General features: G+C 41.5%; 57 protein-coding genes and 1 pseudogene (2 of these 58 cut by a window edge). 45 read left to right on the plus strand and 13 right to left on the minus strand.

Translation table 11 applies throughout. The annotated features are described in order from the left end of the window. Positions 1 to 934, minus strand: the 5' portion of a protein-coding gene (locus UKS_RS01255; protein WP_156011439.1) for an ISL3 family transposase. The gene continues 323 nt to the left of window position 1, outside the view; 934 of the gene's 1257 nt are visible here — the first part of the coding sequence; the start codon lies at positions 932 to 934; its stop codon lies off the left edge, out of view. 98 nt (positions 935 to 1032) lie between these two features. Further along, positions 1033 to 2313: pseudogene (locus tag UKS_RS01260) on the minus strand (ISL3 family transposase). A gap of 216 nt (positions 2314 to 2529) precedes the next feature. Here UKS_RS01260 and UKS_RS01265 point away from each other — a divergent pair. From UKS_RS01265 to pepC, 6 genes are all read left to right on the plus strand, one after another. Next, positions 2530 to 6921 carry a PolC-type DNA polymerase III gene (locus UKS_RS01265; RefSeq protein WP_156011440.1) on the plus strand — a complete coding sequence of 1464 codons (4392 nt, stop codon included), beginning with the start codon at positions 2530 to 2532 and terminating at the stop codon, positions 6919 to 6921. Between the two features lie 23 nt (positions 6922 to 6944). Then, positions 6945 to 7097 (plus strand): hypothetical protein, encoded by a 153-nt coding sequence (locus UKS_RS01270; RefSeq protein ID WP_033679623.1) that lies wholly within the window; start codon positions 6945 to 6947, stop codon positions 7095 to 7097. A gap of 21 nt (positions 7098 to 7118) precedes the next feature. Beyond that, on the plus strand, positions 7119 to 8360 hold the full coding sequence (locus tag UKS_RS01275; protein ID WP_156011441.1) for an aminopeptidase: 1242 nt from the start codon (positions 7119 to 7121) through the stop codon (positions 8358 to 8360). A gap of 9 nt (positions 8361 to 8369) precedes the next feature. Further along, the gene (locus tag UKS_RS01280; protein ID WP_000901570.1) at positions 8370 to 8600 is read left to right on the plus strand and encodes a GlsB/YeaQ/YmgE family stress response membrane protein; all 231 of its coding nucleotides are present in this window, start codon (positions 8370 to 8372) and stop codon (positions 8598 to 8600) included. Between the two features lie 270 nt (positions 8601 to 8870). After that, positions 8871 to 9593: a pseudouridine synthase gene (locus UKS_RS01285; RefSeq protein WP_156011442.1), complete on the plus strand. Its 723-nt coding sequence runs from the start codon at positions 8871 to 8873 to the stop codon at positions 9591 to 9593. Between the two features lie 106 nt (positions 9594 to 9699). After that, positions 9700 to 11034: an aminopeptidase C gene (gene pepC / locus UKS_RS01290; protein ID WP_156011443.1), complete on the plus strand. Its 1335-nt coding sequence runs from the start codon at positions 9700 to 9702 to the stop codon at positions 11032 to 11034. A 341-nt stretch (positions 11035 to 11375) separates the two neighbouring features. On the opposite strand, the gene UKS_RS01295 is transcribed toward pepC, so the two are convergent. The 5 genes from UKS_RS01295 to UKS_RS01315 form a co-directional block, all read right to left on the minus strand. After that, positions 11376 to 12287 (minus strand): PTS system mannose/fructose/sorbose family transporter subunit IID, encoded by a 912-nt coding sequence (locus UKS_RS01295; protein WP_049496149.1) that lies wholly within the window; start codon positions 12285 to 12287, stop codon positions 11376 to 11378. Between the two features lie 23 nt (positions 12288 to 12310). Continuing rightward, entirely contained in the window at positions 12311 to 13114 is an 804-nt protein-coding gene (locus UKS_RS01300) for a PTS mannose/fructose/sorbose transporter subunit IIC (protein ID WP_156011444.1), read from the minus strand. 25 nt (positions 13115 to 13139) lie between these two features. Then, positions 13140 to 14129, minus strand: coding sequence for a PTS sugar transporter subunit IIB (locus UKS_RS01305; protein ID WP_049496144.1), 990 nt, complete (start codon positions 14127 to 14129; stop codon positions 13140 to 13142). Positions 14130 to 14363: 234 nt separating this feature from the next. Next, a complete protein-coding gene (gene adhP / locus UKS_RS01310; protein ID WP_156011445.1) occupies positions 14364 to 15383 on the minus strand; it encodes an alcohol dehydrogenase AdhP in 1020 nt (339 codons plus the stop codon). 224 nt (positions 15384 to 15607) lie between these two features. Beyond that, positions 15608 to 16420 carry a Cof-type HAD-IIB family hydrolase gene (locus UKS_RS01315; protein ID WP_156011446.1) on the minus strand — a complete coding sequence of 271 codons (813 nt, stop codon included), beginning with the start codon at positions 16418 to 16420 and terminating at the stop codon, positions 15608 to 15610. Positions 16421 to 16693: 273 nt separating this feature from the next. On the opposite strand from UKS_RS01315, the gene UKS_RS01320 reads away from it, so the two are divergent. From UKS_RS01320 to folK, 6 genes are all read left to right on the plus strand, one after another. Next, complete coding sequence (locus UKS_RS01320; RefSeq protein ID WP_156011447.1) at positions 16694 to 18112, plus strand: NCS2 family permease; 1419 nt, start codon at positions 16694 to 16696, stop codon at positions 18110 to 18112. Between the two features lie 51 nt (positions 18113 to 18163). Then, on the plus strand, positions 18164 to 18871 hold the full coding sequence (locus UKS_RS01325; protein WP_173020429.1) for a CPBP family intramembrane glutamic endopeptidase: 708 nt from the start codon (positions 18164 to 18166) through the stop codon (positions 18869 to 18871). Between the two features lie 93 nt (positions 18872 to 18964). Beyond that, the gene (folP, locus tag UKS_RS01330) at positions 18965 to 19939 is read left to right on the plus strand and encodes a dihydropteroate synthase (RefSeq protein ID WP_173020430.1); all 975 of its coding nucleotides are present in this window, start codon (positions 18965 to 18967) and stop codon (positions 19937 to 19939) included. A 1-nt stretch (position 19940) separates the two neighbouring features. After that, complete coding sequence (locus UKS_RS01335; RefSeq protein WP_156011449.1) at positions 19941 to 21263, plus strand: bifunctional folylpolyglutamate synthase/dihydrofolate synthase; 1323 nt, start codon at positions 19941 to 19943, stop codon at positions 21261 to 21263. Beyond that, positions 21244 to 21798 (plus strand): GTP cyclohydrolase I FolE, encoded by a 555-nt coding sequence (gene folE / locus UKS_RS01340; protein WP_000380917.1) that lies wholly within the window; start codon positions 21244 to 21246, stop codon positions 21796 to 21798. Before UKS_RS01335 ends, folE begins: the two co-directional genes overlap by 20 nt. Positions 21799 to 21955: 157 nt before the next feature. Continuing rightward, complete coding sequence (gene folK / locus UKS_RS01345; protein ID WP_156011450.1) at positions 21956 to 22768, plus strand: 2-amino-4-hydroxy-6-hydroxymethyldihydropteridine diphosphokinase; 813 nt, start codon at positions 21956 to 21958, stop codon at positions 22766 to 22768. Between the two features lie 159 nt (positions 22769 to 22927). Here the strand turns inward: folK and UKS_RS01350 are convergent, their stop codons facing one another. After that, on the minus strand, positions 22928 to 23245 hold the full coding sequence (locus UKS_RS01350) for a DUF960 domain-containing protein (protein ID WP_156011451.1): 318 nt from the start codon (positions 23243 to 23245) through the stop codon (positions 22928 to 22930). A gap of 235 nt (positions 23246 to 23480) precedes the next feature. Between UKS_RS01350 and ccpA the strand changes: the two genes are divergently transcribed. Then, positions 23481 to 24491 (plus strand): catabolite control protein A, encoded by a 1011-nt coding sequence (gene ccpA / locus UKS_RS01355; RefSeq protein WP_156011452.1) that lies wholly within the window; start codon positions 23481 to 23483, stop codon positions 24489 to 24491. Positions 24492 to 24544: 53 nt separating this feature from the next. On the opposite strand, the gene UKS_RS01360 is transcribed toward ccpA, so the two are convergent. Then, complete coding sequence (locus tag UKS_RS01360; protein WP_156011453.1) at positions 24545 to 25507, minus strand: asparaginase; 963 nt, start codon at positions 25505 to 25507, stop codon at positions 24545 to 24547. A 65-nt stretch (positions 25508 to 25572) separates the two neighbouring features. Between UKS_RS01360 and UKS_RS01365 the strand changes: the two genes are divergently transcribed. Continuing rightward, positions 25573 to 26964, plus strand: a complete 1392-nt coding sequence (locus tag UKS_RS01365) for a Cof-type HAD-IIB family hydrolase (protein ID WP_156011454.1) — start codon at positions 25573 to 25575, stop codon at positions 26962 to 26964. A 182-nt stretch (positions 26965 to 27146) separates the two neighbouring features. Here UKS_RS01365 and UKS_RS01370 read toward each other — a convergent pair whose 3' ends face one another. Beyond that, positions 27147 to 27599 (minus strand): universal stress protein, encoded by a 453-nt coding sequence (locus UKS_RS01370; protein WP_156011455.1) that lies wholly within the window; start codon positions 27597 to 27599, stop codon positions 27147 to 27149. Between the two features lie 161 nt (positions 27600 to 27760). Between UKS_RS01370 and UKS_RS01375 the strand changes: the two genes are divergently transcribed. The 4 genes from UKS_RS01375 to UKS_RS01390 all read left to right on the plus strand — a co-directional run bounded on the left by UKS_RS01375 (position 27761) and on the right by UKS_RS01390 (position 31810). Next, positions 27761 to 28063 (plus strand): hypothetical protein, encoded by a 303-nt coding sequence (locus UKS_RS01375; protein WP_173020431.1) that lies wholly within the window; start codon positions 27761 to 27763, stop codon positions 28061 to 28063. Between the two features lie 156 nt (positions 28064 to 28219). Beyond that, on the plus strand, positions 28220 to 29434 hold the full coding sequence (locus tag UKS_RS01380) for a pyridoxal phosphate-dependent aminotransferase (protein ID WP_064276410.1): 1215 nt from the start codon (positions 28220 to 28222) through the stop codon (positions 29432 to 29434). 154 nt (positions 29435 to 29588) lie between these two features. Further along, the gene (gene rpmH / locus UKS_RS01385; RefSeq protein ID WP_000831905.1) at positions 29589 to 29723 is read left to right on the plus strand and encodes a 50S ribosomal protein L34; all 135 of its coding nucleotides are present in this window, start codon (positions 29589 to 29591) and stop codon (positions 29721 to 29723) included. 137 nt (positions 29724 to 29860) lie between these two features. Next, on the plus strand, positions 29861 to 31810 hold the full coding sequence (locus UKS_RS01390) for a peptide ABC transporter substrate-binding protein (protein WP_156011456.1): 1950 nt from the start codon (positions 29861 to 29863) through the stop codon (positions 31808 to 31810). A 23-nt stretch (positions 31811 to 31833) separates the two neighbouring features. Here UKS_RS01390 and UKS_RS01395 read toward each other — a convergent pair. Continuing rightward, a protein-coding gene (locus UKS_RS01395; RefSeq protein WP_156011457.1) for an IS3 family transposase occupies positions 31834 to 33182 on the minus strand; the annotation gives its coding sequence in 2 pieces (ribosomal slippage) (positions 31834 to 32741 and positions 32741 to 33182; 1350 coding nt in all). 160 nt (positions 33183 to 33342) lie between these two features. Here UKS_RS01395 and UKS_RS01400 point away from each other — a divergent pair. From UKS_RS01400 to UKS_RS01475, 16 genes are all read left to right on the plus strand, one after another. Further along, positions 33343 to 34116: a TatD family hydrolase gene (locus UKS_RS01400; protein ID WP_156013022.1), complete on the plus strand. Its 774-nt coding sequence runs from the start codon at positions 33343 to 33345 to the stop codon at positions 34114 to 34116. Then, entirely contained in the window at positions 34116 to 34682 is a 567-nt protein-coding gene (gene rnmV / locus UKS_RS01405) for a ribonuclease M5 (RefSeq protein WP_156011458.1), read from the plus strand. Before UKS_RS01400 ends, rnmV begins: the two co-directional genes overlap by 1 nt. 65 nt (positions 34683 to 34747) lie before the next feature. Beyond that, on the plus strand, positions 34748 to 35620 hold the full coding sequence (gene rsmA / locus UKS_RS01410) for a 16S rRNA (adenine(1518)-N(6)/adenine(1519)-N(6))-dimethyltransferase RsmA (RefSeq protein ID WP_156011459.1): 873 nt from the start codon (positions 34748 to 34750) through the stop codon (positions 35618 to 35620). Between the two features lies 1 nt (position 35621). Continuing rightward, entirely contained in the window at positions 35622 to 36500 is an 879-nt protein-coding gene (gene rsgA, locus UKS_RS01415) for a ribosome small subunit-dependent GTPase A (protein WP_156013024.1), read from the plus strand. 10 nt (positions 36501 to 36510) lie between these two features. Continuing rightward, positions 36511 to 37167, plus strand: a complete 657-nt coding sequence (rpe, locus tag UKS_RS01420; RefSeq protein WP_156011460.1) for a ribulose-phosphate 3-epimerase — start codon at positions 36511 to 36513, stop codon at positions 37165 to 37167. Next, positions 37130 to 37792 (plus strand): thiamine diphosphokinase, encoded by a 663-nt coding sequence (locus UKS_RS01425; RefSeq protein ID WP_156011461.1) that lies wholly within the window; start codon positions 37130 to 37132, stop codon positions 37790 to 37792. The genes rpe and UKS_RS01425 overlap by 38 nt, the downstream gene beginning before the upstream one ends. 1 nt (position 37793) lies before the next feature. Next, a complete protein-coding gene (gene rmuC, locus UKS_RS01430) occupies positions 37794 to 39050 on the plus strand; it encodes a DNA recombination protein RmuC (RefSeq protein WP_173020432.1) in 1257 nt (418 codons plus the stop codon). Beyond that, positions 39040 to 39981 (plus strand): 3'-5' exoribonuclease YhaM family protein, encoded by a 942-nt coding sequence (locus tag UKS_RS01435; RefSeq protein ID WP_156011463.1) that lies wholly within the window; start codon positions 39040 to 39042, stop codon positions 39979 to 39981. The genes rmuC and UKS_RS01435 overlap by 11 nt, the downstream gene beginning before the upstream one ends. A 105-nt stretch (positions 39982 to 40086) precedes the next feature. After that, a complete protein-coding gene (gene purR / locus UKS_RS01440) occupies positions 40087 to 40914 on the plus strand; it encodes a pur operon repressor (RefSeq protein WP_156011464.1) in 828 nt (275 codons plus the stop codon). A gap of 66 nt (positions 40915 to 40980) precedes the next feature. Further along, entirely contained in the window at positions 40981 to 42231 is a 1251-nt protein-coding gene (locus UKS_RS01445; RefSeq protein WP_156011465.1) for a diaminopimelate decarboxylase, read from the plus strand. 125 nt (positions 42232 to 42356) lie between these two features. Beyond that, positions 42357 to 43151, plus strand: coding sequence for a pyruvate formate-lyase-activating protein (pflA, locus tag UKS_RS01450; protein WP_156011466.1), 795 nt, complete (start codon positions 42357 to 42359; stop codon positions 43149 to 43151). A 170-nt stretch (positions 43152 to 43321) separates the two neighbouring features. After that, positions 43322 to 44032 (plus strand): ABC transporter ATP-binding protein, encoded by a 711-nt coding sequence (locus tag UKS_RS01455; protein ID WP_049546677.1) that lies wholly within the window; start codon positions 43322 to 43324, stop codon positions 44030 to 44032. 1 nt (position 44033) lies between these two features. After that, positions 44034 to 44819, plus strand: coding sequence for an ABC transporter permease (locus tag UKS_RS01460; RefSeq protein WP_156011467.1), 786 nt, complete (start codon positions 44034 to 44036; stop codon positions 44817 to 44819). Between the two features lies 1 nt (position 44820). Further along, on the plus strand, positions 44821 to 45540 hold the full coding sequence (locus UKS_RS01465; RefSeq protein WP_156011468.1) for an ABC transporter permease: 720 nt from the start codon (positions 44821 to 44823) through the stop codon (positions 45538 to 45540). 62 nt (positions 45541 to 45602) lie between these two features. Further along, positions 45603 to 46289 carry a response regulator transcription factor gene (locus UKS_RS01470; protein WP_156011469.1) on the plus strand — a complete coding sequence of 229 codons (687 nt, stop codon included), beginning with the start codon at positions 45603 to 45605 and terminating at the stop codon, positions 46287 to 46289. Further along, positions 46259 to 47347 carry a sensor histidine kinase gene (locus tag UKS_RS01475; RefSeq protein ID WP_156011471.1) on the plus strand — a complete coding sequence of 363 codons (1089 nt, stop codon included), beginning with the start codon at positions 46259 to 46261 and terminating at the stop codon, positions 47345 to 47347. The genes UKS_RS01470 and UKS_RS01475 overlap by 31 nt, the downstream gene beginning before the upstream one ends. 143 nt (positions 47348 to 47490) lie before the next feature. On the opposite strand, the gene yidC is transcribed toward UKS_RS01475, so the two are convergent. Both yidC and UKS_RS01485 read right to left on the minus strand, forming a co-directional pair. Continuing rightward, positions 47491 to 48417 carry a membrane protein insertase YidC gene (yidC, locus tag UKS_RS01480; RefSeq protein WP_156011473.1) on the minus strand — a complete coding sequence of 309 codons (927 nt, stop codon included), beginning with the start codon at positions 48415 to 48417 and terminating at the stop codon, positions 47491 to 47493. A 77-nt stretch (positions 48418 to 48494) separates the two neighbouring features. Continuing rightward, a complete protein-coding gene (locus UKS_RS01485; RefSeq protein WP_049496243.1) occupies positions 48495 to 48773 on the minus strand; it encodes an acylphosphatase in 279 nt (92 codons plus the stop codon). A 33-nt stretch (positions 48774 to 48806) separates the two neighbouring features. On the opposite strand from UKS_RS01485, the gene UKS_RS01490 reads away from it, so the two are divergent. The 11 genes from UKS_RS01490 to UKS_RS01540 all read left to right on the plus strand — a co-directional run. Further along, the gene (locus tag UKS_RS01490; protein WP_156011475.1) at positions 48807 to 49547 is read left to right on the plus strand and encodes a TrmH family RNA methyltransferase; all 741 of its coding nucleotides are present in this window, start codon (positions 48807 to 48809) and stop codon (positions 49545 to 49547) included. 55 nt (positions 49548 to 49602) lie between these two features. Beyond that, positions 49603 to 50286 (plus strand): Bax inhibitor-1/YccA family protein, encoded by a 684-nt coding sequence (locus UKS_RS01495; protein WP_156011477.1) that lies wholly within the window; start codon positions 49603 to 49605, stop codon positions 50284 to 50286. Positions 50287 to 50395: 109 nt separating this feature from the next. After that, positions 50396 to 51388 carry an aspartate--ammonia ligase gene (gene asnA / locus UKS_RS01500; protein ID WP_049496233.1) on the plus strand — a complete coding sequence of 331 codons (993 nt, stop codon included), beginning with the start codon at positions 50396 to 50398 and terminating at the stop codon, positions 51386 to 51388. Positions 51389 to 51452: 64 nt separating this feature from the next. Continuing rightward, positions 51453 to 51992, plus strand: a complete 540-nt coding sequence (gene rsmD, locus UKS_RS01505) for a 16S rRNA (guanine(966)-N(2))-methyltransferase RsmD (protein WP_049496231.1) — start codon at positions 51453 to 51455, stop codon at positions 51990 to 51992. Next, positions 51982 to 52470 carry a pantetheine-phosphate adenylyltransferase gene (gene coaD / locus UKS_RS01510; protein WP_049496228.1) on the plus strand — a complete coding sequence of 163 codons (489 nt, stop codon included), beginning with the start codon at positions 51982 to 51984 and terminating at the stop codon, positions 52468 to 52470. The genes rsmD and coaD overlap by 11 nt, the downstream gene beginning before the upstream one ends. Beyond that, complete coding sequence (locus tag UKS_RS01515) at positions 52454 to 53491, plus strand: SepM family pheromone-processing serine protease (RefSeq protein ID WP_156011479.1); 1038 nt, start codon at positions 52454 to 52456, stop codon at positions 53489 to 53491. Before coaD ends, UKS_RS01515 begins: the two co-directional genes overlap by 17 nt. A gap of 57 nt (positions 53492 to 53548) precedes the next feature. Then, on the plus strand, positions 53549 to 53779 hold the full coding sequence (locus UKS_RS01520; protein ID WP_080977062.1) for a DUF1146 family protein: 231 nt from the start codon (positions 53549 to 53551) through the stop codon (positions 53777 to 53779). 23 nt (positions 53780 to 53802) lie between these two features. Further along, the gene (gene murA / locus UKS_RS01525) at positions 53803 to 55086 is read left to right on the plus strand and encodes a UDP-N-acetylglucosamine 1-carboxyvinyltransferase (RefSeq protein ID WP_156011481.1); all 1284 of its coding nucleotides are present in this window, start codon (positions 53803 to 53805) and stop codon (positions 55084 to 55086) included. Further along, on the plus strand, positions 55079 to 55267 hold the full coding sequence (locus UKS_RS01530) for a DNA-directed RNA polymerase subunit beta (RefSeq protein ID WP_173020490.1): 189 nt from the start codon (positions 55079 to 55081) through the stop codon (positions 55265 to 55267). Before murA ends, UKS_RS01530 begins: the two co-directional genes overlap by 8 nt. Before the next feature lie 38 nt (positions 55268 to 55305). Continuing rightward, positions 55306 to 56130: a DNA-entry nuclease EndA gene (gene endA / locus UKS_RS01535; RefSeq protein ID WP_156011485.1), complete on the plus strand. Its 825-nt coding sequence runs from the start codon at positions 55306 to 55308 to the stop codon at positions 56128 to 56130. Positions 56131 to 56372: 242 nt separating this feature from the next. After that, positions 56373 to 57671, plus strand: partial view of a hemolysin family protein gene (locus UKS_RS01540; protein ID WP_049496219.1) — the 5' portion only. The gene runs 33 nt beyond the window's last position; 1299 of the gene's 1332 nt are visible here — the first part of the coding sequence; the start codon lies at positions 56373 to 56375; its stop codon lies beyond the right edge, outside the window.

Genomic DNA, 57671 nt, shown 5'->3' on the forward strand with positions numbered 1-57671 from the left:
GGTGTTTCAAGTCTTCTGAATAGCTCAAAAGCTTGTCTAGAATCTCTTTATTCGTTAAGTGCATGCGAAAAGTAGGACGATAAAACCGTTTATCACTCAGTTTACGACTATCCTGTTGAATGAGCTTCCAGTAACGTTTGATGGCTTTGTATTCATGGGATTTTTGCTCAAATTGATTCATGATTTGAACACGGACACGACTCATAGCACGGCTGAGATGTTGGACAATGTGAAAGCGGTCGAGAACGATTTTAGCGTTTGGAAAAAGCTGTTTAGCCAAGTCATAGTAAGGACTAAACATATCCATCGTAATGATTTTCACTCGACATCGAACGACTCTATCATATTTAAGAAAGTGATTTCGAATGATAGCTTGTGTTCTGCCTTCAAGAACAGTGATGATATTGAGCTTATCAAAATCTTGCGCAATGAAACTCATTTTGCCCTTAGTGAAGGCATACTCATCCCAAGACATAATCTCAGGCAGATGTCTAAAGTTACACTCAAAGTGGAAGTCATTGAGTTTTCGAATGACAGTTGAAGTTGAAATGGAAAGCTGATGGGCAATATCGGTCATAGAAGTCTTTTCAATCAACTTTTGCGCAATTTTTTGGTTGATAATACGAGGAATTTGGTGATTTTTCTTGACGAGAGAGCTCTCAGCGACCATCATTTTCGAGCACTGATAGCACTTGAATCGACGCTTTCTAAGGAGAATTCTAGTAGGCATACCAGTCGTTTCAAGGTAAGGAATTTTCGATGGTTTTTGAAAATCATATTTCTTCATTTGACTTCCGCACTCAGGGCAAGATGGAGCATCGTAGTCCAGTTTAGCGATGATTTCTTTGTGAGTAACCCTATTGATGATATCCATAAATTGGATATTAGGGTCTTTGATATCGAGCAGTTTTGTGATAAAATGTAATTGTTCCATATGAATCTTTCTAATGAGTTGTTTGAACGCTTTTCATTATAGCTCATATGGGACTTTTTTTCTACAACAAAATAGGCTCCATAATATCTATAGGGGATTTACCCACTACAAATATTATAGAGCCCTTTTTTGATGTTCAGAGCAATAAAAATCCGTTTTTTAAAGTTGTCAAAGTTCCGAAATCCAAAGGTATTTCGTTTGATGAGATTAGATGAGATTATTGGTGGCTTCTAATTTGTCGTTGGAATAAGGTAATTGAAGAGCTTTGACAATCTTTTCTATATACTTGAGGAAGGTTTTAAAAACAGTCTGAAAGATTGGATGAGCTTACTTCAGATTTTCCTAATAAGTCCAAAAAATTTGTCAGGCTCCTTATTCTGAAAGTGAAAAGTCAAGAGCTGATAGAGATGATAGCGGTTTTTAAGTCTTCTGAATAGTTCAAAAGCTTGTCTAGAATCTCTTTGTTGGTCAAGTGCATACGAAAAGTAGAGCGAAAAAATCGTTTATCGCTAAGTTTTCGACTACATTGTTGGATGAGTTTCCAGTAACGCTTGATATCCTTGTATTCATGGGATTTTCGCTCAAACTGATTCATGATTTGGACGCGCACACGACTCATGACACGGCTAAGATGTTGGAGTAAAACAGTCCAGTGGACTGTTTTAGCCTGAGCCTAGAAATTTGAAAGCGAAGCTGTCTAGCCAAGTCAGAGTAAGGGCTAAACATATCCATCGTAATGATTTTCACCTGACAACGAACGGCTCTATCGTAGCGAAGAAAGTGATTTCGAATGACAGCTTGTATTCTGCTCTCAAGAACAGTGATAATATTAAGATTATCAAAATCTTGCGCAATGAAACTCATCTTCATCTCCCGATTGAAACAGTCACTCCCCTGACTGTTTCAACTTCCCAGGACATAATTTCAGGAAGACGAGAAAGATCATGCTTAAAACGGAAGTCATTGAGCTTGCGAATGACAGTTGAAGTTGAAATGCCAAGCTGATGAGCAATATCAGTCATAGAAGTCTTTTCAATCAACTTTTGCGCAATCTTTTGGTTGATGATACGAGGGATTTGCTGATTTTTCTTTACTAGAGGAGTCTCAGCCACCATCATTTTAGAGCACTGATAGCACTTGAATCGACGCTTTCTATGGAGAATTCTAGTAGGCATACCAGTTGTTTCAAGGTAAGGAATTTTCGAAGGTTTTTGGAAGTCATATTTCTTCATTTGACTTCCGTAATTAGGGCAAGATGGGGTCTCATAATCCAGTTTAGCGGTGATTTCTTTGTGGGTACCCCTATTGATGATATCTAGAATTTTGATGTTTGGGTCTTTAATATCGAGTAGTTTTGTGATAAAATGCAATTGTTCCATATGATTCTTTCTAATGAGTTGTTTTGTCGCTTTTCATTATAGATGATATGGGACTTTTTTTCTACACAAAATAGGCTCCATAATATCTATAGAGGATTTACCCACTACAAATATTATAGAGCCTTTTGTTAAAAGTAGCATTTTTTAAGGAAAAATACTATCTATATATTTTTCTAAATATGGTAAAATAGTAGGAGAATAATGTGAGGAAAATGAATGTCAAACAATTTTGAAATTTTGATGAATCAACTGGGGATGCCTGCTGAGATGAGACAGGCTCCTGCTTTAGCGCAGGCTGATATTGAGCGAGTGGTGGTTCATAAAATTAGTAAGGTATGGGAGTTTCATTTCGTATTTTCTAATATTTTACCAATTGAAATCTTTTTAGAATTAAAGAAAGGTTTGTGTGAGGAATTTTCTAAGACAGGCAATAAAGCTGTTTTCGAAATCAAGGCTCTGTCTCAAGAATTTTCAAATCAACTTTTGCAGGCCTATTATAAAGAGGCTTTTTCTGAAGGGCCATGTGCTAGTCAAGGTTTTAAGTCACTTTATCAGAATTTGCAAGTTCGTGCTGAGGGCAATCAACTCTTTATTGAAGGTTCTGAGGCGATTGATAAGGAACATTTTAAGAAGAATCATCTTCCTAATTTAGCTAAACAACTTGAAAAGTTTGGTTTTCCAACTTTTAACTGTCAGGTAGAGAAGAATGATATTCTGACCCAGGTGCAGGAAGAGGCTTTTCATGCTGAAAATGAGCAGATTGTTCAAGCTGCAAATGAGGAAGCGCTCCGTGCTATGAAACAACTGGAAGAGATGGCACCTCCTCCAGCGGAAGAGAAACCAACCTTTGATTTTCAGGCGAAAAAAGCTGCAGCTAAACCAAAGCTGGACAAGGCGGAGATTACTCCTATGATTGAAGTCACGACGGAGGAAAATCGTCTTGTCTTTGAAGGGGTTGTTTTTGATGTGGAGCAAAAAGTGACCAGAACAGGGCGTGTTTTGATCAACTTTAAAATGACAGATTACACTTCAAGTTTTTCGATGCAAAAGTGGGTTAAGAACGAGGAAGAGGCTCAGAAATTTGATCTAATTAAGAAAAATTCTTGGCTCCGAGTGCGTGGGAATGTGGAGATGAATAACTTCACACGCGATTTGACTATGAATGTGCAGGATGTGCAGGAAGTTGTTCACTATGAGCGGAAGGATTTGATGCCAGAAGGTGAGCGTCGGGTCGAGTTTCATGCTCATACTAATATGTCGACCATGGATGCTCTACCAGAGGTAGAAGAAATCGTTGCGACAGCTGCTAAGTGGGGACACAAGGCGGTTGCCATCACGGACCATGGGAATGTCCAGTCCTTCCCACATGGCTATAAGGCGGCTAAGAAAGCGGGAATCCAGCTGATCTATGGTATGGAAGCCAATATCGTGGAGGACCGTGTCCCTATCGTCTATAACGAAGTGGGGATGGACTTGTCCGAAGCAACCTATGTGGTCTTTGACGTGGAAACAACGGGGCTATCAGCCATCTATAATGACTTGATTCAGGTTGCGGCCTCTAAGATGTACAAGGGGAATGTCATTGCCGAATTTGATGAATTTATCAATCCTGGGCATCCCTTGTCAGCTTTTACTACTGAGTTGACTGGAATTACAGATGACCATGTCAAAAATGCCAAGCCACTGAAACAAGTTTTGCAAGCATTCCAAGAATTTTGTAAAGCTACGGTACTAGTTGCCCACAATGCGACCTTTGACGTTGGCTTTATGAATGCCAATTATGAGCGTCATGGTCTGCCAAAGATTAGTCAGCCGGTTATTGATACGCTGGAGTTTGCTAGAAACCTCTATCCTGAGTATAAACGTCATGGTTTGGGACCTTTGACCAAGAGGTTTGGTGTGGCCTTGGAACATCACCATATGGCCAATTACGATGCGGAAGCGACTGGTCGTCTGCTCTTTATTTTTATCAAAGAAGTAGCAGAAAAACATGGTGTGACCGATTTAGCTAGACTCAACATTGATTTGATCAGTCCAGACTCTTATAAAAAAGCTCGGATCAAGCATGCGACCATTTATGTCAAGAATCAGGTAGGGCTGAAGAATATCTTTAAACTGGTTTCTTTGTCCAATACCAAGTACTTTGAAGGGGTGCCACGAATTCCGAGAACGGTTCTAGATGCCCATAGGGAGGGCTTGATTTTAGGATCAGCCTGTGCAGAAGGTGAGGTTTTTGAAGCCGTCGTTTCTCAAGGTGTGGATGCGGCAGTTGAAGTGGCCAAGTATTATGACTTTATCGAGGTTATGCCTCCAGCTATCTATGCTCCCTTGATTGCCAAGGAGCAGATCAAGGATATGGAGGAACTCCATACTATTATCAAGAGTTTGATAGAGGTCGGCGACCGTCTTGGTAAGCCTGTTCTAGCTACGGGAAATGTTCACTATATTGAACCAGAAGAAGAGATTTACCGTGAAATTATTGTCCGTAGTTTGGGACAGGGAGCGATAATTAACCGGACAATCGGTCATGGGGAACATGCTCAACCCGCTCCTCTTCCAAAAGCTCATTTTAGAACGACTAATGAGATGTTGGATGAATTTGCCTTCTTGGGAGAGGAATTAGCTCGGAAATTGGTGATTGAAAATCCTAATGCTTTGGCAGAAATTTTTGAACCTGTTGAGGTGGTTAAGGGTGACTTGTACACGCCTTTCATTGATAAGGCGGAAGAAACGGTCGCTGAGTTGACCTATAAGAAAGCTTTTGAGATTTATGGAAATCCCCTGCCAGATATTGTTGATTTGCGGATTGAAAAGGAATTAACATCCATACTGGGGAATGGATTTGCTGTGATTTATCTAGCATCGCAGATGCTGGTGCAACGTTCCAATGAACGGGGTTACTTAGTGGGTTCTCGTGGATCTGTCGGATCTAGTTTCGTTGCGACCATGATTGGGATTACGGAGGTCAATCCTCTCTCTCCTCACTATGTCTGTGGTCAGTGTCAGTACAGTGAGTTTATCACCGATGGTTCGTACGGTTCAGGATTTGATATGCCCAATAAGGACTGTCCAAACTGTGGTCACAAACTCAGCAAAAATGGGCAAGATATTCCGTTCGAGACCTTCCTTGGTTTTGATGGAGACAAGGTTCCCGATATTGACTTGAACTTCTCGGGAGAAGATCAACCAAGCGCTCACTTGGATGTGCGTGATATCTTTGGTGAGGAATATGCCTTCCGTGCAGGAACGGTTGGTACGGTGGCTGCCAAGACTGCTTATGGATTTGTCAAGGGTTACGAGCGAGATTATGGCAAGTTTTATCGTGATGCAGAGGTAGAACGCCTCGCTCAAGGTGCTGCTGGTGTCAAACGAACTACTGGACAACACCCAGGGGGAATCGTTGTTATTCCTAACTACATGGATGTCTACGACTTTACGCCTGTCCAGTATCCAGCAGATGACGTGACGGCTGAATGGCAGACCACCCACTTTAACTTCCATGATATCGATGAGAACGTCCTCAAACTCGATGTGCTGGGACATGATGATCCGACCATGATTCGAAAACTCCAGGACTTGTCTGGGATTGATCCTAATGAAATCCCTATGGATGACGAAGGCGTGATGGCCCTCTTTTCTGGGACTGATGTGCTAGGTGTGACTCCTGAACAAATCGGAACTCCGACAGGCATGCTGGGGATTCCAGAGTTTGGAACCAACTTTGTACGAGGCATGGTAGATGAAACGCATCCGACGACTTTTGCAGAATTGCTTCAGTTGTCTGGACTGTCCCACGGTACTGACGTTTGGCTAGGCAATGCCCAGGATTTGATTAAACAAGGGATTGCGGATCTATCAACCGTTATCGGTTGTCGAGACGACATCATGGTTTACCTCATGCATGCTGGCCTCGAGCCTAAGATGGCCTTTACTATCATGGAACGGGTACGTAAGGGCTTGTGGCTCAAGATTTCTGAAGAAGAGAGAAATGGCTATATCGAAGCTATGAAGGCTAATAAGGTGCCAGAGTGGTATATTGAGTCCTGTGGGAAAATCAAGTACATGTTCCCTAAAGCCCATGCGGCAGCCTACGTTATGATGGCCTTGCGTGTAGCTTACTTCAAGGTTCATCATCCCATTTATTATTACTGTGCTTACTTCTCCATCCGCGCCAAGGCCTTTGATATCAAGACTATGGGTGCGGGCTTGGATGCCATCAAACGCAGAATGGAAGAAATCTCTGAAAAACGGAAGAACAATGAAGCCTCTAATGTAGAAATTGATCTTTATACAACTCTTGAGATTGTCAATGAGATGTGGGAGCGTGGTTTCAAGTTTGGAAAACTCGATCTCTACCGTAGTCAGGCGACAGAGTTCCTTATCGATGGGGATACCCTCATCCCACCATTTGTCGCTATGGATGGTCTGGGAGAGAACGTTGCTAAGCAGTTGGTGCGAGCGCGTGAAGAGGGAGAATTCCTCTCTAAAACAGAACTACGCAAGCGTGGTGGGCTCTCATCAACCTTGGTTGAAAAGATGGATGAAATGGGCATTCTCGGCAATATGCCAGAGGATAACCAGTTGAGTTTGTTTGATGATTTGTTTTAAGTGCTAGTAACGGAGGGCTTTTGATGAAACTAAGAATTTTTGCGGAAGACAAGCCGGCTGAGAAGGTGTTTGAATATCAATTGGAACTTGCTGACCAGACAATTCTTCTATCAACAGCACTCTTGTCAGGTACTATTGCACTAGCAGGGCTACTTTCTGCTTTGAAAGAAAAATAAAAATAGAAAAGAGAAAATTACATGGTTTTACCAAATTTTAAAGAAAATCTAGAAAAATACGCTAAGCTTTTAGTTGCAAATGGAATCAATGTGCAACCTGGTCACACTTTGGCTCTCTCTATCGATGTGGAGCAACGTGAGTTGGCTCACTTAATCGTCAAAGAAGCTTATACTTTGGGTGCGCACGAGGTTATCGTTCAGTGGACAGATGATGTTATTAACCGTGAGAAATTCCTCCATGCTCCGATGAAGCGTCTGGACAATGTGCCAGAATACAAGATTGCTGAGATGAACTATCTTTTGGAGAACAAGGCTAGCCGTCTTGGAGTTCGTTCATCTGATCCAGGTGCCTTGAACGGAGTGGATGCTGACAAGCTTTCAGCTTCTGCTAAAGCGATGGGACTTGCCATGAAGCCAATGCGTATCGCAACTCAATCCAACAAGGTTAGTTGGACTGTAGCAGCCGCTGCGGGACTTGAGTGGGCTAAGAGAGTCTTTCCAAATGCTGCGAGCGACGAAGAAGCAGTTGATCTCCTTTGGGACCAAATATTCAAAACTTGCCGTGTCTACGAAGAAGATCCTGTTAAGGCTTGGGAAGAGCATGCAGCTATCTTGAAAAGCAGGGCCGATATGCTTAATAAAGAACAATTCTCAGCCCTTCACTACACAGCTCCAGGGACAGATTTGACCCTTGGTTTGCCGAAGAACCATGTTTGGGAATCAGCTGGTGCTATCAATGCGCAAGGCGAAGGATTCTTGCCAAATATGCCGACAGAAGAAGTCTTTACAGCTCCTGATTTTCGTCGCGCAGATGGTTATGTTACTTCTACAAAACCGCTTAGCTATAACGGAAATATCATTGAAGGTATTAAGGTGACCTTTAAGGGTGGACAAATCGTAGATATCACTGCTGAGAAGGGTGATCAGGTCATGAAAGATCTTGTCTTTGAAAATGCGGGTGCGCGTGCCTTAGGTGAATGTGCCTTGGTGCCAGATCCAAGTCCAATTTCTCAGTCAGGCATTACCTTCTTTAATACCCTTTTCGATGAGAATGCGTCAAATCACTTGGCTATCGGTGCAGCCTATGCAACTAGCGTAGTTGGTGGAGCGGAGATGAGCGAAGAGGAGCTTGAAGCTGCGGGGCTTAACCGTTCAGATGTTCACGTGGACTTTATGATTGGTTCTAACCAAATGGATATCGATGGTATCCGTGAGGATGGGACACGTGTACCACTCTTCCGTAACGGAGATTGGGCAAATTAAGGAGATAATATGTTAGGAAGTATGTTCGTTGGTCTCCTAGTGGGATTTTTAGCAGGTACTCTGACCAATCGTGGAGAGCGAATGGGATGTTTTGGAAAAATGTTTCTAGGATGGATTGGTGCCTTTATAGGCCATTTGCTTTTTGGGACTTGGGGACCGATAATAGCAGAAACTGCCATTATTCCGGCAGTACTAGGTTCCATGATTGTCTTAGCGATTTTCTGGAGACGAGGAAGTTAATTTCTTAAATCTGATACTCAATGAAAATCAAAGAGCAAACTAGGAAACTAGCCGCAGGTTGCTCAAAGCACTGCTTTGAGGTTGTAGATAGAACTGACGAAGTCAGCTCAAAACACTGTTTTGAGGTTGTAGATAGAACTGACGAAGTCAGTAACATATACCTACGGAAAGGCGACGTTGACGCGGTTTGAAGAGATTTTTGAAGAGTATGAAACGAAAAGGAGGTTGATCATTGAGACAGCCTCCTTTTGAGTATGATATAATAGTTCTATGAGATTAGATAAATTTTTAGTTGCCTGTGCTGTCGGGAGTCGGACTGAGGTCAAAAACTTGCTCAAGGCTGGGCGCGTGACGGTCAATGGCAAAAAAGAAAAATCTGCCAAGCTGCAAATCAATGAAGAGACAGACGAGATTTGTTTTGACGGGCAAAAGCTAGACTACGAGGAGTTTGTTTACTATATGATGAACAAGCCCCAGGGTGTTATCTCAGCGACTGAAGATCCTAAACATAAGACTGTGTTGGATTTGTTGGATGACTATGCACGTGCCAAGGAAGTTTTCCCAGTAGGACGCTTGGATATTGACACACATGGCCTCCTGCTCCTGACCAATGACGGAAAGCTTGCCCATGCTCTTCTTTCACCTAAGCGTCATGTGGACAAGACTTACTTGGTGCAGGTCGAGGGAATTATGACCCAAGAGGATGTAGAGAAATTTGCTCAGGGCATTCCGCTCAAAGACTTTACCTGTCAGCCTGCTAAGCTGGAGCTTGTGTCTGTTGATACGGAAAAGGAAGAAAGCCTGGTCCGAGTGACCAATGCCGAAGGAAAATTCCACCAGGTTAAACGCATGGTAGCCTACTGTGGTAAGGAAGTGGTGGACTTGCAACGTCTGACCATGGGAACTTTGACCTTGGACGAGGATTTGAAACGTGGAGAATGGCGTCGCTTAAGCAAGGAAGAACTAGAAGGCTTGCTTGAGAGTGTTCACTAAACTGGATAATAGGAAAAGGTAGGGAAATATTTCTACCTTTTTCGATTTTTGGTTGCTTCCTTTGTGAAAAGCGTTATAATAGACTGTAGAATAAAAGGAGGAATCTATGAACGCGATTCAAGAATCATTTACAGATAAGTTATTTGCCAACTATGAAGCAAATGTTAAATACCAAGCTATCGAAAATGCTGCTAGCCACAACGGGATTTTTGCAGCCCTCGAGCGTCGTCAAAGTCATGTAGACAACACACCAGTTTTCTCACTTGATTTGACTAAGGACAAGGTCACTAACCAGAAGGCTTCTGGTCGTTGCTGGATGTTTGCTGCTCTCAACACTTTCCGCCACAAACTCATCTCACAATACAAATTGGAGAACTTTGAACTGTCACAAGCTCACACCTTTTTCTGGGACAAGTATGAGAAATCCAACTGGTTCTTGGAGCAAGTCATTGCGACCGCAGACCAAGACTTGACGAGCCGTAAGGTTAGTTTCCTACTCCAAACTCCTCAACAAGATGGTGGTCAGTGGGATATGGTCGTTGCCCTCTTTGAGAAATACGGTGTCGTGCCTAAGTCAGTTTATCCTGAATCTGTTTCATCTAGCAGTAGCCGTGAGCTCAATGCCATCCTTAACAAATTGCTTCGTCAAGATGCTCAAATCTTGCGTGACCTCTTGGCTTCTGGTGCAGATCAAGCAGCTGTTCAAGCTAAAAAAGAAGACCTCTTGCAAGAAATCTTTAACTTCCTTGCTATGTCACTAGGACTTCCACCACGTCAATTCGACTTTGCTTATCGTGATAAGGATAACAACTACCAAAGCGAAAAAGGCATCACTCCACAAGAGTTTTACAAGAAATACGTTGACCTTCCACTAGAAGACTATGTTTCTGTGATCAATGCTCCAACTGCTGACAAGCCTTACGGCAAATCTTACACAGTTGAGATGTTGGGCAATGTCGTTGGTAGCCGTGCAGTTCGATACATCAACGTGCCGATGGAGCGCTTGAAAGAATTGGCCATTGCCCAAATGCAGGCAGGAGAGACTGTTTGGTTTGGTTCAGATGTTGGTCAGCTCAGCAACCGCAAAGCTGGAATCCTTGCGACAGATGTTTATGACTTTGAATCAAGCATGGATATTCAACTCACTCAAGACAAGGCAGGACGTTTGGACTACAGCGAAAGCTTGATGACCCACGCTATGGTCTTGACTGGTGTTGATTTGGATGAAAATGGGAAATCAACTAAGTGGAAGGTTGAAAACTCTTGGGGAGACAAGGTTGGTACCGATGGTTACTTTGTTGCCTCAGACGCTTGGATGGATGAATATACCTACCAGATTGTTGTCCGCAAAGAATTGCTAACAGAAGAAGAACGAGTTGCCTATGAAGCAGAACCAATTGTGCTTGCACCATGGGATCCAATGGGAGCCTTGGCAGAATAATACTCTTCGAAAATCTCTTTAAACCACGTCAGCTTCGCCTTTCCGTAGGTATATGTTACTGACTTCGTCAGTTTTATCTACAACCTCAAAACAGTGTTTTGAGCTGACTTCGTCAGTTCTATCCACAACCTCAAAGCAGTTCTTTTAGCTGACTTCGTCAGTTCTATCTGCACCCTCAAAACAGTGTTTTGAGCTGACTTCGTCAGTTTTATCTGCACCCTCAAAGTAGTGCTTTGAGCAACCTGCGGATAGCTTTCTAGTTTGCTCTTTGATTTTCATTGAGTATAAAAGCATAAAAAAAGGAATCAGGTTTAGAACCTGGTTCCTTTTAGGTTGCTTGATTACATGATGTGAAGAACATGTGCCACAATACCCACTGCGAAGAGTGCAAGGATAATAGTGATTGGAGATACTTTTTTCTTAAGCAAGTACATGCAAAGGAAAGTAAGGAGTAGTCCTGATAGTCCAGGAATCAACATATCCAAGTTTTGTTGGAAAGTAGTAACTTTTTCAGGTGTTTGAGACAATCCTTGTCCTACTTGTGCGAATGCTTCTTGGATACCTTTATATCCTTCTGGCAATTTATCCCAATGGATATAAGCCTTTTCATCTAGTTGAACTTTGGCAACATCGAAAGCAAATGTAATATTTACCCAACGTTGAACAAGGACAGCAAGAATGAACATACCAAGGATAGAAGCTCCTTTAGTGATGTCTTGAAGGATACCGCCAGACATATCTTTAGTGATTTCTGATCCAGCCTTGTATCCAATCTCTTGTGTATACCACAAGAATGACATACGAATCAAGTTCCAAAGAACGAAGAATAGGATTGGACCTAAGATATTACCAGTAAGGGCAAGTGAAGCACCGAGTGATCCAAGGATTGGGCGTACTGTAAACCAGAATACTGGATCACCGATACCTGCAAGAGGTCCCATCATACCGATTTTAACCCCTTGGATAGCAGCATCATCGATTTCAACACCGTTAGCACGTTCTTCTTCAAGTGCAAGAGTAACCCCCATGATTGGAGCGGCTACGTATGGGTGAGTGTTGAAGAACTCAAGATGGCGTTCAAGAGCAGAGATTTGATCTTCTTTTTTAGTGTAGAGTTTTTTAAGAGCTGGAATTAATGAGTAAGCCCAACCCAAGTTTTGCATACGTTCATAGTTCCAAGAACCTTGTAAGAAAGTTGAACGCCACCAAACTTTTTTACGATCTGATTTAGTTAATTGAAGTTTTTCAGTCATGATGTTTTCAGTCCTTTCTTATCTTAGTAGTCTTCTAGGATATCGCCGATTGGGTCGTTAGACGTTGCGGCTCCTCCGCCACCATTTCCACCAGTTTTAGAAAGGTGAAGGTAGATAAGAGCGATAGCAACACCGATAGCACCAAATCCGATTAGAGTGATATCTGACACGGCAGCAAGGACGAAACCAATAGCGAAGAATGGCCATACTTCACGCGTTGCCATCATGTTGATAACCATAGCGTAACCAACAGCAACAACCATACCACCACCGATAGCCATACCATCTTTGAGCCAATCAGGCATAGCATTTAGAATGCTTTGTACAGTTTCAGTTGGTACCATTAGAAGAAGTGCTGCAGGGACTGCAATACGAAGACCTTGAAGAAGAAGTGCGATAAAGTGAGCACGTTCAACTGCTTTGAAGTCACCTTTTTTAGCAGCAGCATCAGCAGTGTGAACCAATCCGACAGAGAGTGTACGGACAATCATAGTCAAGAATAGACCAGCAACCGCAAGAGGAATAGCAACCGCTTGGGCAACACCGATACCTGTCTTCGTAAAGTCGCCACCAAGAACCATGATAATGGCAGCAGCAACAGAAGCAAGAGCAGCGTCAGGAGCTACGGCAGCTCCGATGTTAGCCCAACCAAGGGCGATCATTTGAAGAGAACCACCAAGGATAATCCCTGCTTCAAGGTTACCAGTAACAAGCCCGATAAGGGTACAAGCTACGATTGGTTGATGGAATTGGAATTGGTCGAGGATACCTTCAAGACCTGCTAGGAAGGCTACAGCGACTACTAAGACCATAGAAATAATAGACATCTTTAAAATCCTTTCATAAAATAGATTATTGCACGTTTGCTTTTTTAATCAAGTCAAACAAATCTTTTTTGGTGTCGTTTGGTACTTTACGTACGTCAAATTCAACACCGAGGTCACGCATTTTTTCAAATGTAGCAACGTCGTCTTTGTCCATAGACAATACGTTGTTGACCATTGTTTTACCAGTTGAGTGAGCCATTGACCCTACGTTTAGAGTCTTGATTGGCACGCCTCCTTCGATGGCACGAAGGGCATCTTGTGGTGTTTCAAACAAGATAAGGGCATGTGTTTGACCAAAACGAGGATCTTTAGCAACCTCAATTAGTTTTTGGATAGGAACAACGTTTGCTTTCACTTTACCTGGAGCCGCTTGTTTAATCAATTCTTTACGAAGATCGTCTTTGGCTACGCTATCTGAAGCAACGATGATACGATCTGCTTTTGAGTCTGGAGTCCAAGCAGTTGCAACTTGACCGTGAAGGAGACGTGTGTCAAGACGGGCAAGATTGATTTTCAATTTACCGTCTCCGATAACAGTTCCTTCTGGGATAGCAGCTTGGGCAACTGGAGCAGCTGTAGCACTTGCTACTTCCTCAACTGGATTTAGCTCTTCTGGAAGAGCTTTGATGCCATCTTTGGCTTCTTTAATAATATTCGCAGCGACTTTTTCTACACCTGCAGCAGCGTCCATGAGGCGCTCTGTGTAGGCTTGAATTAACATCGGTAAATTAAGTCCTGTGATGATGGCAAACTTACGCTCAGGATTTTCTCCCATCACGCGGCTAGCTTGGTTGAATGGAGATCCACTCCAAAGGTCAGCCAAAACTAAAACCTCATCTTCTGCGTCAAATGCAGCAACAGCGTTATTAAACTTAGCGTATAGATCATCAGGACCTTCATTTGGCATAAAGGTTACAACTTGAACCTTTTCTTGTTCACCAAAGATCATAGATCCTGACTGATGAATACCCGCAGCAAATTCGCCGTGACTCGCAATAATGATTCCGATACTCATTATTGTCATTCCTCCTTTTTTGTTCTAGTTTTCATTTAAGAAAACTTTAAGACTAAATAAGTATAAACCGTTTTCATGTAAAAAGCAACTATTTAACATAAAAAAAGAAAAAGCTTTTCTTTGTAAGCGTTGACATATTCGGTTTTTTGAGAGATAATCCTGAAGCCATATTTAAAAATTTAATATAAAAAAGTTGGAAGTTTCTTCCAACTTTTAAAATAGGTTTCTATTAGATTAGTGGGTGAAGTCGAGTACCATACGTCCTTGGATTTGACCTTTTTCCATTTCGTCGAAAATGGCTACGGCATCTTCTACTGGACGTTTTTGGACAACTGGAACTACCAAACCTTCTGCACCGAATTGGAAGGCTTCTTCCAAGTCTTTACGAGTTCCAACAAGAGAACCGATGACTTGGATTCCATCTAGAACGGTTTTGACGATGCTGAGTTCCATCATTTCAGAAGGAAGACCAACAGCGACTACGCGACCACCGGCACGAACTGAGTCAACAGCCTGGTTGAAGGCAACTTTAGACACAGCAGTTACGACAGCTGAATGAGCACCTCCATCAGTTTTTTCCTTGATGAGTCCAGGTACATCTTCAACTTCGAGGCCATTAATAACAATGTCAGCGCCTACTTCTTTTGCAAGGGCCAGTTTGTCATTGTTGATATCAACTGCGATAACATGAGCATTGAATACTTTTTTAGCGTATTGAACAGCTAGGTTACCAAGTCCACCAGCACCGTAAAGGACAACCCATTGGCCTGGTTCAACTTTTGCTTCTTTAATAGCTTTATAGGTAGTTACGCCAGCACAAGTGATAGAAGAAGCTTGGGCTGGATCAAGTCCATCAGGAACTTTAACAGCATAGTCTGCAGTTACAATACATTGTTCAGCCATACCACCGTCTACTGAGTAGCCTGCATTTTTCACTGTACGGCAAAGAGTTTCGCGACCAGTTGTACAGTATTCGCAAGTTCCACATCCTTCAAAGAACCAAGCAACGCTGACGCGGTCGCCGACTTTAAGACTTTTTACATCTGGGGCAATTTCCTTAACGATACCAACACCTTCATGTCCTAGAACACGTCCTGGTACTTGACCAAAGTCACCATGGGCAACGTGGAGGTCAGTGTGGCAAACACCACAATATTCAATTTCTACAAGTGCTTCCCCAGTTTCAAGTGGACGGAGTACTTTTTCTTCAACAGAAACACCAGTGCTTTCTGGATTTACAACAACAGCTTTCATAGCTATCCTCCTTGATATTAACTGAGAGCAGGAGAAACAGGACTGGATTGATTTTGTGTCAACAGAGTCGAGTATGACGAGCTCTCTTGTATTTATATGTGAATTATATCACAAAAGAAAGCCTTTTCCAAGGTTTTGGAAGCAAAAAGTAGAACAATCGATTAACTGGTTGATGAGACTGTGAAAAGAGCACAAAGACCAGCTTACAGGCTGGTCAGAATGGACTATAAGAATAAATCTTGCAGAGTTTTGGCAACCCCGTCTTGGTCATTTGTCAAGGAAATTTGCTCATCTGCATAAGGGAGTAGCTCAGGATTAGCATTTTTCATGGCATAGCCTTTTCCAGCAAAAGCTAGCATTTCGGTGTCATTGTGTTCGTCTCCAAAGGCAATCAAATCCTTTTTGTCGCGGTTCATTACCTTGAGCAAGTAGTCCAAAGCAAAGGCTTTATTGATTCCTTTTGGAGTACACTCAAGGATATTGAGTGGGCCTCCCCAGGTATTAATAGAAAGTTGATGCTGGTAGAAGGCATTCATTTCTTTTGCCAAGGCATACTTGTCACTGGCTCTGGTCTGAAACAGGATACAGTTAGGATCCTTGGTTACCAACTCAGCTTGGAATTGATCTTCAGGCTGGAAAGCTTCTACACCAAATAGTTTAGGATTGGCAATTTCTTCATTGGGATTTGTAATGTAGAATTTTTTACGATATTCTCCAGCGATAAAATCGGCTTGAATATCTTCTGAACGTTGAACCATATCTAGCAGATATTTTTTATCTACCGTCAAACACTTTTCAAAGTTCCAAACTTGGTCTGGCAAATGAGTGAGAGAGCCGTTGAAATTAATCATAGGAGTGTCTAAGCCTAGTTCACGGTAGAAATCTTTCGACATGCGGTAAGGGCGACCTGTCGTAATAATAATCTGATGCCCTTTTTCAGCAACTTTTTTAATGGTTTCTTTGGTAAAGTCAGAAATCTGACTGTCTGAGTTGAGCAGGGTGCCATCTAGGTCAACTGCAATAATTTTTTTCGTCATATGGACCTTTCTAGTGTCTTTCCAGATAATACTCTTTGAAAATCTTTTCAAACCAAGTCGGCTTCTATCTGTAGCTAGTTTCCTAGTTTGCATTTTGATTTGTATTGAGCATAAGATGTCTTCTATTATAACAAAAAGCAGGTAGAAAAGCAGAGTCGAAACAAAATTTAAATTATATCATTTTCTTCGATAAATCAAACAAACATATTGAAAAAGTGAATAATAAATGATATAATTCTCTTATTGTTCGTAAAAATTAAAAGGAGATTGATAATGGACAAATTATTTAAACTAAAAGAGAACGGTACAGACGTTCGTACAGAGGTTCTCGCTGGTTTAACAACTTTCTTTGCAATGAGCTATATTCTCTTTGTAAACCCACAAATGCTTTCACAAACAGGGATGCCTGCTCAGGGTGTCTTCTTAGCGACGATTATTGGTGCAGTAGCGGGTACCTTGATGATGGCTTTCTACGCTAACTTACCTTATGCTCAAGCGCCAGGGATGGGGCTGAATGCTTTCTTTACTTTTACAGTCGTATTTGGACTTGGTTATTCTTGGCAAGAAGCCCTAGCTATGGTCTTCATCTGTGGACTTATCTCATTGGTTATTACCTTGACAAATGTTCGTAAAATGATCATTGAATCGATTCCAAACGCCCTTCGCTCAGCTATTTCAGCTGGTATCGGTGTCTTTCTTGCCTACGTGGGGATTAAGAATGCTGGACTTTTGAAATTCTCTATCGATCCAGGAAATTACACGGTTGCAGGAGAAGGGGCTGATAAAGCTCAAGCAGCGATTACAGCAAATGCTTCAGCAGTTCCAGGCTTGGTCAGCTTTAATAGCCCAGCTGTTTTGGTGGCTTTGGCAGGACTTGCCATTACTATCTTCTTTGTTATCAAAGGAATTAAAGGAGGAATTATCCTCTCTATTTTGACAACAACTGTTCTCGCTATTGCAGTTGGTTTGGTTGATTTGTCTAGTATTGATTTTGCTAATAACCATGTTGGTGCAGCTTTTGAAGATTTGAAGACAATCTTTGGTGCAGCTCTTGGTTCAGAAGGTTTGGGAGCTTTGATTTCAGATACAGCTCGCTTGCCTGAAACGCTTATGGCTATTCTTGCCTTCTCGTTGACAGATATTTTTGATACAATTGGTACCTTGATTGGTACAGGTGAAAAAGTTGGTATCGTAGCGACAAATGGTGAAAATCACCAATCAGATAAGTTAGACAAGGCCCTTTATTCAGACTTGATTGGTACTTCAATTGGTGCCATCGCAGGTACTTCAAACGTAACGACTTATGTTGAGTCTGCTGCTGGTATCGGGGCAGGTGGACGTACTGGTTTGACAGCCTTGGTTGTAGCTATCTGTTTTGCGATTTCAAGTTTCTTTAGCCCACTTCTAGCTATCGTACCTTCATCTGCTACAGCACCAATCTTGATTATTGTTGGGATTATGATGCTTGGTAGCTTGAAAAATATCCATTGGGATGATATGGCTGAAGCAGTTCCTGCCTTCTTCACTTCTATCTTTATGGGATTCAGTTACTCTATCACTCAAGGGATTGCAGTTGGTTTCCTGACTTACACTTTGACTAAGCTTGTCAAAGGTCAAGCTAAAGATGTTCATGTCATGATTTGGATTTTGGATGCCTTGTTTATCCTTAACTACATCAGCATGGCCTTATAATAGGATTACCCAGGGGGATTTCCCCCTTTTTTAATACAGAGGAGATAGGTGATGAAAGAGAAAAATATGTGGAAAGAATTCTTGAATCGTGCAGGTTGGCTGTTAATCTTTTTGCTGGGGACCATTTTATATCAGATTCCTATAGGAGTTACTGCTATTTTAACTTTAAATGCAGTACCACTGTTACAGTCAGGACTGATAGTTGCTGGTATTTCGATTGTAGTTTTGGCACTATTTATTTTTGGAGCTCGTAAAACGCAATTAGCTAGTTTTAATTTTTCTTTTTTTAGAGCTACAGACCTAGCACGTTTGGGCTTGAGTTATTTAGTCATTTTCTGTTCAAATATACTTGGTTCTATCTTGTTACAACTGTCAAATGAGACGACAACAGCTAACCAGTCTCAGATTAACGATATGGTTCAGAATAGTTCCCTGATTTCCAGTTTCTTCTTGCTGACCTTGCTTGCTCCGATTTGTGAGGAAATTTTGTGTCGTGGGATTGTTCCTAAAAAGATTTTCCGAGGCAAGGAGAACTTGGGATTTATAGTCGGTACGATTGTGTTTGCTTTATTGCACCAACCAAGTAATTTACCTTCTTTATTGATTTATGGAGTTATGTCGATCGTTCTATCTTGGACGGCTTACAAGACCCAACGTTTGGAAATGTCTATCTTACTTCACATGATTGTGAATGGGGTTGCTTTCTGTTTGTTGGCTCTTGTGGTGATTATGAGTCGGACATTAGGGATTTCTGTTTAAGATTTTTGACAATTGCTTACTTGCTTCTACTGGGAAAAAGATGAATGCAATCGTGTCCATCTTTTTCTTTTTATGGTAAAATAGAGAAACAATATGATGAAAAGCCTTGAGGGAGTGAACGATATGTCAAGTAAAGCCAATCATGCAAAGACAGCTATTTGCGGAATTATCAATGTAACCCCAGATTCCTTTTCGGATGGTGGTCAATTTTTTGCTCTTGAGCAGGCTCTCCAGCAGGCTCGTAAATTGATAGCTGAAGGAGCCAGCATGCTAGATATCGGTGGAGAATCAACTCGGCCGGGAAGTAGCTATGTTGAGATAGAAGAGGAAATCCAGCGAGTTGTTCCAGTGATTAAAGCGATTCGCAAGGGAAGTGATGTCCTCATTTCCATTGATACTTGGAAAAGTCAAGTAGCAGAAGCTGCTTTGGCTGCTGGCGCCAATCTGGTCAATGACATCACTGGCCTCATGGGAGATGAAAAAATGGCCCATGTGGTTGCTAAGGCAGGAGCGAAAGTGGTTATCATGTTTAATCCAGTCATGGCGCGACCTCAGCACCCTAGCTCGCTCATCTTCCCTCATTTTGGTTTTGGTCAAGCTTTTACAGAGGAAGAGTTAGCTGACTTTGAAACATTGCCAATCGAAGACTTGATGGAGGCTTTCTTTGGCAGAGCCTTAGCGAGAGCGAATCAAGCTGGAATCACACAAGAAAATATCCTGTTGGATCCAGGAATTGGCTTTGGTCTGACCAAGAAAGAAAATCTGTTTCTTTTACGGGACATGGATAAACTACATCAGAAGGGCTATCCAATCTTTCTTGGAGTTTCCCGCAAGCGATTTGTCATCAATATCCTTGAAGAAAGTGGCTTTGAAGTTAATCCTGAGACGGAAGTCGGTTTCAGCAATCGAGACATAGCTTCGGCTCATGTAACTAGTATCGCTGCGAGACAGGGGGTAGAAGTGGTGCGCGTGCATGATGTAGCTAGTCACAGGATGGCAGTTGAAATTGCCTCCGCTATTCGTCTGGCTGATGAAGCGGAAAATTTAGATTTAAAACAATATAAATAAGATGAAAGAAATCGAAAACAATCAGTGGATTGCTAACTACCGGACGGACCAACCGCATTTTGGCTTGGAACGCATGGTGGAACTGTTAGCTTTGCGTGGCAATCCCCATCTCAAACTCAAGGTTATCCATATCGGAGGGACCAATGGCAAGGGGTCTACCATTGCTTTTTTGAAAAATATGCTAGAAAAACTAGGGCTCAGAGTTGGTGTTTTCAGCTCGCCCTATCTCATTCATTATACAGACCAGATTAGCATCAATGGGGAATCTATCCCAGAGGCGAGACTAGAATCCCTCATGGCAGACTATCAGTCTTTGCTTGAAGGAAAAGTGGCTGCCAATTTGCAGGGGACAACCGAGTTTGAAATAATTACAGCCATAGCCTATGACTATTTTGCTTCAGAACAAGTCGATGTGGCCATCATGGAAGTTGGTATGGGCGGACTTTTGGATAGTACCAATGTCTGTCAGCCTATTTTGACAGGAATTACGACTATTGGATTGGACCATGTAGCCCTACTTGGTGACACCTTGGAAGCCATAGCAGAGCAGAAAGCTGGTATTATCAAACAAGGTATTCCCTTGGTGACAGGTCGTATCGCTCCAGAAGCTTTGGCTGTGATTGACAATATTGCAGAAGATAAAAATGTACCCAGAATAAGATATGAGAGAGATTATCAGGTCCGTCATCAAGAAAGCGTGGTGACAGGCGAAATCTTTGATTATACCAGTTCTGTCAGACAAGGTCGTCTCCAGACTGGTCTGATTGGTTTGCATCAGATAGAGAATGCTGGGATGGCCATAGCTTTACTTGATACTTTTTGTAAAGAGGATGGTCGAGAACTAGCAAGCAATTACTTGCTTGCTCAAGCCTTGGAAGAAACAAGTTGGCCGGGGCGTTTGGAAATTGTGTCAAAAGACCCCTTGATGATTTTAGATGGAGCCCATAATCCCCATGCTATCAAGGCCTTGTTGGCTACCTTGCAAGAACGTTTTGCGGATTATCATAAGGAAATTCTCTTTACTTGTATCAAAACCAAGGCCTTGGAGGATATGTTGGACTTGCTAGAAACTTTGTCCAATACTAAGATTACACTAACTCATTTTGAGGATAGTCGGGCGACTGATGAAAAAGTCTTGAAAGAGATGGCTGAGTCTAGAAATCTCAGTTACCAAGATTGGCAGGATTTTCTAGAGCAAAAATTGACAGATAAAACAGAAGAGAAACAAACAGTTAGGATTGTCACGGGCTCCTTGTATTTCTTGAGCCAAGTGAGAGCCTATCTGATGGAAAGGAAAAACGAAAATGGATACACAAAAGATTGAAGCAGCTGTAAAAATGATTATCGAGGCTGTCGGAGAGGACGCTAATCGCGAGGGCTTGCAGGAAACACCTGCTCGTGTGGCTCGTATGTACCAAGAGATTTTTTCAGGTCTTGGTCAAACGGCGGAGGAACATTTGTCAAAATCCTTTGAGATTATCGACGATAACATGGTGGTAGAAAAGGATATCTTTTTCCATACCATGTGTGAACATCACTTTCTACCATTTTATGGGAGAGCACATATTGCCTACATTCCAGATGGCCGTGTAGCAGGTTTGTCTAAGCTAGCCCGAACGGTTGAAGTTTATTCTAAAAAGCCACAGATTCAAGAGCGTTTGAATATCGAAGTAGCAGATGCCTTGATGGAGTATTTGGGAGCCAAGGGAGCCTTCGTTGTGATTGAAGCAGAGCATATGTGTATGAGCATGCGTGGTGTTAGAAAACCAGGCACTGCAACCTTGACGACAGTAGCTCGTGGTCTATTTGAAACAGATAAGGACCTTCGAGATCAGGCTTATCGCTTAATGGGACTATAATACTCTTCGAAAATCTCTTCAAACTACGTCAGCTTCCATCTGCAACCTCAAAACAGTGTTTTGAGCAACCTGCGGCTAGCTTTCTAGTTTGCACTTTGATTTTCATTGAGTATAAAAAGAATCCGCTTGAAGCGGATTTTTCTAGAAAGGAATCATTATGGATCAACTGCAGATTAAGGATTTGGAAATTTTTGCCTATCATGGTCTTTTTCCTAGTGAGAAAGAATTGGGGCAGAAGTTTGTCGTTTCCGCAATCCTATCCTATGATATGACCAAGGCGGCTACAGACTTGGATTTAACAGCTTCTGTCCATTACGGAGAATTGTGTCAGCAGTGGACGACTTGGTTTCAGGAAACGAGTGAAGATTTGATTGAAACGGTAGCCTACAAACTGGTGGAACGTACCTTTGAGGCTTATCCTCTTGTCCAAGAAATAAAGCTGGAACTCAAAAAACCTTGGGCACCAGTGCATTTGCCGCTAGATACTTGCTCGGTAACCATCCATCGCCGCAAGCAACGAGCCTTTATCGCCCTAGGAAGCAATATGGGGGATAAGCGAGAAAACTTGAAACAAGCCATCGCCAAACTGCGAGCTCGTGGCATCCATATTCTCAAAGAGTCCAGTGTCTTGACGACGGAGCCTTGGGGTGGTGTGGAGCAGGATAGCTTTGCTAATCAAGTGGTTGAGGTTGAAACATGGTTGCCGGCCCCAGTTCTATTAGAGACCTTGTTAGCCATTGAGTCAGAGATGGGACGGGTGAGAGAAGTGCATTGGGGACCGCGCTTGATTGACCTGGATTTGCTTTTTGTAGAGGACCAGGTCCTCTATACAGACGACCTCATCTTGCCTCATCCTTATATAGCTGAGCGCCTCTTTGTCCTTGAGTCCTTACAGGAAATTGCGCCTCATTTTATCCATCCGACATTAAAGCAACCTATCCGCAACTTGTATGATGCTTTGAAAAAATAGAAAAACTCTAGTTTTCAGTCACTTGCAACTGAAGGCTAGAGTTTTTATACTCTTCGAAAATCTCTTCAAACCACGTCAGCTTCCATCTACAACCTCAAAACAGTGTTTTGAGCAGCCTGTGGCTAGCTTCCTAGTTTGCTCTTTGATTTTCATTGAGTCTTAAAATAGGTCATTTTCTTCTGGGAGGAGGATCGTTTCTCTACCGTCCATATCTAAAACCAGTACTTTTGGGGGATAAAGAGGGTCGAAAGGATGGTTAAAGTCAAAATCAATGCTTGTAGGGAGGTGTTGACTTGAAAAGTGGAAGGTAATTGTTCCTTGGTTATTAAGCAATTGAAACTCGAGTTCTTCTTCCAATTCAAAGACATTTTTTAAGAAATGGTCGATGATATACCAAAAAGAGTCAATGATATCATCAGGCAAGCTGGTAACAATGCCAAAACTAGCAGACCGCATGTGGGTATTGGTAAAAGCCATATTTCTTCCCCCTTTCTTTTCCCTTATCATACAGCAAATAGGATTAAAAATCAAGAAAAGGCGATTTTTTCTTCATAAACATAGCTTCCTATGAAATTTTTTCAAATAATCTTCAAAAAATGCTTGAAAGTGTTTACAAATAGTGATAAAATGAAATAAGGAGAATCATGAAAACGAAATTTTCATACCGTCTCTTTTTAGAGTTTCGTGAGGTATGATATAGAAAGGAAATGAAATGAATACAGACGATACAATAACGATTTATGATGTCGCCCGTGAAGCAGGGGTTTCAATGGCGACGGTTAGCCGTGTAGTCAATGGCAATAAGAATGTAAAAGAGAATACCCGTAAAAAAGTGCTTGAGGTGATTGATCGTTTGGATTACCGTCCAAATGCCGTAGCGCGTGGTCTTGCAAGTAAAAAGACAACCACTGTCGGAGTTGTGATTCCAAATATTACCAATGGTTATTTCTCAACGCTTGCTAAAGGGATTGATGATATCGCTGAAATGTACAAGTACAATATTGTCCTTGCTAATAGTGATGAAGATGATGACAAGGAAATTTCAGTTGTCAATACACTGTTTTCTAAGCAAGTGGATGGGATCATCTTTATGGGGTACCACTTGACTGAAAAAATTCGTTCAGAGTTTTCTCGTTCACGGACACCAGTTGTTCTTGCAGGGACAGTGGATGTAGAACATCAGCTTCCAAGTGTCAATATTGACTACAAACAAGCTACGATTGATGCGATGAGCTACCTTGCTAAAGAAAATGAGCGCATCGCTTTCGTAAGCGGTCCGCTAGTGGATGATATCAATGGTAAGGTTCGTTTGGTTGGCTACAAGGAAGCCTTGAAAAAAGCAGGGATTTCCTATAGCGAAGGATTGGTATTTGAATCTAAATACACTTATGAAGATGGTTATGCCTTGGCTGAACGCTTGATTTCATCAAACGCAACTGCAGCAGTTGTAACAGGTGATGAATTGGCAGCAGGTGTCTTGAATGGTTTGGCTGATCACGGTGTGTCTGTGCCAGAAGAGTTTGAAATCATTACTAGTGATGATTCACAAATCTCACGCTTTACCCGTCCAAACTTGACGACTATTGCTCAACCTCTTTATGACCTTGGTGCCATTAGTATGCGTATGCTGACTAAGATTATGCACAAGGAAGAGTTGGAAGAACGCGAAGTTCTCTTACCTCATGGTTTGACAGAACGTCGTTCAACACGAAAACGTAAATAGAAAAAATCAGGGAATCATGAAGATTTCCTGATTTTGCTTTCTAGAGAAGAGACTCAGCCTTCCATATAGTCTTTCAAAGCCTGTCCTGTTAATCCGGCATTGAGGGCGATGAGGAGTTTCAAGCGGGCTTTTTGGGCGTTGAGTTCTTTAACAAAGAAGACACCTTCTTTTTGCAACTGCACGCCCCCACCCTGGTAGGCATAAACAGGTTCAGCAATACCGTTAAAGCATCGTGAAACCAGGGCAACTGGGATTCCTTTTTGCAGAAGGCTTTCTAATTTTTGAGCTGTTTCTTTGGGAACATTACCAGCTCCGAAGGCTTGGATAATCAAACCGTCCAATTGTTCCAAATCCAGCATATCAATCAGCTCATCTGTCATACCAGCATAGGCTGATATGATAGGAACCAAGCCTTGTATGTGTTCAAGGTCAAAGCGAACACGAGGTTCAGCCGTTTTAAAGTAGAGAATTTCCTGTTTCATAATCAGACCAAGGGGGCCATGTGTTGGGGTCTGGAAGGTGCCGACGTTGGTCGTATGTGTTTTGGTGACATACTTGGCAGCGTGGATTTCATCGTTCATAACGACCAAAACTCCTTTGTCAGCAGCCCTGTCATCGCTAGCCACCCTTAAAGCACTCAGATAATTATAGACACCATCGCTTCCGAGTTCGTTGGAACTACGCATGGCCCCTGTTAGAACGATAGGCATGTGGGGAACTTCCATGGTATCCAGGAAATAGGCGGTTTCTTCTAGGGTATCGGTTCCGTGCGTGATGACAACACCATCGTAGTTATCTGCTTCCTCTTTGATTTTTTGATAGAGGGCCAGCATATGCTTTGGTTTGATATGGGGACTTGGCAGGTTAAAAAAGTCCAAGGCGTGGACTTGGATTCCTTTAAGAGGATTGGACACATGGTTCATGGGATTATCTGAACTCGTCACAACAGCGCCAGAAGCATCGGCTTGCATGGAAATAGTCCCACCCGTATGTAAAACAAGGATTTTCTTAGGCATGATTTACTCACTCTTTCTGAAATGTGGTATAATCATTGTATCACAAAAGGGGAGATTGGGATAGAATGGAAGTCAAAGCTGTTTTTTTTGATATCGATGGAACCTTGGTCAACGATCGCAAGAGTGTTTTGAAATCCACTAAGGACGCGATTAAGATTGTCAAAGAGCAAGGAGTGCTTGTTGGTGTAGCGACAGGGCGAGGCCCTTTTTTTGTTAAGGAATTGATGGACGATTTAGATTTGGATTTTGCGGTAACCTACAATGGTCAATATATCTTTAATAAAGACAGAGTCTTGTTCACGAGTCCTATTTCCAAGTTACATTTGCGCCAGCTGATTGGCTATGCTAAAAAAGAGGGCAAGGAGATTGCCCTAGGGACCAAGGATGCTATGTTGGGCTCTAAAATCATGTCCTTTGGTCTGGGTTCTTTTTCCCAACGAATCAGTCGCTTCGTTCCCTCTGTTTTAACTCGGACGGTGAGTCAGTCCTTTAATCGCATGGTTAGCAAGGTTGTTCCCCAAGAGGAAGAAGATCTGCTTCATCTGATGAATCAGCCTATCTACCAAGTTTTGATGCTGATGACGCCAGAAGAAACTGAGAAGGTGGCAGCTGATTTTGAAGACTTGAAATTGACACGTAGCAATCCTTTTGCAGCGGATGTCATCAATCAAGGAAACTCTAAATTGGAAGGCATTCGCCGAGTTGGGAAAGAATATGGCTTTGACCTCAACCAAGTGATGGCCTTTGGTGACTCGGATAACGACCTTGAAATGCTGGCTGGTGTTGGTATGTCGGTCGCTATGGGAAATGGTAGCAGCAGTGTCAAGGAAGTTGCCAAGCACATCACAACCAGTAATCAGCAAGATGGAATCCACAAGGCCTTGGAACATTTTGGTGTTCTGGCCTCAGAAAAAGTCTTTGTCAGTCGTGACTATCATTTTAATAAAGTTAAGACCTTCCACCACATGATGGATGAACGGACCCAAGAAGAACCTCGAGCTTGGGACTTAGAAGGTGCCACCCACAGGGCTGGTTTTAAAATAGAAGAATTGGTGGAGTTTGTCCGAGCAGCCAGTCCCTCTGAAGAGGACTTTGGTCAAGCTCTATCACAACTTCATCAAGCTCTTGATCAAGCAGCAGAAAAAGTAGCCAAGAAAACACCTGCCCAGCAAGATTTGGTAGGGCAGGTGGATGCCTTGATTGATACGCTTTACTTCATCTATGGTAGCTTTGTTTTGATGGGAGTGGATCCAGAACGGATTTTTGACATTGTCCATCAGGCTAATATGGGGAAAATTTTTCCTGACGGCAAAGCTCACTTTGATCCAGTGACCCACAAAATCTTAAAACCAGATGACTGGGAGGAGAGATATACTCCAGAGCCTGCCATTAAAAAGGAAATTGAGCGCCAGATAAAGGCCTATGAGCGCCATAAAAAGAGAAATAATACTCAATGAAAATGAAAGAGCAAACTAGGAAACTAGCCGCAGGCTGCTCAAAACACTGTTTGGAGGTTGCAGATGAAACTGACGAAGTCAGTCACATATATATGGCAAGGCGACGTTGACGTGGTTTGAAGAGATTTTCGAAGAGTATAAATAGTAAACAAAAAGGAGCTCAACGCTCCTTTTTGTTGTAATTATAAGGTTTTTTCTTGTTCTCTCACAACAAGTAAATCGACCTTAGCATGGCGGAGAATGTATTCGGATGAAGAGCCGACCAAGAGGCGTTCAAAAGCGTTGAGACCAGTGGCACCAACGAGGATGAGGTCCACTTCTTCAGCATCTGGAATGGTACGTGCCAAGAGGGTTTTTGGATTTCCCATTTCAATGACGATATGAACATCTGCCACCCCAGCATCTTTAGCACGTTTTTCGTACTCTTTCATCAGACTTTCAGCGTCGACTTGGAGTTGTTCGTAAACTTCAGCATCAAAGGTGGATACGCTTTGAAGAGCACGTGTGTCAATGACATGAGCGATGGTGAGTTTAGCGTCGTTTCGTAGAGCAGAATGAACTCCCTTGACAAAAGCTAAGTCCGCTTCCTTAGAACCATCGATTGCGACCATAATATTTTGGTAACGTTGTGTCATAATGAAACCTCCTGAAATTTTCTTACTATAATTGTAAACCTTTTCACTATAGAAGTAAAGTAAAAAAAGTATTTTCTAAAAGAATGTTAGCGCTTAAAATATATATAAATATATGATAAAATAAAAGAAAGGATAGCAGGGAAGAAGTGAAGGGAGGGAGAATGATGAAAAACTCTTTTCAAGAAACAAAAAAATCAAATTTCCTTTATTATGGAATCATCCTAGTTTCAGTCTTGGTAGAAGTGATTATGATCTGGCAATTAGAGAAGTTGATTCCGCTTCTTTATCCAGGTTTTGTTGGCTTTTTAGTCTTTCATTTACTCTACCATTTGGCGTTATTCCTAGTCGCTAAAAGAAGTGGTCGCCAGGATTACTTGATGATATGGGGACTTTTCCTCATGTTCAATCTTCTCTATGACTCCTTTTTAGGCTTGCTTTTTCTAGGTTTATCTTTTGGTATGTGATATGTCTTGCACAAAAACTCTGTTATTTCCACTGTCTTTTCCTCGCTTTTAGCGAGGTTTTTATTCTGTATGAAGCTAGTAATAGATTTCAGTAAACTTGTCGCATGCTCTTTCTAGTGGTATAATGTTACTATCCTGATGAATTGAGGAAACAATATGAAAGAATATAATAAGTCTAGTAAGTTAGAGCATGTTGCTTATGATATCCGTGGTCCTGTTTTGGAAGAAGCCATGCGGATGCGAGCAAACGGAGAAAAGATTTTACGTCTGAATACAGGAAATCCAGCAGAGTTTGGCTTTACAGCGCCTGACGAGGTCATTCATGACTTGATTATGAATGCGCGTGATAGTGAAGGTTACTCTGACTCCAAAGGGATTTTCTCAGCCCGTAAGGCCATCATGCAGTATTGCCAATTGAAGAAATTCCCAAACGTAGATATTGATGATATTTACCTTGGAAATGGTGTCAGTGAGCTGATTGTCATGTCTATGCAGGGGCTTTTGGACAACGGGGATGAGGTCTTGGTGCCTATGCCAGACTATCCTCTCTGGACAGCAGCTGTCAGCCTAGCTGGAGGAAATGCCGTTCACTATATCTGTGATGAAGCTGCAGAATGGTACCCAGATATTGACGATATCAAGTCAAAAATCACTTCCAATACCAAGGCAATCGTCCTTATCAATCCAAACAATCCAACTGGAGCCCTTTATCCTGAGGAACTCTTGTTGGAGATTATTGAGATTGCCCGTCAAAACGATTTGATTATCTTTGCGGATGAAATTTATGACCGCATGGTAATGGATGGACATGTGCATACTCCTGTGGCTAGCTTGGCACCAGATGTTTTCTGTGTTAGCATGAATGGTTTGTCAAAATCGCACCGTATCGCTGGTTTCCGTGTGGGTTGGATGGTCTTGTCTGGTCCTAAGACTCATGTTAAAGGCTATATCGAAGGGCTCAATATGCTATCCAATATGCGCCTTTGCTCTAACGTTTTGGCCCAACAAGTCGTACAAACTTCCTTGGGTGGTCACCAGTCGGTCGATGAATTGCTCCTTCCTGGTGGGCGAATTTACGAGCAAAGAAACTTCATTTACAATGCCATTCAAGATATCCCAGGTTTATCTGCGGTTAAACCTAAGGCTGGACTCTATATCTTCCCTAAAATCGACCGCAATATGTACCGTATCGATGATGATGAGCAGTTTGTCCTTAATTTCTTGAAACAAGAAAAGGTTCTCTTGGTTCATGGTCGAGGCTTCAACTGGCAGGAACCAGACCACTTCCGTATTGTTTACCTTCCTCGTGTCGATGAACTGGCCCAAATCCAAGAAAAGATGACTCGTTTCTTAAAACAGTATCGTAGATAGGGCTTACATTCGAAAAAGCGCCAAAAAGCTGGAAACATTTGCCTAGAGCTATTGACAAAAGTGAAAGAATCAGATAGAATAGTAAAGTATGTTTAGTAACTGATCACTTTATAGCCGGCTAAACGAATACAAAATCTATGAGGAGGTATTCATCGTGAAACGTACTTATCAACCAAGTAAACTTCGTCGTGCGCGCAAACACGGATTCCGTAACCGTATGTCAACTAAAAACGGTCGTCGCGTATTGGCAGCTCGTCGTCGTAAAGGACGCAAAGTTTTGGCTGCATAATCCAAACGAATTCTATCAAAAATCAGTAGGAACTCGAGTCTACTGATTTTTATTTTTGTAAAAATGTTCAAAAGACTTTATATTTTTGCTCGAATAGTGTATAATATTTCATATATAGTAAAAAATGGAGAATAATCATGAAGAAATCAAAAGTTATGCTTTTTGGAGCTGTAGCTTTGACAGCAGGTTTAGCACTAGCAGCATGTGGGTCTTCCCAATCAAGTAATGCAGACAAGACTTACTCTTATATCTTTGTCAGCAACCCAGATACCTTGGATTATATTACCTCTACACGAGATTCTACATCTAGTATCACAACCAACTTGATTGATGGGTTGTTGGAAAATGATCAGTACGGCAATCTCATCCCCTCTATGGCTGAGTCATGGACGGTGTCAAAAGATGGTTTGACCTACACCTATAAAATCCGTCAGGGGGCTAAATGGTACACTTCTGAAGGAGAAGAGTATGCGGATGTGACAGCCCATGACTTTGTGACGGGTCTTAAGTATGCGGCTGATAAAAAGGCTGAAAATTTGTATTTGGTACAAGACTCTATCAAAGGGCTAGCAGATTATGTTGAAGGGAAATCTTCTGATTTTGAAACTGTTGGCGTTAAGGCAGTGGATGATTATACGCTACAATACACCCTCAACCAACCCGAGACTTATTGGAACTCTAAAACAACAGCAAGTATCCTTAATCCTGTAAATGAAGCCTTCTTGAAGTCTAAGGGAGAGGACTTTGGAAGTGTGACACCATCAAGTATCTTGTCAAATGGTCCTTACTTATTTAAATCTTTCTCATCAAAATCTTTGATTGAATTTGATAAAAATCCTAATTACTGGGATAAGGACAATGTCAAAATTGAGAAAGTGAAGCTCTCTTTCTTTGACGGTTCTGACCAAGACAGCATTGCTAGAGGTTTCTTGGATGGTAACTATACAGATGGTCGTATTTTCCCAACAAGTTCAGTCTTTGCTGAACTCAAGAAGGGAAATGAGGACAAGATTACCTATACACCGCAAAACTCAGTTACTTTCTACTATCTTTTCAACGTCAACCGCCAAAGCTACAAGCAAACTATGAAACAGACGGATAAGGAAAAGACAGATTCACGCGCAGCTATGCAAAATAAAGATTTCCGTCAGGCTATCAATTTTGCCTTTGACCGTCATGCCTATGCGGCGCAGACGAATGGTGAAGATGGAGCAGACCGTATCTTGCGTAATACGATTACACCAAGTAACTTTGTTCAAGTTGGCGATAAGAACTTCGGTGACATTGTCAATGAGAAAATTGTCAACTACGGTAAAGATTGGGCAAATATCAATCTAAACGATGGTAAGCAAGCCTTCTTTAACCCTGAAAAGGCCAAAGAGAAGTTTGCTAAGGCCAAAGAAAGTCTGCAAGCACAGGGAGTAACCTTCCCAATTCATTTGGATATGCCAGTTGACCAGACTGCTAAGTTGGATGTGCAACAAGCTGGATCTTTCAAACAAACAGTGGAAGAAACCCTTGGTAAGGATAATGTAGTCATTGATGTTATCCAACTTTCTCCAGATGAAAAAGACCAAGCAACCTACTTTGCAGATACAGCAGAACAAAAAGACTACGATATTGACATCTCAGGATGGGGTGGAGACTACTCAGATCCGAAGACTTACCTAGCCATTCTAGATCCAGAGACAGGTTCTCAGTTGAAAAACATGGGCTTGTCTGAAGGAAAAGACAAGGAAGTTAAGGACAAGATTGGTCTTTCTGACTACAAGAAACTCTTGGATCAGGCAGACGCTGAAATCACAGATACTCAAGCTCGCTATGAAAAATATGCTGACGCTCAAGCCTGGTTGACAGATAGTGCCTTGTTCCTGCCAGTTCAAAGTGGTGGAGCTAATCCAATCTTCCGTAAGACTGTACCGTTTACAGGCCCATTCTCATTCGTTGGGAATAAAGGAAATGCGGACAACTACAAATATGTTGAATTGCAAAAAGAGCCAGTGACTGCTAAACAGTATCAAGAACTTTATGAAAAATGGCAAAAAGAAAAAGCTGAGTCAAATAAAAAAGCTCAGGAAGTGTACTGACCCCCAAAAGTTAGACAATTAATTTATTCAAAGGATTTAGTTCTGTATTGCACAGGACTGAGTCCTTTTAGTTTTACCTTAATTCGTTTATTGTTGTAGTAATCAATATAGTCTACAATAGCTTGTTCCAATTGCTTAAGCGACTGAAGCGACTTCTCATAACCATAAAACATCTCCGATTTCAGAATGCCAAAGAAAGATTCCATCATACCGTTGTCTGGGCTGTTGCCCTTGCGTGACATAGATGGCTGAATTCCCTTGCTCTCTAGGAACCGATGATAAGAATCGTGTTGGTATTGCCAGCCCTGGTCACTGTGGAGAATCGTATTCTCGTAGTTTTTCTCTGTGAATGCCTGCTCCAACATCGTTTTTACTTGTTCTAAATTAGGCGAACAAGAAAGATTATAAGCGATGATTTCGCTGTTAAAACCATCTAAAACTGGAGATAAGTAAAGCTTTTGAGCGCTTGCTGGAATGGCAAATTCTGTCACATCCGTATAACACTTTTCCATTGGTTTCGATGCTTCAAACTGGCGTTGAATGAGATTCTCTGCCTTCTTGCCAACATCTCCTTTATGAGAAGAATACTTGCGTTTCTGTCGTATTTTAGCTTGTAAATTGAGCACTTTCATCAAGCGCTGAACTCTTTTATGATTTACCAGATAACCACGATTTCTTAGTTCTAAATGAATCCGACGATAACCATAATTTCCCTTGTGTTCGATAAAGATGGATTGAATTTCAGCTTTAAGCTCTTGGTCCTTATCTGGTTTATCTAGCTGTTTCAAGTGATAGTAGTAGGTCGAACGTGCTAGTTTAATGGCTTTTAGAAGAATATTTAACGAAAACTCAGTCATTAATTCTTGAATAATTTCTGTCTTTCTTCTTTCTCTTTTTCCTCCTTCAAGCGGAGTTCTCTCAACTTTTTTAGGATAGCATTCTCCGCTCTCAGATACTCGTTTTCTGCTTGAAGACGTTCTAATTCTGTCATATCTTCAAATCTCTTCTTTGGCTTACGTCCCATTTTAGATGGTCTCCCTTTTGTTTTCTCAACAATAGTATACCCGTTTTTCTTGTATTGTGCCACCCAATTTGGAAGCATACCACGATTTGGGAGAGCATATTCGAGAGAAACTCTATCTTGAGGCCAGTTTTCATGTAGGACTTTATGAATCATTTCTTGTTTTAATTCAGGAGAATAGTAACGATTTTTTCCTTTTTTGACGAACTCCATTCCGTAACGATCAATCAATTTAATCATGTACCTAAGATTAGAATTGTTTATCCCAAATTGATTTGAAAGCTTCTCCAAGCTATATCCTTGTTTTCTAAGTTCATAGATCTGAACTTTATCATCATAAGTTAATTTCATAATAAAAACACCCCAAAAATTAGATTTTTTCTGTCTAACTTTTGGGGTGCGGTACAAAGATTTGGCAAAACATGTAGAATAAAGAAAAAGGGAGAAAGATGGTGCTACGCCTCTTTCTCTTTTTGGTATAATAGAAAGTAGAGAAATGAGGTTAGAAGAAATGATTTTTGATACACATACACACTTAAATGTAGAAGAATTTGCAGGACGTGAGGCAGAAGAAATTGCCTTGGCTGCTGAGATGGGTGTGACACAGATGAATATTGTTGGTTTTGATGAACCGACCATTGAGCGTGCTTTGGAGTTGGTAGATGAGTATGACCAGCTCTATGCGACAATCGGTTGGCATCCGACAGAAGCAGGAACTTACACCGAGGAAGTCGAGGCTTACTTGTTGGATAAATTAAAACATCCCAAGGTTGTGGCTTTAGGTGAGATTGGATTGGACTATCACTGGATGACGGCACCTAAAGAAGTGCAGGAGCAGGTTTTTCGTCGTCAGATTCAGCTGTCTAAGGAACTGGATTTGCCTTTTGTGGTTCACACCCGTGATGCGCTGGAAGATACTTATGAGATTATTAAGAGTGAAGGAGTTGGTCCACGTGGCGGGATCATGCATTCTTTTTCGGGAACTCTTGAATGGGCAGAGAAGTTTGTCGCGCTTGGCATGACTATTTCCTTCTCAGGAGTGGTGACTTTTAAGAAAGCAACTGATATCCAGGAAGCAGCTAAAAAACTTTCTTTGGATAAGATTTTGGTGGAAACGGATGCCCCTTACCTAGCACCTGTACCCAAGCGTGGGCGTGAAAATAAGACAGCTTACACGCGCTATGTAGTGGACTTTATCGCGGATTTGCGTGAGATGACGACCGAGGAGTTAGCGGCAGCAACGACTGCAAATGCAGAAGGCATCTTTGGATTGGACAGCAAGTAATGAAAGAAAAAATTTCCCAAGTTATCGTGGTCGAAGGACGTGATGATACGGCCAATCTCAAACGTTATTTTGATGTGGAGACTTATGAGACAAGAGGTTCTGCTATCAATGACCAGGATCTAGAGCGGATTCAGCGCCTGCATGAACTGCATGGAGTCATTGTCTTTACAGATCCTGACTTTAATGGGGAGCGGATTCGCCGCATGATTATGACAGCCATTCCAACAGTTCAGCATGCTTTCCTCAAACGAGATGAAGCTGTTCCCAAGTCCAAGACCAAGGGGCGTTCTCTTGGAATCGAACATGCCAGCTATGAAGACCTGAAAATGGCGCTAGCTCAGGTAACAGAACAATTTGAACATGAGAGCCAGTTTGATATCAGTCGTAGCGACTTGATTCGCCTTGGTTTTCTAGCGGGAGCAGATAGTCGTAAGCGCAGAGAGTATTTGGGAGAGGCTCTCCGAATCGGCTATTCCAACGGTAAGCAACTTCTCAAACGCCTAGAGTTATTTGGAATCAGCTTGGCAGAAGTGGAAGGGGCTATGAAATCTTATGAGGATAGCTAAGCAGACCCCAAAATACAAGGGGAATGTGTTACAATAGTAGTAACAGATAATAGAAAAGAGAATAGATGAGAATTGCAGATTATAGCGTGACCAAGGCAGTGCTGGAGCGTCACGGTTTTACCTTTAAAAAATCCTTTGGGCAAAATTTCTTGACGGATACCAACATCCTTCAAAAAATCGTAGATACGGCTGAGATTGATGATCAGGTTAATGTCATCGAAATCGGGCCAGGCATTGGTGCCTTGACCGAGTTTTTGGCAGAGCGTGCGGCAGAGGTCATGGCCTTTGAGATCGACCACCGTTTGGTACCGATTTTGGCAGATACCCTGCGTGATTTTGACAATGTGACAGTGGTTAACGAAGACATTCTCAAAGTCGATTTGGCGCAACATATCCAGAATTTTAAAAATCCTGACCTGTCCATCAAGGTAGTAGCCAACTTGCCTTACTACATCACAACGCCTATTCTCATGCACTTGATTGAAAGTGGCATTCCTTTTAGTGAGTTTGTGGTCATGATGCAAAAAGAGGTAGCTGACCGCATCTCAGCGCAGCCAAATACTAAGGCATATGGTAGCTTGTCGATTGCGGTGCAGTATTACATGGCTGCCAAGGTTGCCTTTATCGTACCTCGTACGGTCTTTGTGCCAGCGCCAAATGTGGACTCGGCTATCCTGAAAATGGTGCGTCGTCCAGAACCGGCGGTTGCGGTTGAAGATGAGAACTTCTTCTTTAAGGTTTCTAAGGCTAGTTTCACCCATCGTCGTAAGACCTTGTGGAACAATTTGACAGGTTACTTTGGGAAAACTGAGGAAATCAAGGACAAATTGACCAAGGCTTTGGACCAAGCAGGTTTGTCACCAAGTGTACGTGGGGAAGCTCTCAGTTTGGAAGAGTTTGCCAGCCTAGCAGATGCGCTTAAAGGACAAGGACTCTAAGATGCAGGGACAAATCATTAAAGCCTTGGCTGGGTTCTACTATGTGGAAAGTGATGACCAAGTTTATCAGACGCGCGCGCGTGGGAATTTCCGTAAAAAAGGTCATACCCCTTACGTTGGGGACTGGGTAGATTTCTCTGCCGAGGAAAATTCAGAAGGCTACATTCTCAAGATTCATGAACGGAAAAACAGTCTGGTCCGTCCGCCCATTGTCAATATTGACCAAGCTGTAGTAATCATGTCCGTCAAAGAACCTGATTTTAACAGCAATTTGCTGGATCGTTTCTTGGTTCTTTTGGAGCACAAGGACATCCATCCCATCGTCTATATTTCCAAAATGGATTTGTTGGAAGATAGGGGAGAACTGGATTTTTATGAACAGACTTATGGTGATATTGGCTACGACTTTGTGACCAGTAAGGAAGAACTTTTGCCCTTGTTAACAGGCAAGGTTACAGTTTTTATGGGCCAGACAGGTGTTGGGAAATCAACTCTTCTCAATAAAATCGCACCAGATCTCAATCTTGAAACAGGAGAAATTTCAGACAGTCTGGGTCGTGGGCGCCATACCACTCGAGCTGTTAGTTTTTACAACCTCAATGGGGGTAAAATCGCAGACACACCAGGCTTTTCATCACTGGATTATGAAGTATCAACGGCTGAAGACCTCAATCAAGCCTTTCCAGAGATTGCTAGTGTCAGTCGAGACTGCAAATTCCGCACTTGTACCCATACCCATGAGCCGTCTTGCGCAGTCAAGCCGGCTGTAGAAGAAGGAATTATTGCCACCTTCCGTTTTGACAACTACCTGCAATTCCTCAGTGAGATTGAAAATCGCAGAGAAACCTATAAAAAAGTCAGCAAAAAAATACCAAAATAAGGAGAAACCTATGTCTCAATACAAGATTGCTCCGTCAATTCTGGCAGCAGATTATGCCAACTTTGAACGTGAAATCAAACGCCTAGAAGCAACTGGGGCAGAGTATGCCCATATCGATATCATGGATGGCCATTTTGTGCCACAAATCAGTTTTGGTGCAGGTGTGGTCGAGGCTCTTCGTCCTCATAGCAAAATGGTCTTTGACTGCCATTTGATGGTGGCGAATCCAGAGCATCATTTAGAGGATTTTGCGCGTGCAGGTGCGGATATCATCAGTATCCATGTGGAAGCAACGCCCCATATCCATGGTGCCCTCCAAAAAATTCGTTCACTCGGCGTTAAGCCTTCAGTTGTTATCAATCCTGGCACACCAGTTGAGGCCATCAAGCACGTCCTCCATCTAGTTGACCAAGTTTTAGTCATGACAGTTAACCCAGGCTTTGGTGGGCAAGCCTTTCTACCAGAGACCATGGATAAGGTCCGTGAGTTGGTTGCTCTGCGTGATGAAAAAGGCTTGAACTTTGAAATCGAAGTGGATGGCGGGATTGATGATCAAACGATTGCTCAGGCTAAAGAAGCTGGTGCGACCGTTTTTGTAGCAGGTTCCTATGTCTTTAGGGGAGATGTCAATGAGCGATTACAAACTCTCAGAAAACAACTGGACTAGGGTTGCCGTTTTTGCAGGCGGAGACCGAGGACACTACATGACGGATTTTGATTGCTTTGTCGGTGTGGATCGAGGCTCGCTCTGGGTCTTGGAGGAAAACCTACCTCTTACTCTAGCGGTTGGAGATTTTGATTCTGTCACTGGAGAAGAGCGACAAGTGATTCAAAAATGTACCCAGCAGTTTGTCCAAGCTCATCCGGAAAAAGATGACACGGATCTGGAATTGGCTCTCTTAACCATCTTTGAGAAAAATCCTCAGGCTCAGGTCACTATTTTCGGTGCTTTGGGTGGCCGTATCGACCATATGCTGGCCAATGTCTTTCTGCCTAGTAATCCCAAGTTGGCACCTTATATGCGCCAGATAGCGATTGAGGACGGGCAAAATTTGATTGCCTATTGTCCAGAAGGGACCAGTCAGCTAGAACCTCGTTCAGACTACGACTATCTAGCCTTTATGCCAGTTCGGGATAGCCAGTTGACCATTATCGGTGCTAAGTATGAGTTGACAGAGGAAAATTTTTTCTTTAAAAAAGTGTACGCTTCTAACGAATATATAGATAGGGAAGTTTCGGTGACTTGCCCAGATGGTTATGTGGTCGTGCTGCATAGTAAGGACAGGAGGTAGGATGGAAAGTTTACTTGTTCTATTATTGATTGCCAACCTAGCTGGACTCTTTCTGATTTGGCAAAGGCAGGATAAGCAGGAGAAATATCTGACCAAGAGTTTAGAAGACCAGGCAGATAATCTTTCAGATCAGCTGGATTATCGCTTTGAACAAGCCAGACAAGCTAGCCAATTAGATCAAAAAGACTTGGAAGTGGCTGTCAGCGATCGCCTGCAAGAAGTTCGAATCGAGTTGCACCAAGGCTTAACTCAAATCCGTCAAGAAATGACAGATAATCTCCTCCAAACCAGAGACAAGACCGACCAACGTCTCCAAGCCTTGCAGGAATCAAATGAGCAACGCCTAGAACAAATGCGTCAAACGGTTGAGGAAAAGTTAGAAAAGACTTTGCAAACACGCTTGCAGGCCTCTTTTGAGACAGTTTCCAAGCAACTGGAATCAGTCAATCGTGGTCTAGGTGAAATGCAGACAGTTGCCCGTGATGTCGGAGCTCTCAACAAGGTTCTCTCAGGGACTAAAACTCGAGGAATTTTGGGAGAATTGCAACTGGGGCAGATTATCGAAGATATCATGACACCTGCCCAGTATGAGCGAGAATACGCAACGGTTGAAAACTCCAGTGAACGAGTGGAGTATGCTATCAAGTTACCCGGACAGGGTGATCAGGAATACGTCTATCTACCAATTGACTCCAAGTTTCCACTGGCAGATTATTACCGCCTAGAAGAAGCCTATGAAGCAGGTGACAAGGACGAAATCGAACGCTGTCGTAAGTCACTCTTAGCCAGCGTCAAGCGCTTTGCCAAGGATATTAGAAATAAGTACATTGCGCCGCCTCGGACGACCAATTTTGGAATTTTGTTTGTCCCGACAGAAGGTCTCTACTCAGAAATCGTCCGCAATCCGGTCTTCTTTGATGAATTGAGACGGGAGGAGCAGATTATTGTTGCAGGGCCAAGTACCCTATCAGCCCTCCTCAATTCCCTATCAGTTGGTTTCAAAACTCTCAATATCCAAAAGAGTGCCGACCATATTAGTAAAACCCTAGCTAGTGTCAAAACCGAATTTGGTAAGTTTGGTGGCATTCTGGTCAAGGCACAAAAACATCTCCAACATGCCTCTGGCAATATTGATGAACTATTAAACCGTCGTACTACAGCTATCGAGCGAACGCTTCGTCACATTGAGTTATCAGAAGGTGAGCCTATGCTTGATTTGCTCCAATTTCAAGAAGATGAGGAAGAATATGAAGATTAGTCACATGAAGAAAGATGAGCTTTTTGAAGGCTTTTACCTGATCAAATCAGCTGATCTGAGACAAACACGTACGGGGAAAAACTACCTAGCTTTTACCTTCCAAGATGATAGTGGCGAGATTGATGGGAAGCTCTGGGATGCCCAACCTCATAACGTTGAGGCCTTTACCGCAGGTAAGGTTGTCCACATGAAAGGGCGCCGAGAAGTTTATAACAACACTCCTCAAGTCAATCAAATTACACTCCGTTTACCTCAGCCTGGCGAACCCAATGACCCAGCTGATTTCAAGGTCAAGTCACCAGTTGATGTCAAGGAAATCCGTGACTATATGTCACAGATGATTTTCAAAATTGAAAACCCTGTCTGGCAACGGATCGTCCGAAATCTCTACACCAAGTACGACAAGGAGTTTTATTCCTATCCAGCTGCTAAGACCAACCACCATGCCTTTGAAACAGGCTTGGCCTATCATACGGCGACCATGGTGCGTTTGGCAGATGCCATTAGCGAAATCTATCCTCAACTTAATAAGAGTCTGCTCTATGCGGGTATTATGCTACATGATTTGGCGAAAGTCATTGAGTTGACGGGACCAGACCAGACTGAGTATACAGTGCGAGGTAATCTCCTTGGGCATATTGCTCTCATTGATAGCGAAATTACCAAGACAGTGATGGAACTCGGCATCGATGATACCAAAGAAGAAGTCGTTCTGCTTCGTCACGTCATCCTCAGTCACCATGGTTTACTTGAGTATGGAAGTCCAGTCCGTCCTCGTGTAATGGAAGCAGAGATTATCCATATGATTGATAATCTGGATGCAAGCATGATGATGATGTCAACAGCTCTGGCTTTGGTGGATAAAGGAGAGATGACCAATAAAATCTTCGCTATGGACAATCGTTCCTTCTATAAACCAGATTTAGATTAATAATTTAAGAAAAACGAGCATTTTTTAGGATAAGAATGTTCGTTTTTTTATGTAAATATGGTATAATAGATAAAATATCAAAATTAAATGAAATGGGAAATAGAAATGAAATTAAGAAGAAGTGATCGGATGGTTGTCATTTCCAACTATTTGATTAATAATCCTTATAAACTAACTAGTCTCAATACTTTTGCTGAAAAGTATGAATCTGCTAAATCATCCATCTCAGAGGATATCGTCATTATCAAACGCGCCTTTGAGGAAATTGAAATCGGCCATATCCAGACAGTAACTGGTGCTGGGGGTGGTGTCATTTTCACACCATCAATCTCAAGCCATGATGCCAAGGAAATAGTTGAGGACTTGCGTGCCAAGTTGTCAGAAAGTGACCGTATCTTGCCAGGTGGCTACATCTACCTATCTGATTTGCTTAGCACACCAGCCATTTTGAAAAATATTGGTCGCATTATTGCCAAGAGCTTTATGGACAAAAAAATTGATGCAGTTATGACTGTAGCGACTAAGGGTGTTCCACTTGCAAATGCAGTTGCCAATGTCCTCAATGTTCCCTTTGTCATTGTGCGCCGTGACCTGAAAATTACCGAAGGTTCAACTGTCAGCGTCAACTATGTTTCAGGTTCAAGTGGTGACCGTATCGAGAAAATGTTCCTTTCAAAACGTAGTCTCAAGGCAGGCAGCCGTGTCTTGATTGTGGATGACTTCTTGAAAGGTGGCGGAACTGTTAACGGGATGATTAGTCTCTTGCGCGAGTTCGATTCAGAACTGGCAGGTGTAGCTGTCTTTGCGGATAATGCCCAAGAAGAACGTGAAAAGCAGTTTGACTACAAGTCACTCTTGAAGGTAACCAATATTGATGTCAAGAACCAAGCCATCGATGTTGAGATTGGTAATATCTTTGACGAAGATAAATAAAAGATAGAATTAAAGGTTGGAACGATTGTCCCAGCCTTTCTTTGCAAATAGAATAAAAGGAAGCGTATGAAAACACCATTTATCGATAGAGAAGGCTTAGAAGCGATTGTTGCCGAGTTCCCGACTCCCTTTCACTTGTATGATGAGAAGGGAATTCGCGAGAAGGCAAGAGCCGTCAACCAAGCCTTTTCGTGGAACAAGGGCTTTAAGGAATATTTTGCAGTTAAGGCTACTCCAACACCAGCTATCTTGAAAATCCTCCAAGAAGAAGGTTGCGGTTTGGATTGCTCTAGTTATGTAGAGCTCTTGATGAGTCACAAGCTTGGGTTTTCAGGGGCGGATATGATGTTCTCTTCAAACAATACGCCAGATAAGGAATATGCCTATGCGCGAGAATTGGGTGCGACCATTAACTTGGATGCCTTTGAAGATATTGAACATCTAGAGCGTGCAGCAGGCATTCCAGAAATCATCTCATGTCGTTACAATCCTGGGGGCGTTTTTGAACTAGGAACAGATATTATGGACAATCCTGGAGAAGCCAAGTTTGGCATGACCAAGGACCAGCTCTTTGAAGCTTTTGCCATCTTGAAGGAAAAAGGAGCTAAGACTTTTGGGATTCACTCCTTCCTAGCATCCAATACCGTGACCCATCTCTATTACCCAGAGTTGGCTCGTCAGCTTTTTGAATTGGCTGTTGAAATCAAGGAAAAGTTAGGCATTTCGCTAGACTTTATCAATCTTTCTGGCGGTATTGGTGTCAATTATCGTCCAGATCAAGAGCCTAATGATATCGCTGTGATTGGTGAGGGAGTTCATCAGGTTTATGAAGAAGTCCTCACACCAGCAGGTCTTGGCCAGGTTAAGATTTTCACCGAATTGGGTCGCTTTATGCTGGCACCCCACGGTGCTTTGGTCACAAGGGTCACTCATAAGAAAGAGACCTACCGTACCTATCTGGGTGTGGATGCATCAGCAGTCAACCTCATGCGTCCAGCTATGTACGGAGCCTACCATCATATTACTAACGTGACCCATCCAGATGGACCAACTGAAGTGGTAGATGTGGTTGGTTCACTCTGTGAAAACAATGATAAGTTTGCAGTGAATCGCGAACTGCCTCATACAGAAATCGGTGATTTGCTGGTAATTCATGATACAGGTGCTCACGGTTTTTCAATGGGCTACCAGTACAATGCCAAACTTCGTTCTGCAGAAATTCTCTATACCGAAGAAGGTAAAGCCCGTCAAATCCGCCGTGCAGAGCGCCCTGAGGACTACTTTGCAACCTTGTATGGCTTTGATTTTGAAAAATAAAATGATAAGTAATTGAAAATGAAATTGAAAAACAGATTGCTTTCTAAAAAATAGGCAAAAATCTTGTTTTTCTTTCAAGTCGTGATATAATAAAACTATAAAACGTTTTCAAGGAAGGTAACGATATGTCTGAAGAAACAATTGATTATGGACAAGTGACAGGAATGGTGCATTCGACAGAAAGTTTTGGGGCGGTAGATGGCCCAGGTATTCGCTTTATTGTCTTTTTGCAGGGCTGTCACATGCGTTGCCAGTATTGCCATAACCCGGATACTTGGGCTATGGAGTCCAATAAATCACGTGAACGGACAGTAGATGATGTCTTGACAGAAGCTCTTCGCTACCGTGGTTTCTGGGGAGACAAGGGTGGGATTACAGTCAGTGGAGGAGAAGCCCTCTTGCAGATTGATTTCCTAATTGCCCTCTTTACCAAGGCCAAGGAAAAAGGAATCCACTGTACCTTGGATACCTGTGCCCTTCCATTCCGTAATAAACCACGTTACCTTGAGAAGTTTGACAAACTCATGGCTGTCACTGACTTGGTTCTCTTGGATATCAAGGAAATCAACGAAGAACAGCACAGGATCGTCACTAGCCAAACCAATAAAAATATCTTGGCTTGTGCCCAGTATCTATCAGATATTGGGAAGCCTGTCTGGATTCGCCACGTGCTAGTTCCAGGTTTGACAGACAGAGACGATGACTTGATTGAACTTGGGAAGTTCGTCAAGACCCTTAAAAATGTGGATAAGTTTGAAATTCTACCTTATCACACCATGGGTGAGTTTAAATGGCGTGAACTGGGAATTCCTTATTCCCTCGAAGGGGTCAAACCACCAACAGCAGACCGCGTTAAGAACGCTAAAAAACTCATGGATACCGAAAGTTATCAAGACTATATGAAACGTGTACATGGATAAAAAAGAAGCCTGATGGAAACATCGGGCTTTTAAGTTTATACAAATCTAGATAATTAAATGAAACAAAATTTTAAAACTTTTTTACTCTCTAAATTCTGAAAAAAATCCGAAAATTTTTGGTTAATATATACTTGTTTAAATTGATACAACAAATTGAATAGGAGAACATCATGGAACAAAGTATTACCATTAAAAATTTATGTAAGTCATATGGCCAAACTCAAATTTTAAAAGATATTTCTTTTGAAGCAAAAGCAGGTAGAGTGACTGCTTTCCTAGGTCCAAATGGAGCTGGAAAAAGTTCAACCTTACGTATTTTATTAGGATTAGACAAAGCAACATCTGGTCTTACCAAAATTGGTGATCAGACTTATAAGGAATTAAAATTTCCTCTAAAGACTGTAGGAGCTTCATTTGACAGTGTAGGAGCTCCTGACGATAGGACTGTTTATCAACATTTGAAAATTGTTGCTGCTAGTAATGGGATATCCAGTCAGCGAATTGAGCAAGTTTTGGATATGGTGGATATTAGTTATAAGAAAAAATCTAAAATTGGGAAATTATCATTAGGAGAAGGACAACGCTTGGGAATTGCAACAGCTCTATTAGGAAATCCTCAATATCTGATATTAGATGAACCGACTAATGGGTTGGATCCAAGAGGAATTCGGTGGTTTAGAGAGTTTATAAAAAAACAAGCTCAAGAAGGGAAGACTGTCTTGCTATCATCTCATATATTATCGGAAGTGGAGGCAGTAACAGATGATGTAGTTATCATAAATAAAGGAAAAGTTCTTATAAAAGGGACTTTACAAGAAGTGATGAAAAATCTTTCTTCACTAGAAGAAGTCTTCTTTAGTTTGACAGAAGGAGGAAAGTGACATGGCACTTATTTACTCTCTTCATTCTGAAATATTGAAATTATTTTATAAGAGAGCTACTCATATTGTACTATTCTTGATACTTGTATTTCAAACATTTTTAGCAAATATTGGTGCTTCTCAAATTGTTTCAGTTGGTATCCATGCTACACCAGAGACAAATCCAGATTTAGCAGAAGCTATACCTCCTATTGAATTTTTAGGTTTTGATGTCACTTTATTTGGTATTTTTATTATGATTATCCTAGGCTCAATTTACGGAGCCGAGGAGTACAAAGGCTCTGCTATTCGTACAAGCCTCCTCTCTATTACAAATCGAAGTTCTTTCCTAGTTTCAAAAACATTAGTTTGGCTTGTATTTTCATTTTTCATTTCCTTTCTATCAATATTCCTTACAATTAACATGACACATTATGTTTTAGGACAAGATGGCTTATTGCTTTTTTCACTAAATGGGAGAGTTTGGTTCTATATATTTTTAGCCAGTATAGCTTGGACTTTGTTGGGACTGCTAGCCTATATTCTGGCTTTAACATTTAAAAAAGCCCTTGTTCCCCTATTGTTTTTGCTTCCTCAAGTCTACAATTTAGGAACATTCTTAGCCAATCATATATCAATTGCGAAATTTCTTCCAGTTTCATTGAGCTATGGACTTATTGCTACATCTCCTCAAATGTTAGAACAGAATAGTTTACAAAATATTTTGCTTTTACTATGTTGGAATTTGTCATTCTTGGCTTTGGCAATTTACCGCGTACTTCAGTCAGATATTGGAGGAGGAGAATGAGTTGAAAGAGCAATTTAAAAGTGAGTATCTCAAGTTTATTATGAATCCTTGGCATTGGTTGATTATAGGCGCTCTATTACTTTGTGTTCCGGCGATGGTTATTTTTTTAAATAGTAAACCAGATCAGTTGACCCTACACTTTGTTTTGGAACAGCTACTGCAAAGTCTCTATTTAGGACAGGCGGGTTTTATTAGTCTAGCTGTCCTATTTATAGGTCAGGAATTTACAGGTTCTAGCCTTCGTACAAGTTTTCTTACATGTCCAAATCGTTTAAAATTTATAATATGTAAATTAGCTATTGTGTTATGTGTGGAAATTGTATTATTGCTAGCTGTAATATCAGTATGTATACTACTTACTCAAGGATATTATAATATCAATCTTTTGAGCAATATTAAAAATGTTCTAGCAATCCTATTTCCAGTTTGTATTTCTATTTTAACCTTCTCTCTTTTAAGTGGTATTTTTGTATTTATTTTCCGATCTTTTACCTTAATTTTGGGAATAAGCTTATCTCTTTTATTGGGATTGGGACAAATGCTACTACAATTCAGTTCTTTTTTTAGAAATTTACCATTACTAGCTAGTATGAACTGTTACTATATCCATCCTTTATCACTTTATTATCCAGTTTGGCAAGGTCTGGGGATACAAATAGTTTGGTTGTTAATTGTTTTTCTATTTGCTACATTGATACTTATAGGAAAAAATGTACACTAAAGACAGGGGATATCCTGTCTTTTTATCAGTTAATGATATAATATAATTTAGGAGCGTGAGTTATGGCTTATAAAATTTTGGTTGTAGATGATGATCTTGCTATTCTTCGCCTAATAAAAAAAGTACTAGAATATGAAAAATATGAAGTAGTCATACGAAATAAGATAGAAGAGATTGATCTTTGTGATTTTACAGGCTTTGACTTGATTCTATTAGATATTATGATGCCTGTTAGTGGTTTAGAAATCTGTCAGATGATTCGCGAGCAGATAACTGTTCCTATCTGTTTTATAACTGCTAAGGATATGGATGAAGATTTAGTAGCTGGAATTAATGCAGGTGCTGATGATTATATTATGAAGCCCTTTAGTATGCAAGAATTGTTAGCACGTGTTAAAATGCACTTGCGTCGTGAAGAACGGACTAAAGGAAATGTTCATCAAATAAAGATTGGGAAGCTTATACTATATACGGATAGTAAGGAACTATTTGTAAACGATGATAAGATTGCCTTGACAAGGAGGGAATTTGACATAGTGAATCTTTTAGCAAGCACCCCAAGTAAAATATATTCTATTGAGGAAATTTATAATTATCTATATCCACAAAGTTCAGAAGCGCTTTTACGTTCGGTTTCAGAGTACATTTATCAAATTCGTCAAAAGTTGAAACCTTATCAATTAAATCCAATTAAAACCTTGTACGGTGGAGGATATCAATGGGTAGAATCAAAAGTTTTAGACAATTAATTCGAGAAACCTGTTGGAGAATTATTTGGCAGTTTTGTCTTGGCTTACTAATAGCCTATCTTATTCCCTTAGCTTCAGTATCTATACATATAAATGAAGACGGGAAACCTCTAAAAAATAGTGGTGTTCTATCAATTTTTTTCAATGTGTCATCATGGATATATATTTGTATTTTATTGATTGTTCTAATAAGTTATCACATTGGAAAATTGTTGAAAAAACTGAGTTATGAAATGACTTTGATTTATGAAAATAGTATGTGGTTGGAGAAGGAATGTACAGAAAGATTAACGGTTAAAGAATTTTGTGAGACAGGAAATAGGATTATTGTGATGCAAGATAGAATTCGACAATTAATAGTTGATGAGAAAGAGCAGAAAGAAGATTTAATGTTTCAGGTTTCAGCAGCTTCTCATGATTTAAAAACTCCCTTAACCATTATTAGGGGAAATGTGGAATTTTTGCAGGCGATAACTGAAAACGACCAATCTCAAGAATGCTTAGCAGATATAGAAAGAGCTAGTCAACAGTTACTAGATTATTTCAATCAATTGATTCACTATTCTAAAACCTATTATGATGATGAGACAGGTTGGATGGAGTATTCCTCTTCAGATTTTATCAATGAATTAGAGAAAGAAGTCTCTTTTTTGATAAAAAATCAGATGAAGTTTTCTTTTGAACAAAATGTGAAAGGAACTGAAAACTATTATATAAATCCATCTCTTCTGATTCGTGCAATACAAAATATTTTAACAAATGCTTTGGAGTATGCAGATAAACAGAATCCTAAAATTAAAATTAGGGTAGAGCAAGAGGCGAAAGAATTGAAAATAGGTATATGGAATAATGGCTCTGAATTTCCAGAGGAAGTTTTAACTAATTTTGGAAAGCTATTTTATCGTATGGATAAAGCTAGATCGGTTAAAGAGCAACATTATGGTATTGGACTTAGTTTTGTATGTAGAGTTGCAAAACTACACAAAGGCCGAGTTGAGCTTAGAAATAGAGACGAGGGAGCAGAAGTTTTAATAATTATGAATTGTATTAAATCATAGTGATTTACTTACTAATTTGTTATCATAGGATTTAAATAAATTTAAGATGTGAAAGTAGATAATAAAAAAGAATGAATGATATCTAGTTGATGAAAACTATTTATCATTCATTCTTTTTTAATTATTGGATAAATTACATAGCTTTATCTCGAACGTTGTTTTCCAGCGTTGCGATTTTTGTGTTTTTTCTTGCTTGTGATAGCAGTTGGTTGCTCAGGGGTAACGTCTTTTCGTCCACTTGGTGTAGAGAAAGCACGTGCTTTTGGCGGGTTCTTGGCTAGTTCTTCACGGACTTTTTTGCGAAGTTTTGGACGAACGATATAGTTGACGATAAACTGTTGGAGAATCATCATGAAACCACCAACAACCCAGTAAAGTGTGACACTAGCTGGTGAGAAGAGGGAGAAGACAACGATCATGAGTGGGCTCATGTAAATCATTTTCTTGATTTGTTCTCTTTGCATTTCATCTTCTACTCCGTGAAGTGAAAGGAGCGATTGAAGATAGTAAAGGACACCAGCGCAGGCAACCAAAATCATACTTGGAGAGCCTAGAGGAATGCCTAGGTAGCTTGCTTGAGCAACGCCTTCAGTATGTTGGGCAGCAAAGTAGATAGCAGAGAAGAATGGCATTTGAATGAGGATAGGGAAACATCCTACACCACCAAACATGCTGATGCCGTGCTCTTTTTGAGCAGCAAAGAGAGCTTGTTGGGCTTCGAGTTTTTCTTCTTGAGTCGTTGCTTCTTTGAGACGTGTTTGGTGTGGCTCAAGGACGTGCTTGAGGGCGTTCATCTTTTCAGAGTGAAGTGTCGCCTTCCATGATTGGTAGATACCAAGTGGTAAGATAATCAAGCGCACGATAATGGTTACGATGATAATAGCGACACCAAAGCCTAGACCTTGATCAGTAGCGAAGTACTTAATAGCTTCAGCCATAGGCGCTCCAATCGTATTCCAAATAAATCCTGTTGGCTGGCCTGTCGCTTTGTCTACTTGGACACAGCCTGTCAATACGAGCAACATAGCCACTCCCATAGCTGAGAGTGCAAAACGTTTAATAGATTTCACTGTTTTTATTCCTTCTTTTAAAATTATACCTTTCTATTCTACTGTTTTTTTACAAAATATACAATAGTTCTAGAGACCTAATTTGCGATTTTAAAGTCAGGGTAGGGAGGAAAGTTGCTTAGTTCGACATCTAAGTAGCTGACTTTTGAAAAAGGTGTCGGTCCTTTTCGGATTTCTTGGATAAATTTTGCCATGGTAGCAGATGAGTCTGCTTGAGCTAAGATTTCCACTGTGCCATCGTCGTTATTCCAGACACGACCTGTGATACCACCAATTTCAAGCGCTAAGCTATAGACACCCCAACGAAAGCCGACTCCCTGCACCCTGCCTTGGGCAATCATTCTAACCTTTTGCATACCAAACCTCCTTGATTGTGTTATAATGTTTCTATGACTATTATAACCTCAAAAGCCAATTCTGTGGTAAAAAATGCCAAGAAATTACACCAAAAAAAATACCGCAAGTCTGCTTATTTGATTGAAGGATGGCACTTGTTTGAAGAAGCTGTTCAAGCTGGGGTAACGATTGAGAAAATCTTTGCCCTAGAAAGTTATCGAGAACAGTTAGCTGCTTTTCCGCAAACTGTCTGGGTTTCAGAGGATATTTTGCTAGATTTGGCAGATTCTCAGACTCCACAGGGAATTGTTGCGGTGGTTCAAAAAGAAGAAGTAGGACAAGTTGATTTTAGTCAGGGCAAGTTCTTATTTTTGGAAGATGTGCAAGATCCTGGTAATGTAGGAACCATCATTCGAACTGCAGATGCAGCAGGTTTTACTGGAGTAATTGTTTCAGATAAGTCAGCAGATATCTATAGTCTCAAGACCTTACGTTCCATGCAAGGCAGTCATTTTCATCTGCCTATTTATAGGATGTCTAGTCAATCGCTTCTTAAGGAGACCAAAGAGGCAGCTATCCCTGTGCTAGCAACAACCCTATCTAAAGATTCTGTTGATTACAGAGAACTGCCTCCTATAGAAAATTTTGTACTAGTCATGGGAAATGAGGGTCAAGGAATTAGTCCCCACATGGCTGAAAGTGCAGACCAGTTGGTCCACATTAGTATGAAGGGGCAGGCGGAGAGTTTGAATGTTGCGGTTGCAGCCGGTATTTTAATTTTCCATTTAAGCTAATTTTAACTTTATTTGTTATAATCAAGGAAAGATGTTCATAAAAAAAGGAGAAAAGATGAATCACACTATTATTCATGACCGCGCAGGTCTCAATCAATTTTACGCTAAGGTTTATGCCTTTGTTGGTCTGGGAATCGGACTATCCGCTTTGGTATCAGGCCTTATGTTGACGGTCTTTCAGTCTCAGTTAGTTTATTTTTTGATGCAAGGGCGTCTCTGGTTGACTATTGCTACTTTTGCAGAGCTAGCTCTGGTCTTTGTTGCCAGCAGTATGGCTTCAAAGAATAGTCCAGCGGCTCTTCCGGTATTTTTACTTTACTCAGTATTAAACGGCTTTACCCTCAGTTTTGTGGTGGCCTTCTATACTTCAGGTACAGTTTTATCTGCCTTTGTATCAAGTGCCCTTCTCTTCTTTGTCATGGCGGCAGTCGGTATGTTCACCAAGAAAGATTTGAGTGGGCTTGGTCGAGCAATGATGGCAACTCTCATCGGTTTGCTGATTGCTATGGTAGTCAATATTTTCTTGGCTAGCGGTTTCTTTGATTATATGATTAGTGTAGCCATGGTTTTGGTCTTCTCTGGGCTGATTGCTTGGGATAACCAAAAAATTCGCTATGTCTATGAACAATCACAAGGCCGCGTAGCGACAGGTTGGGTTGTGTCAATGGCTCTCAGTATCTATCTTGATTTTATCAATCTTTTCCTAAGTATTCTACGTATCTTTGGTCGTAATGACTAGAAAGTCCCTAACATCAGTGTTCGAAGGAGCACTGGTTTTTTTTATTTGCTCTTTCCTTTTCTTGAAAATAGGTGTATAATGCTTTTAACTAATTTTTGAGGAGTAGTTTATGAAGAAAAGTTTTATTCATCAACAAGAAGAGATTTCCTTTGTCAAAAACACTTTTACCCAGTATTTGAAAGATAAGTTAGAAGTTGTCGAAGTTCAAGGCCCCATCTTGAGCAGGGTCGGCGACGGGATGCAGGATAATTTATCAGGTGTGGAGAATGCCGTATCGGTCAAGGTTCTCCAAATCCCTGATGCTACTTATGAAGTTGTGCACTCACTTGCTAAATGGAAACGCCATACCTTGGCCCGGTTTGGTTTCGGTGAGGGTGAAGGTCTTTTTGTCCACATGAAGGCTCTTCGTCCAGACGAAGATTCGCTGGATGCGACTCACTCCGTTTATGTTGACCAGTGGGACTGGGAGAAAGTTATCCCAAATGGTAAGCGGAATATCGCTTATCTAAAAGAAACAGTCGAAAAGATTTACAAGGCTATTCGTCTTACTGAGCTAGCTGTTGAAGCCCGCTATGATATCGAGTCTGTCTTGCCAAAACAAATCACCTTTATCCACACAGAGGAGTTGGTAGAACGCTACCCAGACTTGACACCAAAAGAGCGTGAAAATGCTATCTGTAAAGAATTTGGAGCAGTCTTCTTGATTGGTATCGGTGGGGAATTGTCAGACGGTAAACCGCACGATGGACGGGCACCAGACTATGATGACTGGACAAGCGAATCTGAAAATGGCTACAAGGGTCTAAATGGCGATATTCTTGTTTGGAATGAGTCTCTGGGTGGAGCCTTTGAGCTATCTTCTATGGGAATCCGTGTAGATGAAGAAACGCTTCGCCGTCAGGTTGCTATTACAGGTGATGAAGACCGCTTGGAATTGGAATGGCACAAGGCTTTGTTGAATGGCCTATTCCCATTGACAATCGGTGGAGGAATTGGACAATCTCGAATGGCCATGTTTCTACTTCGCAAGAAACATATCGGAGAAGTGCAAACAAGTGTTTGGCCTCAAGAAGTCCGCGATACTTATGAAAATATTTTGTAAAGAATCGAATCGCAAGGTTCGGTTTTCTTTCTCTTTTCGCTCATAATTTGGTATAATAAACGGTATGAAAATCGTATCAGGAATCTATGGGGGACGTCCCCTCAAGACACTAGAAGGCAAGACGACAAGACCTACTTCGGATAAGGTTAGGGGAGCTATCTTTAACATGATAGGTCCCTACTTTGAAGGGGGACGAGTCTTGGACCTGTATGCAGGTAGTGGTGGTTTATCTATCGAGGCAGTCTCGCGTGGCATGTCCAGCGCTGTTTTGGTGGAGAGAGACCGTAAGGCTCAGGCTATCGTGGCTGAAAATATTCAGATGACTAAGGAAGTTGGAAAATTTCAACTCCTCAAGCTGGATGCAGAGAGAGCATTGGAACAAGTATCTGGGGAATTTGACCTTATTTTCTTAGACCCTCCTTATGCCAAGGAACAAATCGTAGCAGATATTGAAAAAATGGCTGAGAGAGAGCTTTTTTCTGAAGATGTAATGGTCGTGTGTGAGACGGATAAGACCGTTGAACTTCCAGAAGAAATTGCCTGCCTGGGTATCTGGAAGGAAAAAATTTATGGAATTAGTAAGGTGACAGTCTATGTCAGATAAGATAGGCTTATTCACAGGCTCATTTGATCCGATGACAAATGGGCATCTGGATATCATTGAACGGGCGAGTAGACTTTTTGATAATCTTTATGTGGGTATTTTTTTTAATCCTCACAAACAAGGATTTCTCCCTATCGAAAATCGTAAACGGGGGTTAGAAAAGGCTGTGAAACATTTGGAAAATGTTGAAGTCGTGTCTTCTCATGATGAATTGGTAGTTGATGTTGCAAAAAGACTAGGAGTTACTTTCCTAGTGCGAGGCTTGAGAAATGCGTCGGATTTGCAATATGAAGCCAGTTTTGATTACTACAACCATCAGCTGTCTCCTGATATAGAGACCATTTATTTACATAGCAGACCTGAACATCTCTATATCAGTTCATCAGGCCTTAGAGAGCTTTTGAAGTTTGGTCAGGATGTTGCCTGCTATGTTCCTGAGAGTATTTTGGAGGAAATAAGAAATGAAAAAAAAGATTAGATGGCCCTTATACGTCATTGCGGCCTTGATTGTGACTTTCTTGGCGTTTGTAGTGCCCTTGCCATACTACATAGAGGTTCCAGGTGGTTCGGAAGATATTCGCCAAGTCCTTAAAGTAAATGACACAGAAGATAAGGAAGCTGGTGCCTATCAATTCGTTACAGTTGGTGTCCAACACGCCACTTTAGCTCATATGATTTATGCTTGGTTGACACCTTTCACAGATATTCGTAGTGCCCAAGAGACTACAGGTGGTTCTTCTGATGTAGAATTTATGCGGATCAATCAATTTTACATGCAGACATCACAAAACATGGCCAAGTATCAAGGACTAAAAACAGCTGGTAAGGATATTGAACTCAAATACCTTGGGGTCTATGTTTTGACGGTGACCGATAATTCAACCTTTAAAGGGATTCTTAACATCTCTGATATCGTCACAGCAGTCAATGATCAGACCTTTGATAGTTCCAAAGACTTGATTGATTACGTCAATTCTCAAAAGCTAGGGGACTCCGTCAAGGTCACCTATGAAGAGGATGGGCAAACCAAGTCAGCAGAAGGAAAGATTATCACCTTGGAAAATGGCAAAAATGGAATTGGGATCGGCTTGATTGACCGTACGGAAGTGACCAGTGATGTTCCAATTCGCTTTTCAACAGCTGGTATCGGCGGTCCAAGTGCAGGTCTCATGTTTAGTCTGGCCATCTATACCCAAATAGCTGACCCAGGTCTTCGAAATGGTCGTATCGTTGCTGGTACAGGTACAATTGACCGCGATGGGAATGTGGGGGACATTGGAGGTATTGATAAGAAAGTTGTTGCTTCGGCTAGAGAAGGTGCTGCTATTTTCTTTGCCCCGGATAACCCTGTTAGCGAAGAAGAACAAAAAGCACATCCTGATGCCAAAAACAACTACCAAACAGCCCTGGAAGCAGCTAAAACAATCAAGACAGATATGAAAATCGTGCCAGTTAAAACCCTACAAGATGCAATTGATTACTTGAAACACAATCCCTAGTTTTTGAGTGAAGTTTCCAAACTAGCGCGCAAACAGAGAAGATGGTATAATAGTCAAATGGTTCAATTATTATTCACTCTAAGCAGTCATATGCTCTTTATTTATGTGAGTTTTTACCTTTTAAAGGGTCTTGTTAGATGGGAAAAGATTTTAAAAGTGACAACTGAGAATACAGGAAAAGTTCGTTTACTAGTAGCCTTTTTCAGCATTGTAATGGGCTACATCATGAGTTCTTTCTTTATCAGCCTGTATCAGTTGTGGCAAGAAGCACTTAGAGGACTATTATAAAATCAAGAGTAAAGGAAATAAGTATGGAAAAAATTGTGGTTCAAGGTGGCGATAATCGTCTGCTAGGAAGTGTTACGATTGAAGGAGCAAAGAATGCAGTCTTGCCCTTGTTGGCAGCGACTATTCTAGCAAGTGAAGGAAAGACTGTTTTGCAGAACGTTCCTATCTTGTCAGATGTTTTCACTATGAATCAGGTGGTTCGTGGTTTGAATGCCAAGGTGAATTTTAATGAAGAAGCTCATCTTGTTGAGGTGGATGCGACTGGCGATATCACTGAGGAAGCTCCTTACAAGTATGTCAGCAAGATGCGTGCATCCATCGTTGTCTTGGGGCCAATCCTTGCTCGTGTAGGTCATGCCAAGGTATCCATGCCGGGCGGTTGTACGATTGGTAGCCGTCCTATTGATTTGCATTTGAAAGGTCTAGAAGCTATGGGGGCTAAGATTAGCCAGACAGCTGGTTATATCGAAGCTAAGGCTGATCGCTTGCAAGGCGCTCTTATCTATATGGATTTTCCAAGTGTTGGTGCTACACAAAACTTGATGATGGCGGCGACTCTGGCTGATGGTGTGACAGTGATTGAGAATGCTGCGCGTGAGCCTGAGATTGTTGACTTAGCCATTCTTTTAAATGAAATGGGAGCCATGGTCAAAGGTGCTGGTACAGAGACTATTACCATTACCGGTGTTGAGAAACTTCATGGTACGACTCACCATGTAGTCCAAGACCGTATCGAAGCAGGAACCTTTATGGTAGCAGCTGCCATGACTGGTGGTGATGTTTTGATTAAAGATGCTGTTTGGGAGCACAATCGTCCTTTGATTGCCAAATTACTTGAAATGGGAGTGGAAGTGACAGAGGAGATTGAAGGGATTCGAGTTCGATCTCAACTAGAAAATCTAAAAGCTGTCCAGGTAAAAACCTTGCCCCACCCAGGATTCCCAACGGATATGCAGGCTCAATTTACAGCCTTGATGACCGTTGCAAAAGGGGAATCAACTATGGTGGAGACAGTTTTCGAGAATCGTTTCCAACACTTAGAAGAAATGCGCCGCATGGGCTTGCACTCTGAGATTATCCGTGATACAGCTCGTATTGTTGGTGGTCAACCTTTGCAGGGAGCAGAAGTTCTTTCAACTGACCTTCGTGCCAGTGCAGCCTTGATTTTGACAGGTTTGGTAGCACAGGGAGAAACTGTGGTCGGTAAATTGGTTCACTTGGATAGAGGTTACTACCGTTTCCATGAGAAGTTGGCGCAGCTAGGTGCTAAGATTCAGCGGATTGAGGCAAGTGATGAAGATGAATAAGGAATCAAGCTACGTAATCAAGCGTTTAATTCTGGTCATTTTGGTACTGTTTTTAGGTGCTCTAGCTCTAGGAATTGGCTTAATGGTGGGTTATGGAATCCTGGGCAAGGGTCAAGATCCATGGGCTATCCTGTCTCCAGAAAAATGGCATGAATTGATTCATAAATTTACAGGAAATTAGGCTGGAGAACCAGTCTTTTTCTAGAGATAAGGAGAAAAATGGATAAAAAAACAAGACAGGCACTGATCGGACTGCTAGTGTTATTACTCTTATCTGCAGGGAGCTACTATATCCAGCAGATGCAGTTGATACCAAATAGTCCCAAAACCAAAGTTAGTCAGAAAAAACAAGCTGCTGAAGCTCCTAGTCAAGCATTGGCAGAAAGTGTCTTAACAGACGCAGTCAAAAGCCAAATAAAAGGGAGTCTTGAGTGGAATGGCTCAGGTGCTTTTATCGTCAATGGTAATAAAACAAATCTAGATGCCAAGGTTTCAAGTAAGCCTTACGCTGATAATAAAACAAAGACAGTTGGCAAGGAAACCGTGCCAACTGTAGCAAATGCCCTCTTGTCTAAGTCTACTCGCCAGTACAAGAATCGTGAAGAAACTGGGAATGGTTCGACTTCTTGGACTCCTCCAGGCTGGCATCAGGTTAAGAATCTAAAGGGGGCTTATACCCATGCGGTTGATAGAGGTCACTTGTTAGGATATGCCTTAATCGGTGGCTTGGATGGTTTTGATGCCTCGACAAGCAATCCTAAAAATATTGCTGTTCAGACAGCCTGGGCAAATCAGGCACAGGCAGAGGATTCGACTGGTCAAAACTACTATGAAAGCATGGTGCGTAAAGCCTTGGACCAAAACAAGCGTGTCCGCTACCGTGTAACCCTCTATTACGCTTCAAAAGAGGACCTAGTTCCTTCAGCTTCACAGATTGAAGCCAAGTCTTCAGACGGGGAATTGGAATTTAACGTCCTAGTTCCCAATGTTCAAAAGGGGCTTCAACTGGATTACCGAACTGGAGAAGTGACTGTTACTCAGTAACATACAAAACAACTCCTATATCACTTGTGGATATAGGAGTTGTTTTTACTAGTTTAAGTAGGGCTACAATAGACACTAATACTCAATGAAAATCAAGGTGCAAACTAGGAAGTTAGCCGCAGGTTGCAGATAAAGCTGACGTGGTTTGAAAAGATTTTCGAAGACTATGAGAAAAAATAATATGTACTGAACTATATTTTGTGATATAATAGAGGATAAGATACTATTTTAGGAGAAGAACTATGGAAGACCCAAGTAGTCAGAATTTGTTGCTACAACTTGTTTTATTGTTTATCTTGACGGTGTTAAATGCTTTTTTTTCAGCCACAGAAATGGCTATGGTTTCTCTTAACCGTTCGCGGGTTGAACAAAAGGCAGAAGAAGGAGATAGACGTTATATCCGTCTGTTGAAGGTACTAGATAATCCTAACCACTTTTTATCAACCATTCAAGTAGGAATTACCCTGATTACGATCTTATCTGGGGCGAGTTTGGCAGAAACTCTGGGACGAGAAATTACATCTTGGCTTGGAGATGGTGAAACAGCTTATGCCGTTGCAAGTTTTCTATCTTTAGCATTTTTGACTTATATTTCCATCGTTTTTGGGGAATTGTACCCTAAGAGAATCGCTCTTAATCTAAAGGATGCCTTGGCGATTCGTACAGCGCCAGTTATCATTGGGCTTGGGAAACTAGTTAGTCCCTTTGTTTGGCTCTTGTCTGCATCTACCAATCTCTTGAGTCGCTTGACTCCTATGGCCTTTGACGATGCTGATGAAAAAATGACCCGTGATGAAATTGCCTACATGCTGACAAATAGTGAAGAAACACTAGATGCTGACGAAATTGAAATGTTACAAGGAGTCTTTTCACTAGATGAATTGATGGCCAGAGAAGTCATGGTTCCTCGAACGGATGCCTTTATGGTGGATATTCAGGATGATAGTCAAATCATTATCCAAAGCATTTTAAAACAAAACTTCTCCCGTATACCTGTTTATGATGGAGATAAGGATAACGTGATTGGGATCATTCACACCAAGAGTATTCTCCAGGCAGCCTTTGTAGATGGTTTTGATAACATCGTATGGAAGAAAATTTTACAAGATCCACTTTTTGTTCCTGAAACTATTTTTGTGGATGACTTGTTAAAAGAATTGCGCAATACCCAAAGACAAATGGCAATTTTGCTAGATGAATACGGTGGGATGGCTGGTTTGGTGACCCTAGAAGACCTCTTAGAGGAAATTGTTGGTGAAATCGATGACGAAACAGATAAAGCGGCAATAGATGTTCATCAAATCGGTGAGGATACTTACATTGTTCAAGGTACCATGAATCTCAATGATTTTAATGACTACTTTGATGTTGAACTGGAAAGTGATGACGTTGATACCATCGCTGGCTATTATTTGATAGGAGTGGGGACCATTCCAACGACTGAGAAACTCAGTTATGAATTAGTCAGCCAAAACAAACAGCTTCTCCTAACCAATGATAAAGTGAAAAATGGACGTGTTACCAAGGTGAAAGTCCAAATT

It is taken from the genome of Streptococcus sp. 116-D4, assembly GCF_009731465.1.
Classification (GTDB): Bacteria; Bacillota; Bacilli; order Lactobacillales; family Streptococcaceae; genus Streptococcus; species Streptococcus pseudopneumoniae_E.

Excerpts from the sequence above, each read along its gene's own strand:
- UKS_RS01265 (WP_156011440.1), top strand. The coding sequence starts at position 2,530 with ATGTCAAACAATTTTGAAATTTTGATGAATCAACTGGGGATGCCTGCT.
- UKS_RS01270 (WP_033679623.1), top strand. The coding sequence starts at position 6,945 with ATGAAACTAAGAATTTTTGCGGAAGACAAGCCGGCTGAGAAGGTGTTT.
- UKS_RS01275 (WP_156011441.1), top strand. The coding sequence starts at position 7,119 with ATGGTTTTACCAAATTTTAAAGAAAATCTAGAAAAATACGCTAAGCTT.
- UKS_RS01280 (WP_000901570.1), top strand. The coding sequence starts at position 8,370 with ATGTTAGGAAGTATGTTCGTTGGTCTCCTAGTGGGATTTTTAGCAGGT.
- UKS_RS01285 (WP_156011442.1), top strand. The coding sequence starts at position 8,871 with ATGAGATTAGATAAATTTTTAGTTGCCTGTGCTGTCGGGAGTCGGACT.
- pepC (WP_156011443.1), top strand. The coding sequence starts at position 9,700 with ATGAACGCGATTCAAGAATCATTTACAGATAAGTTATTTGCCAACTAT.
- UKS_RS01295 (WP_049496149.1), bottom strand. The coding sequence starts at position 12,287 with ATGACTGAAAAACTTCAATTAACTAAATCAGATCGTAAAAAAGTTTGG.
- UKS_RS01300 (WP_156011444.1), bottom strand. The coding sequence starts at position 13,114 with ATGTCTATTATTTCTATGGTCTTAGTAGTCGCTGTAGCCTTCCTAGCA.
- UKS_RS01305 (WP_049496144.1), bottom strand. The coding sequence starts at position 14,129 with ATGAGTATCGGAATCATTATTGCGAGTCACGGCGAATTTGCTGCGGGT.
- adhP (WP_156011445.1), bottom strand. The coding sequence starts at position 15,383 with ATGAAAGCTGTTGTTGTAAATCCAGAAAGCACTGGTGTTTCTGTTGAA.
- UKS_RS01315 (WP_156011446.1), bottom strand. The coding sequence starts at position 16,420 with ATGACGAAAAAAATTATTGCAGTTGACCTAGATGGCACCCTGCTCAAC.
- UKS_RS01320 (WP_156011447.1), top strand. The coding sequence starts at position 16,694 with ATGGACAAATTATTTAAACTAAAAGAGAACGGTACAGACGTTCGTACA.
- UKS_RS01325 (WP_173020429.1), top strand. The coding sequence starts at position 18,164 with ATGAAAGAGAAAAATATGTGGAAAGAATTCTTGAATCGTGCAGGTTGG.
- folP (WP_173020430.1), top strand. The coding sequence starts at position 18,965 with ATGATGAAAAGCCTTGAGGGAGTGAACGATATGTCAAGTAAAGCCAAT.
- UKS_RS01335 (WP_156011449.1), top strand. The coding sequence starts at position 19,941 with ATGAAAGAAATCGAAAACAATCAGTGGATTGCTAACTACCGGACGGAC.
- folE (WP_000380917.1), top strand. The coding sequence starts at position 21,244 with ATGGATACACAAAAGATTGAAGCAGCTGTAAAAATGATTATCGAGGCT.
- folK (WP_156011450.1), top strand. The coding sequence starts at position 21,956 with ATGGATCAACTGCAGATTAAGGATTTGGAAATTTTTGCCTATCATGGT.
- UKS_RS01350 (WP_156011451.1), bottom strand. The coding sequence starts at position 23,245 with ATGGCTTTTACCAATACCCACATGCGGTCTGCTAGTTTTGGCATTGTT.
- ccpA (WP_156011452.1), top strand. The coding sequence starts at position 23,481 with ATGAATACAGACGATACAATAACGATTTATGATGTCGCCCGTGAAGCA.
- UKS_RS01360 (WP_156011453.1), bottom strand. The coding sequence starts at position 25,507 with ATGCCTAAGAAAATCCTTGTTTTACATACGGGTGGGACTATTTCCATG.
- UKS_RS01365 (WP_156011454.1), top strand. The coding sequence starts at position 25,573 with ATGGAAGTCAAAGCTGTTTTTTTTGATATCGATGGAACCTTGGTCAAC.
- UKS_RS01370 (WP_156011455.1), bottom strand. The coding sequence starts at position 27,599 with ATGACACAACGTTACCAAAATATTATGGTCGCAATCGATGGTTCTAAG.
- UKS_RS01375 (WP_173020431.1), top strand. The coding sequence starts at position 27,761 with ATGATGAAAAACTCTTTTCAAGAAACAAAAAAATCAAATTTCCTTTAT.
- UKS_RS01380 (WP_064276410.1), top strand. The coding sequence starts at position 28,220 with ATGAAAGAATATAATAAGTCTAGTAAGTTAGAGCATGTTGCTTATGAT.
- UKS_RS01390 (WP_156011456.1), top strand. The coding sequence starts at position 29,861 with ATGAAGAAATCAAAAGTTATGCTTTTTGGAGCTGTAGCTTTGACAGCA.
- UKS_RS01400 (WP_156013022.1), top strand. The coding sequence starts at position 33,343 with ATGATTTTTGATACACATACACACTTAAATGTAGAAGAATTTGCAGGA.
- rnmV (WP_156011458.1), top strand. The coding sequence starts at position 34,116 with ATGAAAGAAAAAATTTCCCAAGTTATCGTGGTCGAAGGACGTGATGAT.
- rsmA (WP_156011459.1), top strand. The coding sequence starts at position 34,748 with ATGAGAATTGCAGATTATAGCGTGACCAAGGCAGTGCTGGAGCGTCAC.
- rsgA (WP_156013024.1), top strand. The coding sequence starts at position 35,622 with ATGCAGGGACAAATCATTAAAGCCTTGGCTGGGTTCTACTATGTGGAA.
- rpe (WP_156011460.1), top strand. The coding sequence starts at position 36,511 with ATGTCTCAATACAAGATTGCTCCGTCAATTCTGGCAGCAGATTATGCC.
- UKS_RS01425 (WP_156011461.1), top strand. The coding sequence starts at position 37,130 with ATGAGCGATTACAAACTCTCAGAAAACAACTGGACTAGGGTTGCCGTT.
- rmuC (WP_173020432.1), top strand. The coding sequence starts at position 37,794 with ATGGAAAGTTTACTTGTTCTATTATTGATTGCCAACCTAGCTGGACTC.
- UKS_RS01435 (WP_156011463.1), top strand. The coding sequence starts at position 39,040 with ATGAAGATTAGTCACATGAAGAAAGATGAGCTTTTTGAAGGCTTTTAC.
- purR (WP_156011464.1), top strand. The coding sequence starts at position 40,087 with ATGAAATTAAGAAGAAGTGATCGGATGGTTGTCATTTCCAACTATTTG.
- UKS_RS01445 (WP_156011465.1), top strand. The coding sequence starts at position 40,981 with ATGAAAACACCATTTATCGATAGAGAAGGCTTAGAAGCGATTGTTGCC.
- pflA (WP_156011466.1), top strand. The coding sequence starts at position 42,357 with ATGTCTGAAGAAACAATTGATTATGGACAAGTGACAGGAATGGTGCAT.
- UKS_RS01455 (WP_049546677.1), top strand. The coding sequence starts at position 43,322 with ATGGAACAAAGTATTACCATTAAAAATTTATGTAAGTCATATGGCCAA.
- UKS_RS01460 (WP_156011467.1), top strand. The coding sequence starts at position 44,034 with ATGGCACTTATTTACTCTCTTCATTCTGAAATATTGAAATTATTTTAT.
- UKS_RS01470 (WP_156011469.1), top strand. The coding sequence starts at position 45,603 with ATGGCTTATAAAATTTTGGTTGTAGATGATGATCTTGCTATTCTTCGC.
- UKS_RS01475 (WP_156011471.1), top strand. The coding sequence starts at position 46,259 with ATGGGTAGAATCAAAAGTTTTAGACAATTAATTCGAGAAACCTGTTGG.
- UKS_RS01485 (WP_049496243.1), bottom strand. The coding sequence starts at position 48,773 with ATGCAAAAGGTTAGAATGATTGCCCAAGGCAGGGTGCAGGGAGTCGGC.
- UKS_RS01490 (WP_156011475.1), top strand. The coding sequence starts at position 48,807 with ATGACTATTATAACCTCAAAAGCCAATTCTGTGGTAAAAAATGCCAAG.
- UKS_RS01495 (WP_156011477.1), top strand. The coding sequence starts at position 49,603 with ATGAATCACACTATTATTCATGACCGCGCAGGTCTCAATCAATTTTAC.
- asnA (WP_049496233.1), top strand. The coding sequence starts at position 50,396 with ATGAAGAAAAGTTTTATTCATCAACAAGAAGAGATTTCCTTTGTCAAA.
- rsmD (WP_049496231.1), top strand. The coding sequence starts at position 51,453 with ATGAAAATCGTATCAGGAATCTATGGGGGACGTCCCCTCAAGACACTA.
- coaD (WP_049496228.1), top strand. The coding sequence starts at position 51,982 with ATGTCAGATAAGATAGGCTTATTCACAGGCTCATTTGATCCGATGACA.
- UKS_RS01515 (WP_156011479.1), top strand. The coding sequence starts at position 52,454 with ATGAAAAAAAAGATTAGATGGCCCTTATACGTCATTGCGGCCTTGATT.
- UKS_RS01520 (WP_080977062.1), top strand. The coding sequence starts at position 53,549 with ATGGTTCAATTATTATTCACTCTAAGCAGTCATATGCTCTTTATTTAT.
- murA (WP_156011481.1), top strand. The coding sequence starts at position 53,803 with ATGGAAAAAATTGTGGTTCAAGGTGGCGATAATCGTCTGCTAGGAAGT.
- UKS_RS01530 (WP_173020490.1), top strand. The coding sequence starts at position 55,079 with ATGAATAAGGAATCAAGCTACGTAATCAAGCGTTTAATTCTGGTCATT.
- endA (WP_156011485.1), top strand. The coding sequence starts at position 55,306 with ATGGATAAAAAAACAAGACAGGCACTGATCGGACTGCTAGTGTTATTA.